At 57.0% G+C, this 56,181-nt stretch carries 57 protein-coding genes and 1 pseudogene (2 of these 58 running past the window's edge); 32 read left to right on the top strand and 26 right to left on the bottom strand.

All coding sequences use genetic code 11. The features are described 5' to 3' along the window. A protein-coding gene (locus Z947_RS0101230) for a CoA transferase (RefSeq protein WP_025042490.1) crosses the window boundary here: on the bottom strand, window positions 1–469 show its beginning. 2,039 nt of this gene lie to the left of the window's left edge; the window shows 469 of its 2,508 coding nt (coding positions 1–469); its start codon is at window positions 467–469; its stop codon lies beyond the left edge, outside the window. Window positions 470–509: 40 nt separating this feature from the next. Beyond that, the gene (locus Z947_RS0101225; RefSeq protein ID WP_025042489.1) at window positions 510–2,177 is read right to left on the bottom strand and encodes a GMC family oxidoreductase; all 1,668 of its coding nucleotides are present in this window, start codon (window positions 2,175–2,177) and stop codon (window positions 510–512) included. A 191-nt stretch (window positions 2,178–2,368) separates the two neighbouring features. Between Z947_RS0101225 and Z947_RS0101220 the strand changes: the two genes are divergently transcribed. Further along, window positions 2,369–3,280, top strand: coding sequence for a LysR family transcriptional regulator (locus Z947_RS0101220; RefSeq protein ID WP_025042488.1), 912 nt, complete (start codon window positions 2,369–2,371; stop codon window positions 3,278–3,280). A gap of 142 nt (window positions 3,281–3,422) precedes the next feature. On the opposite strand, the gene Z947_RS0101215 is transcribed toward Z947_RS0101220, so the two are convergent. Together Z947_RS0101215 and Z947_RS0101210 are read right to left on the bottom strand one after the other, a co-directional pair. Continuing rightward, window positions 3,423–4,661 (bottom strand): L-rhamnose isomerase, encoded by a 1,239-nt coding sequence (locus Z947_RS0101215; RefSeq protein ID WP_025042487.1) that lies wholly within the window; start codon window positions 4,659–4,661, stop codon window positions 3,423–3,425. Window positions 4,662–4,688: 27 nt separating this feature from the next. Continuing rightward, entirely contained in the window at window positions 4,689–6,791 is a 2,103-nt protein-coding gene (locus Z947_RS0101210; RefSeq protein WP_025042486.1) for a bifunctional rhamnulose-1-phosphate aldolase/short-chain dehydrogenase, read from the bottom strand. Between the two features lie 186 nt (window positions 6,792–6,977). Between Z947_RS0101210 and Z947_RS0101205 the strand changes: the two genes are divergently transcribed. The 7 genes from Z947_RS0101205 to Z947_RS0101175 all read left to right on the top strand — a co-directional run bounded on the left by Z947_RS0101205 (window position 6,978) and on the right by Z947_RS0101175 (window position 14,112). Beyond that, entirely contained in the window at window positions 6,978–7,781 is an 804-nt protein-coding gene (locus tag Z947_RS0101205) for a DeoR/GlpR family DNA-binding transcription regulator (RefSeq protein WP_025042485.1), read from the top strand. Between the two features lie 34 nt (window positions 7,782–7,815). Continuing rightward, window positions 7,816–8,811 carry a rhamnose ABC transporter substrate-binding protein gene (gene rhaS / locus Z947_RS0101200; protein ID WP_025042484.1) on the top strand — a complete coding sequence of 332 codons (996 nt, stop codon included), beginning with the start codon at window positions 7,816–7,818 and terminating at the stop codon, window positions 8,809–8,811. Between the two features lie 79 nt (window positions 8,812–8,890). After that, window positions 8,891–10,435, top strand: coding sequence for a sugar ABC transporter ATP-binding protein (locus Z947_RS0101195; protein WP_025042483.1), 1,545 nt, complete (start codon window positions 8,891–8,893; stop codon window positions 10,433–10,435). After that, complete coding sequence (locus tag Z947_RS0101190) at window positions 10,432–11,412, top strand: ABC transporter permease (RefSeq protein WP_025042482.1); 981 nt, start codon at window positions 10,432–10,434, stop codon at window positions 11,410–11,412. The genes Z947_RS0101195 and Z947_RS0101190 overlap by 4 nt, the downstream gene beginning before the upstream one ends. After that, window positions 11,409–12,410 carry an ABC transporter permease gene (locus tag Z947_RS0101185; protein WP_025042481.1) on the top strand — a complete coding sequence of 334 codons (1,002 nt, stop codon included), beginning with the start codon at window positions 11,409–11,411 and terminating at the stop codon, window positions 12,408–12,410. Before Z947_RS0101190 ends, Z947_RS0101185 begins: the two co-directional genes overlap by 4 nt. Next, complete coding sequence (locus tag Z947_RS0101180) at window positions 12,407–12,724, top strand: L-rhamnose mutarotase (RefSeq protein WP_025042480.1); 318 nt, start codon at window positions 12,407–12,409, stop codon at window positions 12,722–12,724. Before Z947_RS0101185 ends, Z947_RS0101180 begins: the two co-directional genes overlap by 4 nt. After that, window positions 12,721–14,112, top strand: coding sequence for an FGGY-family carbohydrate kinase (locus Z947_RS0101175; protein ID WP_025042479.1), 1,392 nt, complete (start codon window positions 12,721–12,723; stop codon window positions 14,110–14,112). The genes Z947_RS0101180 and Z947_RS0101175 overlap by 4 nt, the downstream gene beginning before the upstream one ends. A 390-nt stretch (window positions 14,113–14,502) precedes the next feature. Here the strand turns inward: Z947_RS0101175 and Z947_RS21755 are convergent. Continuing rightward, window positions 14,503–15,134: pseudogene (locus Z947_RS21755) on the bottom strand (tyrosine-type recombinase/integrase). Between the two features lie 205 nt (window positions 15,135–15,339). On the opposite strand from Z947_RS21755, the gene Z947_RS0101160 reads away from it, so the two are divergent. Next, window positions 15,340–16,005, top strand: a complete 666-nt coding sequence (locus Z947_RS0101160; RefSeq protein ID WP_025042476.1) for a potassium channel family protein — start codon at window positions 15,340–15,342, stop codon at window positions 16,003–16,005. Between the two features lie 2 nt (window positions 16,006–16,007). Beyond that, window positions 16,008–17,351: a TrkH family potassium uptake protein gene (locus tag Z947_RS0101155; RefSeq protein ID WP_025042475.1), complete on the top strand. Its 1,344-nt coding sequence runs from the start codon at window positions 16,008–16,010 to the stop codon at window positions 17,349–17,351. Between the two features lie 516 nt (window positions 17,352–17,867). Here the strand turns inward: Z947_RS0101155 and Z947_RS0101150 are convergent. From Z947_RS0101150 to Z947_RS0101095, 10 genes are all read right to left on the bottom strand, one after another. Then, the gene (locus Z947_RS0101150) at window positions 17,868–18,938 is read right to left on the bottom strand and encodes a sialidase family protein (protein WP_156026601.1); all 1,071 of its coding nucleotides are present in this window, start codon (window positions 18,936–18,938) and stop codon (window positions 17,868–17,870) included. A 154-nt stretch (window positions 18,939–19,092) separates the two neighbouring features. Then, window positions 19,093–19,545, bottom strand: a complete 453-nt coding sequence (locus Z947_RS0101145) for a c-type cytochrome (protein WP_025042473.1) — start codon at window positions 19,543–19,545, stop codon at window positions 19,093–19,095. 76 nt (window positions 19,546–19,621) lie between these two features. Continuing rightward, entirely contained in the window at window positions 19,622–20,062 is a 441-nt protein-coding gene (locus tag Z947_RS0101140) for a c-type cytochrome (protein WP_025042472.1), read from the bottom strand. Window positions 20,063–20,076: 14 nt separating this feature from the next. After that, window positions 20,077–21,357 (bottom strand): ABC transporter ATP-binding protein, encoded by a 1,281-nt coding sequence (locus tag Z947_RS0101135; protein WP_240477490.1) that lies wholly within the window; start codon window positions 21,355–21,357, stop codon window positions 20,077–20,079. A gap of 33 nt (window positions 21,358–21,390) precedes the next feature. Then, entirely contained in the window at window positions 21,391–21,924 is a 534-nt protein-coding gene (locus Z947_RS0101130) for a cupredoxin domain-containing protein (protein WP_037938450.1), read from the bottom strand. Between the two features lie 109 nt (window positions 21,925–22,033). Beyond that, the gene (locus tag Z947_RS0101125; RefSeq protein WP_025042469.1) at window positions 22,034–22,759 is read right to left on the bottom strand and encodes a copper-binding protein; all 726 of its coding nucleotides are present in this window, start codon (window positions 22,757–22,759) and stop codon (window positions 22,034–22,036) included. 44 nt (window positions 22,760–22,803) lie between these two features. After that, window positions 22,804–24,162, bottom strand: coding sequence for a multicopper oxidase family protein (locus tag Z947_RS0101120; protein WP_156026600.1), 1,359 nt, complete (start codon window positions 24,160–24,162; stop codon window positions 22,804–22,806). An 11-nt stretch (window positions 24,163–24,173) separates the two neighbouring features. Continuing rightward, window positions 24,174–25,637 (bottom strand): TolC family protein, encoded by a 1,464-nt coding sequence (locus tag Z947_RS0101115; RefSeq protein ID WP_025042467.1) that lies wholly within the window; start codon window positions 25,635–25,637, stop codon window positions 24,174–24,176. A gap of 921 nt (window positions 25,638–26,558) precedes the next feature. After that, window positions 26,559–27,347 (bottom strand): MauE/DoxX family redox-associated membrane protein, encoded by a 789-nt coding sequence (locus Z947_RS0101100; RefSeq protein ID WP_025042464.1) that lies wholly within the window; start codon window positions 27,345–27,347, stop codon window positions 26,559–26,561. A gap of 16 nt (window positions 27,348–27,363) precedes the next feature. Then, a complete protein-coding gene (locus Z947_RS0101095) occupies window positions 27,364–27,891 on the bottom strand; it encodes a DUF305 domain-containing protein (protein ID WP_025042463.1) in 528 nt (175 codons plus the stop codon). Between the two features lie 107 nt (window positions 27,892–27,998). Here Z947_RS0101095 and Z947_RS0101090 point away from each other — a divergent pair, with 107 nt between their 5' ends. Continuing rightward, the gene (locus Z947_RS0101090) at window positions 27,999–28,271 is read left to right on the top strand and encodes a metal-sensitive transcriptional regulator (protein ID WP_025042462.1); all 273 of its coding nucleotides are present in this window, start codon (window positions 27,999–28,001) and stop codon (window positions 28,269–28,271) included. 6 nt (window positions 28,272–28,277) lie between these two features. Here the strand turns inward: Z947_RS0101090 and Z947_RS21365 are convergent, their stop codons facing one another. From Z947_RS21365 to Z947_RS20675, 3 genes are all read right to left on the bottom strand, one after another. Further along, window positions 28,278–28,682 (bottom strand): hypothetical protein, encoded by a 405-nt coding sequence (locus Z947_RS21365; RefSeq protein ID WP_025042461.1) that lies wholly within the window; start codon window positions 28,680–28,682, stop codon window positions 28,278–28,280. Then, window positions 28,679–29,149: a c-type cytochrome gene (locus Z947_RS0101080; protein ID WP_025042460.1), complete on the bottom strand. Its 471-nt coding sequence runs from the start codon at window positions 29,147–29,149 to the stop codon at window positions 28,679–28,681. Before Z947_RS0101080 ends, Z947_RS21365 begins: the two co-directional genes overlap by 4 nt. A gap of 235 nt (window positions 29,150–29,384) precedes the next feature. Next, window positions 29,385–29,972 (bottom strand): hypothetical protein, encoded by a 588-nt coding sequence (locus Z947_RS20675; protein WP_025042459.1) that lies wholly within the window; start codon window positions 29,970–29,972, stop codon window positions 29,385–29,387. On the opposite strand from Z947_RS20675, the gene Z947_RS0101070 reads away from it, so the two are divergent. After that, the gene (locus tag Z947_RS0101070) at window positions 29,920–30,573 is read left to right on the top strand and encodes a cyclic nucleotide-binding domain-containing protein (protein ID WP_081781082.1); all 654 of its coding nucleotides are present in this window, start codon (window positions 29,920–29,922) and stop codon (window positions 30,571–30,573) included. The genes Z947_RS20675 and Z947_RS0101070 overlap by 53 nt on opposite strands. Window positions 30,574–31,422: 849 nt before the next feature. On the opposite strand, the gene Z947_RS0101055 is transcribed toward Z947_RS0101070, so the two are convergent. After that, window positions 31,423–31,680 (bottom strand): helix-turn-helix domain-containing protein, encoded by a 258-nt coding sequence (locus Z947_RS0101055; RefSeq protein WP_025042456.1) that lies wholly within the window; start codon window positions 31,678–31,680, stop codon window positions 31,423–31,425. Window positions 31,681–31,804: 124 nt separating this feature from the next. Further along, on the bottom strand, window positions 31,805–32,056 hold the full coding sequence (locus tag Z947_RS0101050; RefSeq protein ID WP_025042455.1) for a hypothetical protein: 252 nt from the start codon (window positions 32,054–32,056) through the stop codon (window positions 31,805–31,807). 210 nt (window positions 32,057–32,266) lie between these two features. On the opposite strand from Z947_RS0101050, the gene Z947_RS0101045 reads away from it, so the two are divergent. The 16 genes from Z947_RS0101045 to Z947_RS22015 all read left to right on the top strand — a co-directional run bounded on the left by Z947_RS0101045 (window position 32,267) and on the right by Z947_RS22015 (window position 44,062). Next, a complete protein-coding gene (locus tag Z947_RS0101045; protein WP_025042454.1) occupies window positions 32,267–32,635 on the top strand; it encodes a hypothetical protein in 369 nt (122 codons plus the stop codon). A gap of 43 nt (window positions 32,636–32,678) precedes the next feature. Beyond that, on the top strand, window positions 32,679–33,293 hold the full coding sequence (locus Z947_RS0101040; RefSeq protein ID WP_025042453.1) for a lytic transglycosylase domain-containing protein: 615 nt from the start codon (window positions 32,679–32,681) through the stop codon (window positions 33,291–33,293). Between the two features lie 107 nt (window positions 33,294–33,400). Next, window positions 33,401–33,685, top strand: a complete 285-nt coding sequence (locus tag Z947_RS20670) for a TrbC/VirB2 family protein (protein WP_037938508.1) — start codon at window positions 33,401–33,403, stop codon at window positions 33,683–33,685. Further along, complete coding sequence (locus tag Z947_RS0101030) at window positions 33,678–33,956, top strand: VirB3 family type IV secretion system protein (RefSeq protein ID WP_025042451.1); 279 nt, start codon at window positions 33,678–33,680, stop codon at window positions 33,954–33,956. Before Z947_RS20670 ends, Z947_RS0101030 begins: the two co-directional genes overlap by 8 nt. Continuing rightward, a complete protein-coding gene (locus tag Z947_RS0101025) occupies window positions 33,946–36,321 on the top strand; it encodes a VirB4 family type IV secretion/conjugal transfer ATPase (RefSeq protein WP_025042450.1) in 2,376 nt (791 codons plus the stop codon). Before Z947_RS0101030 ends, Z947_RS0101025 begins: the two co-directional genes overlap by 11 nt. Next, window positions 36,318–36,485, top strand: a complete 168-nt coding sequence (locus tag Z947_RS22195; protein WP_169737470.1) for a hypothetical protein — start codon at window positions 36,318–36,320, stop codon at window positions 36,483–36,485. The genes Z947_RS0101025 and Z947_RS22195 overlap by 4 nt, the downstream gene beginning before the upstream one ends. Then, the gene (locus tag Z947_RS0101015; protein ID WP_025042449.1) at window positions 36,475–37,629 is read left to right on the top strand and encodes a lytic transglycosylase domain-containing protein; all 1,155 of its coding nucleotides are present in this window, start codon (window positions 36,475–36,477) and stop codon (window positions 37,627–37,629) included. Before Z947_RS22195 ends, Z947_RS0101015 begins: the two co-directional genes overlap by 11 nt. Further along, window positions 37,629–38,438: a type IV secretion system protein gene (locus Z947_RS0101010; RefSeq protein ID WP_025042448.1), complete on the top strand. Its 810-nt coding sequence runs from the start codon at window positions 37,629–37,631 to the stop codon at window positions 38,436–38,438. The genes Z947_RS0101015 and Z947_RS0101010 overlap by 1 nt, the downstream gene beginning before the upstream one ends. 17 nt (window positions 38,439–38,455) lie before the next feature. After that, window positions 38,456–39,109, top strand: coding sequence for a VirB8 family type IV secretion system protein (locus tag Z947_RS0101005; protein WP_025042447.1), 654 nt, complete (start codon window positions 38,456–38,458; stop codon window positions 39,107–39,109). A gap of 2 nt (window positions 39,110–39,111) precedes the next feature. After that, window positions 39,112–39,810: a TrbG/VirB9 family P-type conjugative transfer protein gene (locus tag Z947_RS0101000; protein ID WP_025042446.1), complete on the top strand. Its 699-nt coding sequence runs from the start codon at window positions 39,112–39,114 to the stop codon at window positions 39,808–39,810. Beyond that, window positions 39,807–41,186, top strand: coding sequence for a TraB/TrbI/VirB10 family type IV secretion system protein (locus Z947_RS0100995; RefSeq protein WP_025042445.1), 1,380 nt, complete (start codon window positions 39,807–39,809; stop codon window positions 41,184–41,186). The genes Z947_RS0101000 and Z947_RS0100995 overlap by 4 nt, the downstream gene beginning before the upstream one ends. Window positions 41,187–41,190: 4 nt before the next feature. Beyond that, entirely contained in the window at window positions 41,191–42,177 is a 987-nt protein-coding gene (locus Z947_RS0100990; RefSeq protein WP_025042444.1) for an ATPase, T2SS/T4P/T4SS family, read from the top strand. Beyond that, a complete protein-coding gene (locus Z947_RS0100985; RefSeq protein ID WP_009808068.1) occupies window positions 42,174–42,368 on the top strand; it encodes a DUF4177 domain-containing protein in 195 nt (64 codons plus the stop codon). Before Z947_RS0100990 ends, Z947_RS0100985 begins: the two co-directional genes overlap by 4 nt. Beyond that, window positions 42,365–42,784, top strand: a complete 420-nt coding sequence (locus Z947_RS0100980; RefSeq protein ID WP_025042443.1) for a hypothetical protein — start codon at window positions 42,365–42,367, stop codon at window positions 42,782–42,784. Before Z947_RS0100985 ends, Z947_RS0100980 begins: the two co-directional genes overlap by 4 nt. 12 nt (window positions 42,785–42,796) lie before the next feature. Beyond that, window positions 42,797–43,873 carry a TrbL/VirB6 family protein gene (locus tag Z947_RS0100975; RefSeq protein ID WP_025042442.1) on the top strand — a complete coding sequence of 359 codons (1,077 nt, stop codon included), beginning with the start codon at window positions 42,797–42,799 and terminating at the stop codon, window positions 43,871–43,873. Between the two features lie 12 nt (window positions 43,874–43,885). Then, window positions 43,886–44,062 carry a hypothetical protein gene (locus Z947_RS22015; RefSeq protein WP_156026599.1) on the top strand — a complete coding sequence of 59 codons (177 nt, stop codon included), beginning with the start codon at window positions 43,886–43,888 and terminating at the stop codon, window positions 44,060–44,062. Between the two features lie 56 nt (window positions 44,063–44,118). Here Z947_RS22015 and Z947_RS0100965 read toward each other — a convergent pair whose 3' ends face one another. Further along, window positions 44,119–45,177 (bottom strand): IS110 family RNA-guided transposase, encoded by a 1,059-nt coding sequence (locus Z947_RS0100965; RefSeq protein ID WP_025042441.1) that lies wholly within the window; start codon window positions 45,175–45,177, stop codon window positions 44,119–44,121. 310 nt (window positions 45,178–45,487) lie between these two features. On the opposite strand from Z947_RS0100965, the gene Z947_RS0100960 reads away from it, so the two are divergent. After that, window positions 45,488–47,272 carry an ATP-dependent nuclease gene (locus Z947_RS0100960; RefSeq protein WP_025042440.1) on the top strand — a complete coding sequence of 595 codons (1,785 nt, stop codon included), beginning with the start codon at window positions 45,488–45,490 and terminating at the stop codon, window positions 47,270–47,272. Between the two features lie 6 nt (window positions 47,273–47,278). Further along, on the top strand, window positions 47,279–48,703 hold the full coding sequence (locus Z947_RS0100955) for a UvrD-helicase domain-containing protein (protein WP_025042439.1): 1,425 nt from the start codon (window positions 47,279–47,281) through the stop codon (window positions 48,701–48,703). Window positions 48,704–49,173: 470 nt separating this feature from the next. Here the strand turns inward: Z947_RS0100955 and Z947_RS0100945 are convergent, their stop codons facing one another. From Z947_RS0100945 to Z947_RS0100930, 4 genes are all read right to left on the bottom strand, one after another. Then, window positions 49,174–50,877 (bottom strand): alpha/beta hydrolase family protein, encoded by a 1,704-nt coding sequence (locus Z947_RS0100945; RefSeq protein ID WP_025042437.1) that lies wholly within the window; start codon window positions 50,875–50,877, stop codon window positions 49,174–49,176. A 63-nt stretch (window positions 50,878–50,940) separates the two neighbouring features. Further along, complete coding sequence (locus tag Z947_RS0100940; RefSeq protein ID WP_025042436.1) at window positions 50,941–52,062, bottom strand: C4-dicarboxylate TRAP transporter substrate-binding protein; 1,122 nt, start codon at window positions 52,060–52,062, stop codon at window positions 50,941–50,943. Window positions 52,063–52,088: 26 nt separating this feature from the next. Further along, entirely contained in the window at window positions 52,089–53,399 is a 1,311-nt protein-coding gene (locus tag Z947_RS0100935; protein ID WP_025042435.1) for a TRAP transporter large permease, read from the bottom strand. Next, window positions 53,396–53,908: a TRAP transporter small permease subunit gene (locus Z947_RS0100930; RefSeq protein ID WP_025042434.1), complete on the bottom strand. Its 513-nt coding sequence runs from the start codon at window positions 53,906–53,908 to the stop codon at window positions 53,396–53,398. The genes Z947_RS0100935 and Z947_RS0100930 overlap by 4 nt, the downstream gene beginning before the upstream one ends. 141 nt (window positions 53,909–54,049) lie before the next feature. Between Z947_RS0100930 and Z947_RS0100925 the strand changes: the two genes are divergently transcribed. Together Z947_RS0100925 and Z947_RS0100920 are read left to right on the top strand one after the other, a co-directional pair. After that, a complete protein-coding gene (locus Z947_RS0100925) occupies window positions 54,050–54,961 on the top strand; it encodes a LysR family transcriptional regulator (protein ID WP_025042433.1) in 912 nt (303 codons plus the stop codon). An 86-nt stretch (window positions 54,962–55,047) separates the two neighbouring features. Further along, complete coding sequence (locus tag Z947_RS0100920) at window positions 55,048–55,788, top strand: alpha/beta hydrolase (protein ID WP_025042432.1); 741 nt, start codon at window positions 55,048–55,050, stop codon at window positions 55,786–55,788. A gap of 277 nt (window positions 55,789–56,065) precedes the next feature. On the opposite strand, the gene Z947_RS0100910 is transcribed toward Z947_RS0100920, so the two are convergent. Beyond that, a protein-coding gene (locus tag Z947_RS0100910; RefSeq protein ID WP_025042430.1) for a type IV secretory system conjugative DNA transfer family protein crosses the window boundary here: on the bottom strand, window positions 56,066–56,181 show its 3' end. 1,885 nt of this gene lie beyond the right edge of the window; 116 of the gene's 2,001 nt are visible here — the last part of the coding sequence; its start codon lies off the right edge, out of view; the stop codon is at window positions 56,066–56,068.

Raw genomic sequence — 56,181 nt, 5'->3', positions numbered from 1 at the left:
ACCCCATCAAAACACGGTTCAGCCCCATATCGGTAAACACACCCGAACTGGCCGAAACGATGCTTTCATAGGCGCGAAGTTCACGGCGTTCGGCATCGTTTGAGGCAAAGCCCGGGACCGAAATCGTGATCAGCTCGGGGCGGTCTTCGCGCATGGCGGCAAAATCAAAACCAAGCTTGGCCATTTTGCCGGGGCGAAAGTTCTCGACGATGATATCAGCCTCATCGCAAAGCGCGCGTGCCTTCTCAAGCCCCTCATCAGACTTTAGATCAAGGTTCACGATGACCTTGTTTCTGTTGAGCGTGGCATTGGCCGGATTGTCCCACATAGGACCATCGGGAGGGTCGATATGAACGACCGTAGCCCCCAAATCCCCTAGCAACATCGCGACGGCGGGGCCGGCAATATATTGTCCAAAATCAACGACTTTCACGCCCATAAGTGGCAAGTTTGAAAATGAGTTACGCATATGACCTCCTGTTAGACGTCAAGTTTTTCGGGTTATCTGGTTATTCCCCCGCCAGCATCCAGCCGGCGGCTTTCTCGGCAATCATGATCGTGGGCGAGTTTGTGTTGCCGCTGGTAATCTCGGGCATGACCGAGGCATCCACCACGCGCAGACCAGCGACGCCCTTAACGCGTAGATGCGGGTCCAGAACGGCGCTTGGGTCATCATCCCGGCCCATTTTGACGGTGCCGACAGGGTGAAAAATGGTGCTGGCGATGTCCCCCGCGAGACGGGCCAGATCTTCATCACTTTGATACTGAACACCGGGTTTGTATTCCTCGGGCACATAAGGCTCCATCGCCGGCTGCGACATGATTTCACGAACTTGCCGCAGGCTATCTGCGGCGACTTTGCGGTCGTCCTCGGTGTTTAGATAGTTCGGCGATATCTTGGGCGCATCGCGAAAATCTCCCGTTGCAATCCGCACATGGCCGCGGCTCGTGGGATTCAGGTTGCACACGCTGACTGTCATGGCTGGAAAATCGTGCAGGTCTTCTCCAAATGCTTCGAGGCTCAAAGGCTGCACGTGATATTCAAGGTTGGCGTGCGTGCGGCTTGGATCAGATCGGGTAAAGGCGCCCAGCTGGCTAGGTGACATACTCATCGGACCGGAGCGTTTGAACAGATACTGCAGACCGATCTTGGCCTTGCCAGCCAAGGAGTTCGCCAGCGTGTTCATAGTGGCGGTGCCCTTAACTTTGAAAACGGCGCGGATTTGCAAATGGTCCTGCAAGTTTTCGCCAACGAACGGCTGATCCATCACCACGTCGATGCCGTGTTCCTTTAGCAAAGCGGCAGGCCCGATTCCGGACAGCTGTAGGATTTGCGGCGAATTGACCGCCCCGGCAGAGAGAACAACTTCTTTGCGCGCCGTGACGTCTACGGGCGTGCCCGCACGGTGGACCTTGGCGCCAATACAGCGCAACGCGCCGTCACCATCTTTTTCAAAGTTCAGCTTTTCAACCTGCGCTTCGGTCCAGATCGTCAGGTTTTCGCGCCTTTTTGCGGACCTTAGAAATGCCTTGGACGTGTTCCAGCGCCAACCCGAACGCTGATTGACGTCAAAGTAGCCAACACCCGCGTTATCGCCACTATTGAAATCTTCGGTTTTCTCGACACCCGTCTGCGCGGCTGCATCAGAAAAGCTGTCTAGCACGTCCCACTGAAGGCGCTGCTTTTCGATCCGCCATTCGCCGCCGTGCCCGTGCATATCTGAAAATCGGCTGTTGTCACCCGTGACAGGATCAGCGCCGTCATCCAGTTTGTAGTGATTTTCATGCGCCTTGAAATCGACGAGCGAGTTTTCCCAATTCCACGCATTCTCGCCTGTCAGTTTCGCCCAGTTGTCATAATCACGCGCCTGACCGCGCATGTAGATCATCCCGTTGATCGAGGAGCAGCCTCCAAGCGTCTTGCCGCGTGGATAAAGAAGGCTGCGCCCGTTCAGGCCTTTGTCTGGCTCTGTCTTGTACATCCAGTCGGCGCGCGGATTGCCGATGCAATAAAGATAGCCGACGGGGATGTGAATCCAGGGATAGGTGTCTGGCTTGCCAGCCTCAAGCAACAGGACGGTGTTGGCCGGATCGGCGCTGAGGCGGTTTGCCATAAGACAGCCCGCAGACCCGCCACCGATTACGATATAGTCAAACCCGTTTAAACCATTAGACATCGGCCAATCCCCATCAATCGTTTCAGTGTCGAACACGGATGTGTGGGCGATAAGCCGTGTTATGCGCTGCACGCATCAACTCGACATTGCGGCCACGATCCCTCCCAGAGCGCGAACTTCGTCGATCAGTGTAGGAAGGCGTCGAAAAAACCTAATGACAAATCGCACAGTGCAATATTAGAAATTTTAATATGGACCGTTTTTCAAATATTAACACCATACTGGCCTTTGTGACTGTCGCGCGAGAAGGAAGCGTTTCGCGCGCCGCCGAGGTGTTGAACCTGACCCAGCCTGCCATCAGCCACCAGCTAAAGCGGCTTGGCGAAGAGACGGGAATCACCCTGTTCAACAGAACACCCACCGGTCTCCAGATCAGCAACGACGGCGCCGCTATACTGCCCAAGGCCGAACGGGTTCTAGACGCGGTGAGTGACTTTCAGCGGAGCGCCCGAAAGAGATCTGGCCACATCAGCGGCAAACTCAAGATCGGAACGATCGTAGACCCAGAGTTCATCCGTCTTGGTCGGATTCTAGCGCGTATGCGCTCGGAACATCCGGGCATTCAAACCGAATTAACCCACGGCGTCAGCGGCGATGTGTTGACATGGCTGAAACGGGGACAGATTGATGCGGGGTTCTATTTGTGCGGGCCAGACGATTTGACGCCGATGGGATTGGACAGCGAAGATCCCGTACATGCGATCAAGCTCGCCGATTTCAGCTATCGCGTGATCGGGCCGGCTGGCTGGCAAAAACGGATCGAGACCGCAGCTTGGCCCGAACTTGCAAAACTCCCTTGGATCGGAACGCCTGAACGCTCTGTCCACTATCGCCTGCTTTCCAAGGTCTACACGAACCCCGTTGATCGTCTGGGCGTCGTCGCGCGCGTTGACCAAGAGGCCTCGATGCTCGAGATGGTGCGGTCCGGTATCGGACTAAGCCTTTGCCGTGAGTCCATTGCGCTTCACCAGAAACAGTCCTTTGGTCTTGCGGTTTGCAATTCTGTATCGGTGCCTGCTTGCTTATGTTTCATCACCTTGGAGCGCCAAAAGGATAACCCTGCCATCACAGAAACATTCAAATTGTTGCAGAGCGTTTGGTGACGTTCTGACAGAGTTCCTTGCTGAAGAAATGCTTGCGATTTGCGGCGCGCGACAAAATTAATGTCGCGCGCGATTATTTTCTCAGCCTCCTGCAACGCCCGAAAAAGCCGAACGGAATTGATGTAAATCCGTGCCCGCTTTTTCAGCCCCGACCAGACACGCTTGCTTGATAGCGGTCCAGATCAGAGGCCAGCGTAAGGCCGCTTGGAACATTCATCCGCTCACAGAACTCGGTCCAGACGGCTGCAAAGGGCAAGTCCTTAACCTCTTCGGTGACAACAAGGCGGGTTGTGTAGTCAAGCGCGTTTTCCGCTGACTTCAACCTGTCCCAAGGCGCCAAAAGCGCCCTTAGCAAGGCCTTTTGCATGTTGCGCGTGCCGATCACCCACGCCGCTGTGCGGCTGATCGTGGCATCAAAAAAGTCGAGCCCGATGTGCGTGCGGCCCAGCAGATCGGCGCTGACCAGTTCTTGCGCCATTTGCAGGATCGCATCGTCCAGCAGGATAACGTGGTCACTGTCCCACCGCATCGGGCGGCTGACGTGCAGTAGGATTTCATCGACGGACAACGCGACCGAGCTGAGCTTGTCAGCCACGTTTTCAGTCGGGTGGAAGTGCCCCATGTCGAGGCACAACAGGGTCTCGTTGCGGATCGCGTAACCCATGTAAAATTCGTGGCTGCCCACGGTGCAGGCCTCAACACCGATGCCGAACAATTTGCTCTCAACCGCGTCGAGCATCCGCGCCTTGTCGTGTGATGTCGCCATCATCGCGTTAAGCGATTGCTCCAATCGTTTGCGCGGAGCAAAGCGATCAACGGGCGTGTCTTTATAGCCGTCGGGCACCCAGACGTTATTAACGACAGGCGAGCCAAACGCCGCACCCATTTGCGCCGCAATATCGCGCGAGCGTTTGCCGTGTTCGATCCAGAAATCACGGATGCCTTGATCGGGGTGGCTGAGCGTCAGGTTATCGTCCGCCTTTTCGTGGGCAAAGAACGTCGGGTTGAAATCAAGGCCGAGCTTCTGGTCTTTCGCCCAATCCACCCAAGGGGCAAAATGGCTGTATTCAATTTCGTCGCGGTCAGGGTTCTGGTCCGTATCCAGATAACAGGCATGCAGGTTCAGGCGGTGATTTCCCGGGATCAACCCATAGGAAAACTCAAGATCGGCGCGCAGTTCATCCGGAGTGCGGGCGCGGCCCGGATGGTTGCCCGTCGCTTGAATACCGCCCCCCGAGCTGCCGGATTTCTTTTCAAAGCCGACAACATCGTCGCCCTGCCAGCAATGCATGGAAATCGGAATTTCCGCCAGTTTCGCAAGGGCTGCTTCGGTGTCCACGCCCCAATCGGCAAAGGCGGCTTTCGCGCTTTCATAGCTCATGATTGATCCTCCCTGATCCGTCCACGCTTAACGCGTGAACGCCTCTTTGTTGCCTGCGTCGACGTTGATGATGTTGCCCGTGGATTTCGCCGACAGATCAGAAGCAAGGAAATAAGCAGCCTCTGCGATGTCTTCGGGGAGCACGGAGCGTTTCAGCATCGAACGCTCACGATACATTTCCTCAAGCCCGTCTTTGTCGGTGCCATAGGTGCCCGCGCGTTGATCCAGCCATTCGCCCTGCCAAATCTTGGAGCCTTTCAGCACAGCATCTGGGTTCACCACGTTGACGCGGACACCCAGCGGCGCACCTTCTAAGGCCAGGCAACGGGCAAGGTGGATTTCGCTCGCCTTCGCTGTGCAATAGGCCGATGCATTGGGCGATGCGGCCAAGCCATTCTTGGATGCGACGAAAACGACAGAGCCGCCCATGTCTTGCACCTTGAACAGTTTGAACGCCTCGCGGCTTACAAGGAAATATCCGGTCGACAGGATTGCCATATTCTTGTTCCACAGATCAATCGAAGTCTCCTCAATCGGAGCAGAGCTGGCGATGCCCGCATTGCTGACGAGAATATCCACACCGCCGAATTCGGCTGCAATTGAGCTGTAGGCGTTTGCGACGGCGGTTTCATCCGTCACGTTCATATTCACAGTGCGCACAACGTCGGCAGAGTATTTGCCGCTGAGCCCTTCAAAGGTTTCGGCCAAAGCTGCGTCGTCGATATCCGCCAGCATAACGCAAGCCCCTTCGCGCAGATAGCGTTCTGCCGTCGCGGCACCGATGCCGCCAGCCCCGCCAGTAACCAACGCCACACGGCCCGCCATAGATTTCGTCGCAGGCATCCGCTGCAACTTGGCCTCTTCCAGAAGCCAGTATTCGATGTCAAAGGCCTCTTGTTCGGGTAGGCCCTGATATTCGGAAACCGCATCCGCACCACGCATCACGTTGATCGCATTGACGTAGAATTCGCCGGAAATCCGCGCCGTCGCCTTGTCTTTGGCGAAGGTGATCATGCCGACTCCAGGGATCAGGTAAACCACCGCGTTCGGATCGCGGATCGCCGGACTGTCGTCCTTTTTGCAGCGGTCGTAATAGGCCTGATAGCCCTTGCGGTATTCGGCAACCGCCGCTTCAAGACCCTCGATCGTTGCGTCCACATCCGGCTTTGCGGGGTCGAAATCCACCACCAACGGGCAGATTTTCGTGCGCAAGAAGTGGTCGGGGCAGGATGTGCCCAGTGCCGCCAAACGTTCCATATTCTTGGCGTTGACGAATGCCAGCACTGCGTCGCTATCGGTGAAATGGCCGACCATATGTTGTTGGCCGGATACAAACCCGCGAATGGCGGGCATCAGTCGTGCAGCGGTCGCGCGGCGGTCGTCCACAGACAGGCTTTGATGCACCGCACCGCCAAAGGCGGCTTTGCCTGCGGTCTCTGCCTCAAACCAGTCCATCGCTTTTTGAATGATCTCGAGCGTCAGCTCGTAGCAGTCTTTCGCGTCATCCGCCCAAGTGAACAACCCGTGGCTTTCCAGCACGACACCTTTTGCATCGGGGTTCTTTTCGCAGAAATCTGAAAGCCACAGGCCCAATTCGTAGCCGGGTTTCTTCCACGGCAACCAGCCGATGCTGTCGCCGAAAATCTGTTGCGTCAGCGCCCTGCTGTCTTTGGCCGCGGCAATTGCGATGATCGCGTCAGGGTGCATGTGATCGACGTGTTTTTGCGGCACATAGGCGTGCAGCGGCGTATCAATGGAGGCCGCGCGCGGGTTCAGGTTGAATGTGCAATGGGGCAGATAGCCCACCATCTCATCCTCGAAATCGACCCCGCGATAAATGCCGCGCAACGCGTTCAGCTTGTCCATATAGAGGGTGGAAAACCCGTCCATCTTGATAGAGCCAACATCGCCGCCGGATCCTTTGACCCAGAGAACCTCAACCATGTCGCCCGACAGAGGGTCCTTTTGCATCACCTTCGCAGAGGTATTACCGCCGCCATAGTTCGTGATTCGCTTATCAGACCCCAATAGATTGGAGCGATACAGGAGCTTTTCCGGTTCGCTCATCTTCTCGGCTGCGGTCGCATCCCATTTGTTTTCAAGGCGTTGATTCGATTTCAAAGCGGTCATGTGTGTCTCCGTAGAGGGCAGGTTAAGTTGAATTTGTTGGCCTCAAGCTGACGGCCGGCAAAAGTAAAGTCAATCATTTTCAATCATAAACAATCATGCTGCGGTGCAGAATGATTGAAATTGAAAATAAATGATTGACACAACGTCGCAACTTACTCCAACTTGGCCCAACGAAAGGACCACCCAATGCACGAGAAAGACCGCCACCGCGTTATCCTCTCCGCCGTTCAAGATCGCTCTCTGGTGACAGTGATTGATCTGTGTTCCCTCACCGGCGCATCCGAGGCAACGATACGCCGTGACATCCATACTCTGGATGATCAGAAGCGCTTGCGCCGTGTGCGGGGTGGTGCCGAGGCTATTACATCCAAGCCCTTCGTCGGGCTAGCCGGACGCCCGTTTTCTGTAAACGAAACAATGAACATCGCGGAAAAGCAGGCGATTGCTGCCGCCGCCGTAGAGATGTGCGATGATGGAGAGCCAATCATCATCAACGGTGGCACAACGACTTTTCAGATGGTGCACCCTTTGGCGTCGCGTCGCGTGCAGGTATTCACCAACTCGTTCCCGATTGCGGAGCATCTTCTGAAAAACACGCAGAACACTGTGATGTTGTCTGGCGGGATCATCTACCGTGAACAGAACATCATCCTGTCCCCCTTCGACAATGACGTGACGCGCAATTTCTACGCCAAACGTATGTTTATGGGCGCCCAAGGCATCGGGCCGCTTGGCCTGATGGAGCAGGATCCGCTGCTGATTCAGGCAGAGCAAAAGCTCATCGGGCAGGCCGAAGAGCTGATCGTGCTGGTCGACAGTTCCAAATTCGAAAACCGTTCAAGCCTCGTGCTGTGCCCGCTTGAGCGCATTGACACTATCATCACCGACGAAGGCATCGACGACCGCACTGCGGCCATGCTTGAGGCTGCGGATGTATCACTGATCGTGGTGCCAATTGGGGCCACGCAGAAAGACGGGATGGCCTCTTAGCCGCCCCAAACGCAACCACTCCAGGGAGGAAACCATGAGAATATTTAAGAAACTAGCAACATCCGTCGCATTGGCCGGCGCAATGTTTGGCACACCTGCATTCGCACAAGACGACGTACGCATTGCCCTTGTCGTCAAGGCTCTTGGCATCGGGTTCTTTGAGGCCGCCAACGAAGGCGCACAGGAAGCCGCCAAAGAGCTGGGTAACGTAGAGATTATCTACACAGGTCCGACTGACACCACCGCTGAAGGCCAGATCGAAGTCATCAACGCGCTGATCGCGCAGCAGGTCGACGCGATTGCGATCTCGTCCAATGACACTGATGCTCTGGTTCCTGTTTTGAAGCGCGCTATGCAGCGCGGCATCACTGTCATCAGCTGGGATTCCGGCGTGGCGACTGAAGGCCGCCAGTTGCACCTGAACCCCTCGTCCAACCCACTGATCGGTAACATGATCATCAAACTGGCCGCAGACCACCTGCCGAACGGCGGCAAAGTTGCGCTGTTGTCTGCCACGACGACATCCACCAACCAGAACATCTGGATGGAAGAAATGAACGCCGTCATGGGCGACTATCCCGGCATTGAAGTTGTCGCCACAGTCTATGGTGATGATCTGGCGGATAAATCCTACCGCGAAGCTATTGGCCTAATGCAGTCCTATCCTGATCTGGACGCAATCATTGCGCCCACATCTGTCGGGATCGTTGCCGCAGCACAGGCCGTTGTCGACGCGGGCAAAGTTGGCGAAGTCAACGTCACGGGTCTTGGCCTTCCATCTGAAATGGCCGGCGCTATTGAATCCGGCGCATCGCAGTCCTTCGCGATCTGGAACCCGATTGATCTTGGTTACTCCGCAACGATGCTGGCCTATGAATTGAGCCAGAATGGCGCAGAGGCGGCCCCCGGCGGGGAAATCCCGATGGGCCGCATGGGCGCGCTGACGCTTGATGAAAACAACGAAGGCGCAATGGCCGATCCGTTTGTTTACGACGCCAGCAACATCGACGACTTCAAGTCGATCTTCTAAGACACCTCCCGTCTGGCCCGGCGCAAAATGCGTGCATCGGGCCAGATAAACCTGCCCCCATTCCTCAGTGAGGTCCTGAATGATGACGCAATCCGCGGCTAATTCCCAAGATGTGACGCCCGTCGTATCGATGGACATGATCACCAAAACATTCCCCGGCGTGAAAGCGCTGGATCAGGTCAAGCTGGATCTTTATTCCGGTCAAGTTACCGCACTGGTTGGTGAAAACGGCGCTGGTAAATCGACGACCGTCAAGATTCTGACCGGTATTTACCAGACCAATGGCGGCACCATTCGTATCAATGGGGCCCCCGTTACGTTCGCCACACCAAACGACGCGGCCAAGGCAGGGATCACCGCGATCCATCAGGAAACGGTTCTGTTTGACGAACTGTCTGTCGCGGAAAACATCTACATCGGACACGCCCCGCGCAATCGTTTCGGGCTGATCGATACGGCGCAGATGCACCGCAATGCCTCCAAGCTTCTGGGCAACATTGGTGCGCCGTTCAGCAGCCACACCCAGCTACGCGACCTTGGGATTGCCAACAAACACCTCGTGGCAATTGCCCGCGCCCTATCCGTGGACGCCCGCGTCGTCATCATGGACGAACCCACCGCCGCGCTGTCGCACAAAGAAATCGAAGAGCTGTATGAACTTGTTGAAACGCTGAAAGCCCAAGGCAAAGCGATCCTGTTCATCAGCCACAAGTTCGACGAAATTTTCCGCATCGCCGACCGCTACACCGTGTTCCGTGACGGCGGGTTTGTCGGTGACGGCTTGATCGCGGATATTACCGAGGGCGACCTTGTGTCGATGATGGTCGGCCGCTCGGTCGACCAGATTTTCCCCGACCGCGCCCATGACGTCGGCGAAGAGGTTCTCAAAGTTGTGGGATATGCCCATCCGACCGAATTTGCAGAGATCAACTTTGATCTGAAACGGGGCGAGATCCTCGGGTTTTACGGGTTGGTCGGCGCGGGGCGTTCCGAGTTCATGCAGGCCTTGTTCGGCATCACCAAGCCGTCCAAAGGCGTGTGCCGTGTAAATGGTACTATCAAGGTTATCCGCTCTCCGGCTGACGCGGTCGAAAACGGGATTGTTTACGTCCCCGAAGATCGCGGCAAACAGGGCGCGGTGATCGGTTTGCCGATCTTCCAGAACATCACGCTGCCGTCCCTTGGCCGGACGTCGCGCAGCGGGTTCCTGCGGTTGGCCGAAGAATTCAAACTGGCGCGTGAATATGCGGAACGGTTGGACTTGCGCGCCGCGTCCTTGGACCAAGACATCGGAAACCTGTCCGGCGGCAACCAGCAAAAGGTCGTCATCGCCAAATGGTTGGCGACCCAGCCGCAGGTCATCATCCTTGATGAGCCGACCAAAGGCATCGATATCGGATCCAAGGCCGCCGTGCACGACTTCATGGCCGAACTCGCCGCACAAGGCCTGTCAGTCATCATGGTCAGCTCTGAAATTCCTGAAATAATCGGCATGTCCGACCGTGTCATCGTCATGCGTGACGGGCTGATCGCGGCCGAGTTGTCCGGCGACGAGGTCACCCCTGAGTTGCTGGTGCGCCACGCGGCCGGCATAACAACACAAACAGAAGGCGCGCCCCAATGATGCGTTTCATCCCCGTGCGCGAAGCCATCCTTGGCAGCGCGATCCTGATCCTGATTATCCTTGTTGCGTCGCGGTTTGCGGGCTTCGTGGCGCCATCCAATCTGGTGAATGTGTTCAACGACACTGCGCCGCTGATCATTCTGGCCTTGGGTCAGATGGTCGTGATCCTGACACGGTGTATCGACCTGTCCGTTGCCGCAAACCTTGCGCTGACAGGAATGGCTGTGGCGATGATCAACGTCGCCATGCCGGGCCTGCCGATCCCCGTGGTCATCGCGATCGCCGTTCTGATGGGCGGCATTATGGGGGCAATCAACGGCGTGCTTGTCTGGAAACTGTCGATCCCGCCGATCGTTGTGACCCTTGGCACCATGACCATCTTTCGCGGCATTATCTTTCTGATTTCCGACGGCAAATGGGTCAACTCCCATGAAATGAGCGCGGCCTTCACAGGCTTCCCCCGCGCGGTCCTTCTGGGTCTGCCTGCCCTGTCATGGATCGCAATTATGACCGTCATCGTCTTTGGCATCATGATGGCGCGCACCCAGTTCGGGCGGTCCATCTTTGCCGTGGGCGGCAACCCCCACGCCGCAGTTTACACAGGCATCAATGTCGGCAAGACGCAGTTCTGGGCCTTCGTGGTTTCGGGCGCGCTGGCGGGCCTGACGGGATACCTCTGGGTCGCACGCTACGCTGTGGCTTATGTCGACATCGCCGGCGGATTCGAACTCGAAGTCGTGGCGGCCTGCGTCATCGGCGGCATTTCCATCGCGGGCGGCATCGGATCTGTCGGGAGCGCCGTGCTGGGCGCGATCTTCCTTGGCGTGGTCAAAAACGCCTTGCCTGTCGTCAACATCTCGCCGTTCTGGCAACTCGCCATTTCCGGCTCTGCCATCTTGATCGCAGTCGCATTCAATGCCCGTTCCGGCCGCACCAAAGGCCGCATCATCCTTAAATCCGCGGAGGCCACCCAATGACCGACGTCACCACCACCCGCCATATCCCCGACCGCCTGAACAGCCGCGCCGTACGGATTTTCAAAAGCTGGGAAGCGCTATTGCTGGCCGTGGCCATCGCAATCTTCGTCGTGAACAGCTTTGCATCCCCCTACTTCCTGAACGCATGGAACCTGAGCGATGCGACGTTCAACTTCACCGAAAAGGCGATGATTGCCTTTGCTATGGCTCTGTTGATCATCTCAGGTGAGATTGACCTCTCCGTCGCGTCGATCATCGCGCTGGCCAGCACCGCAATGGGATTGGCGATGCAGCACGGTGCGGGGACACCGGAGCTTGTCATCATCGGTCTGACCGTCGGCCTTTTGTGCGGGGCATTCAACGGCGTGTTCGTAACCATCCTCGGCCTGCCGTCCATCGTCGTGACCATCGGAACCATGAGCCTGTTTCGCGGAATCAGCTATATCATCCTTGGGGACGGGTCATTCAGCGGCTATCCGTCCGGCTTTTCGTGGTTCGGGCAGGGCTATATCTACTGGGTGTTCACGGTGGAAATGCTGCTGTTCGTGATCATCGCGGTGATCTATGCGGTGCTACTGCACAAAACCAATTTTGGCCGCGCAGTCTATGCCATTGGCAACAATCCGACCGGCGCGCTGTTTAGCGGTATCCGCGTGCAGCGGGTGAAATTCATCCTCTTCCTGCTGACAGGTCTGATGTCCGGTGTCGCTGCTGTCTGTCTGACTTCGCGCCTCGGATCGACCCGCCCCAGCATCGCCACGGGGATGGAGCTTGAGGTGGTGACAATGGTCGTCCTTGGCGGCGTCAACATCCTTGGCGGGTCGGGCACGATACCGGGCGTTGTCATTGCCGCGTTTGTCATGGGCCTTGTGACCTTCGGCCTAGGTCTGCTCAACGTTCCAGGCATCGTGATGTCGATCTTCATCGGCCTGCTCCTGATCGGGGTCATCGCGTTGCCGCGCCTTTGGGCTATGGTCGCCGCGAGGCACAAGGCATGAGCGAACGTTACGTTTTCCGTATGACCCTGAACGACGGGATGGCGAGTGAATACAAGTGTCGCCATGACGCGATCTGGCCGGAACTTGTCGATCTGTTGCACGATGCCGGTGTTAGCGATTATTCGATCCATCTGGACGAAGGCACTAGCCACCTGATCGGTGTGCTGACCCGCACGGACGGGCATCGGATGGACGACCTTCCAAACCATCCGGTCATGCAAAAATGGTGGGCCCACATGGCCGACATCATGGAAACCGCGCCAAACAACGAACCCGTTGCCGTGGCACTGACGCCGCTGTTTCATATGCCATGACCGAACCGCAGCACATCGCCGTCATCGATATCGGCAAAACCAACGCAAAACTCGCGCTTGTCGACCTCGCAACGCTGACCGAGATCGCAGTCGTCACCCGTCCCAATGTCGTTCAGGCGGAGTCGCCTTGGCCACACTATGATGTAGAGGGGCATTGGGCCTTCTTGCTGGGCGCGCTTAGAACCTTTCACCGCGACCACCGCGTTAACGCGATTTCGATCACGACCCACGGTGCCTGTGCTGCGTTGCTGGCGGCCGACGGCTCTCTTGCCGCGCCGATCCTTGATTACGAATATGAATACCCTTCCGATATCGTCACGGCCTATGATGCCTTAAAGCCTGATTTCGCCTTGACTGGATCGCCAAGAATGGTGGGTGGTTTGAACATCGGTGCACAGTTGCATTACCAGTTCACCACCGATCCAACGCTTAGGGATCGTACGGCGCAGATCGTCACTTACCCACAATTCTGGGGGCACCGCCTGACCGGCATTGCCGCGACAGATGTGACGTCGCTGGGCTGTCATACGGACCTTTGGGATCCTCATAAGGGCGCATTTTCTAACCTCGCCGCGGCCCTGGGCGTCCAGGATGAGATGGCAACAGTGCGCCACCCAAGTGATATCCTCGGTCCGATTTTACCGGATATCGCAGAGGCCACAGGACTTGACCCGAATACGCCGGTTTGCGTTGGTATCCACGATTCAAACGCCTCGCTTTACCCACATTTACTTTCCCAGCATGCACCAGCCTGTGTGGTTTCGACCGGAACATGGGTGGTCGCGATGTCGTTGACAGGAAATGATGCGGTGCCGATCCCGCCCCTTGATCCAGCCCGTGACACGCTCATCAACGTTAATGCGCTTGGGCAAGCGGTGCCAAGCGCGCGGTTCATGGGTGGCCGCGAATATGAGGTCATACAAAATGGCCATCCCTATGCGCCAACCCGACAGGACGTCACCACGGTGCTGGAGCGGTCTTTGATGCTTCTCCCATCTGTTGAACACGGCACGGGTCCATTCCAGGGCTGCAAAATGCAATGGCGAGATACGGAGCCGCCAGTAGGATCGGGCCAGCGATCGGTGGCACTGTCTTACTACCTCGCCTTAATGACAGGGACATGTCTGGACTTAATTGAGGGCACGGGCCCCACGATTGTTGAAGGCCCTTTCGCGCACAATGCAGAATTCATCGCGATGCTGAAGGCAGTCACTCACCGGCCCGTCTTCACAAGTGAAGCGGTGACGGGAACAAGTATTGGCGCAGCCTTGCTCTTCAATCACCATGAGAAATTGCCGAACGCTTCCTCCGCGGAAAACCCTCACGTTGGCGAGGATTTACTGAATTACGTTGATCGTTGGAGAACGTTGGTGCAAACTGGTCGTTGACGTCCAATCAGGACATGCGGGTACGGATCTACTGCGATGTCTTCGAAAAGTGCATTCGCGGTTCGCGTTGTTGAAATGCCGACTTCGCCGACCGAGGAAATTGCTTGGGAACGCAAAGAAGCCGGACGTTGGCCATGTCACTGTTATTGTCGGCTTCGTCCCGCATTTCGTAAATTCGACGCCTGATCTGTGCTGAGACATCCACAAATGGTTGGTTGAACCGCTGCGCTGCAGCACGAACTTTTTCGCTCATGCCGCATTTTTCACGCTGCGAGCACACGCAGCACAAAATCACAATGACCGGCTCGGGCTCAGTCCTGCCTACCGCTGCGGGAACCATGAAGGCCTGGTCTTGATTGGCGAACGGCAATAGCCGCACGCCAACTACGTTCAGATGTCGATCCGTTCAGCAATGCTTAGCGCATCTTTCAGCTCAACGCCCAGATAACGCACTGTGCTATCGACCTTCGTATGGCCTAACAAAAGTTGTACGGGGCGGAGGTTCCCCGTCTTGCGGTAAATCTCCGCAGCTTTGGTTCGGCGCATCTAGTGTGTTCCGTATCCGCTGGGTTCCAGGCCAATAGCTGTACCCAATCAAGAACAAGTCGACCATATTGACGTGTTGAGATATGCGGGCGGTCGTGGAAACGGCTCGGAAACATGAACCGACACCCAATCGTCTCAGGAGATCGCACCCACACTATGACGGTATCTCTTGTGTTTTCAGTGAGTTCGAACTGAACGGGTTTCTTGGTTTTACTCAGGGCTATTGAAACGCATTCGCGAACGCGGTCATCTTTGACCAAATCTGCCACGGCGAGTTTGACCAGATCACAGCCGCGCAGTTTGCTATCAATCGCAACGTTAAATAGCGCAAGGTCACGAAGATAACCCGAAAGTTCAAGCCGCGCCCGGATGGCCCACACTTGTCTAGGAAGAAGGGGACCTTTCTGGCCGATGATCCGGCCCTTGTTCCAGGCTTTGTGTTTTGGGGTAACTGCGGGAAGTTGGACTCTTGGCATAATATGCCCTCCAATCTTCCCTCCAAACCCAGACATCAGCACCGCGCTGACAAAGAGAGCACAGCATCAAGCTGAATGGCCGTTATCCGAAGCTGTCGGAACCCTGTTTCTCTGCCAGTGCATTCGTCCGCACAGAGCCCATGTTGACAAATTGCTGCGTAGCAGCAAAGTTCACTTGCTATTATCAAAGATCGAAAGTTGAGACATGGGAAATTCTGCCAACCGAACTTTTGGTGTAGTAGGGCTCGGCAACTTTGGCAGTACCGTCGCAAGAGAGTTGCAGCGGTTCGGCAATCACGTCATCGGAGTCGATATATCCGATGCACGCGTTATGACCCTTGCCGATACGCTCTCACAGGCCATGATCGTGGATGCTCGCGATGATGCGGCTTTGCGAGAAGCCGGCTTCGGTGATTGTGATGTAGCCGTTGTTGCCATGGGCGACGATCTGGAGGCTAGCATCCTTGCGGCGATCAACCTCAAACTTGTTGGGGTTCCGGTTGTTTGGGCCAAAGCCACGACCAAGACGCATCACAGAATTCTGAGTAAACTTGGTGTCGATAGGGTCATTCATCCTGAAGTGGAGGTCGGTCAACACATCGCGCAGGTTTTGCATAACCCGCTGGTGCGTGACTATGTCAGCCTGGGCAATGGCTACCACGTTGTAAATTTTCGTATCCCTAAAAGCCTTCAAGGCAAGAGCCTGAAAGACCTGCCACATGGCGATAAATTCAATCTGCGTTGCATCGGGGTCATGCGCGGAACCGAATACGTTGGGCAAGATGCGACAGGATGCCAACTGGAGCGGGACGACCTTCTGCTATTGCTCGGCCAACGAAAAGATCTGCGCAACTTCGCAGCCAGCCTGTAGCCATGGCATTCCGGCCCGCGAAACTGGTGAAACGGTTCGTGACCTTGCGCATTCCGCCCCCCGCGGTTCTGGTGCTCTTCTACCTCGCCTTCATCATCGTGGGTGCCCTCCTGCTCTGGCTGCCGATCTCGCATCACGGGGACATCGGACTGGGCGAAGCACTGTTTACATCGACCTCTGCCGTGACCGTGACAGGGCTTGTGCTTGCTGATACGGGAGCTGTTTTTACGGGCTTTGGGCAAGGTGTCATTGCCGCGCTTATTCAACTCGGCGGGTTGGGCTTGATGACCTTTGCGGTGCTCTTGCTTGGGGCGCTCGGCATTCCGGTAGGTATGCCACAACGCCTGATCCTGCGCGAAGACCTGAATCAGACATCGCTGTCAAACCTAACCTATCTTGCGCGCATCATCTTTATCATCGCCTTGGTTTGCGAAGCGATCGGGGCCGCCCTGCTGGCCTTCGTCTTTGTTCCTGAGTTCGGCTGGCATGGCGTATGGCAGGCGATTTTCCATTCTATTTCGGCCTTCAATAACGCGGGCTTTGCGCTTCATCCCGACAGTCTTTCTCAATGGATAGGCAACCCGATCGTCAACATTGTGATCCCAGCCATCTTCATTCTGGGAGGGCTCGGGTTTATTGTCGTGGGGGATATCTATCAGAAACGCCAATGGCGCAAACTCACACTGCATTCCAAACTGATGCTGCTCGGAACCGGCATTCTGATTGCCTGGGGAAGCGTCATGTTCGGCCTTCTCGAATGGACGAACCCCAACACCTTAGGCCCGTTGAGCACTGGCGACAAATTATGGGCAAGTTGGTTTCAGGGTGTCACGCCGCGCACGGCCGGGTTCAATACGATCGACACCGGCGGAATGCATGACAGCACGACCATGTTGACGATGACACTCATGTTGGTTGGCGGTGGCAGCACCTCGACCGCAGGAGGGATCAAAGTGACGACACTCTGCGTGTTGTTGCTCGCCACGGTTGCTTTCTTTAGGCGTCAAACCACATTACACGCCTTTGGGCGATCTTTGGGAGTCGACGAAGTCATGAAGGTCCTCGCTCTCACGACCATTTCCATGCTTCTGGTTCTAACGGGCATTTTTGTGACCTCGATCAATCACGACGGCGAATTCATCGACCTCGCGTTTGAAGTCACATCGGCATTCGGCACAGTGGGCCTGTCGCGCGGGACGACCGGAGAGCTTGATGGCATCGGCAGGGCCATCATTATGGCTATGATGTTCATCGGTCGGGTTGGCCCTCTGGCTATCGGGTTTTTCCTCGCGACCCGCAGTGCGCCGAGGGTAAAATACCCCGCAGGGCAAATATATCTTGGGTAGCCAAAGTGATCTATTAGGCAACCGCCGCTTAGCTGGTGAGATGAATGGATTTAAGGGCCGCTTCGTCCACGACATGTAAGTTCGCCGCTTGATCCATGCTGCCACCTGCACGAATGGCCGGTTGTTCTGCTGCGCGACAGCATGAAGTTTTTCGCTCATGCCGCATTTCTCCCGCTGCGAGCGCACGCAGCATAAAAACAAAATGGCCGGGTCGGGCTCATCCGACACATTTGCCGCGCTGGTGAAGAGCGGCTGGTTCGGGAGACTTTGCCGTTCGCTGCACCGCGTATGAACTGGAAAACTGCGGACAAAGTGGACATTAAGTTATCAGCCTTTGCTGATGCAGCATTCACTCGGATGCCCAGCAAGTTCTTGGTGCTGTGCAGCCTATGTCGCCGAACCGATCATTCAAAGCCACCGCGAGCCCCTGCTTTAAAACCGCTTTTTCGCTGTAGCGAGGACCCACAATAAGATCGTGGATTGCCTCTATCCAGCTCCTCGCTTTAACCATGAGGATTACCTAGCGACAGGCCGTATCGCTATTTCGACACCGAGAACGGTTGTCCCAGCCAAGTCGCCCGCGGCGGTTCCGGTCCACGCAACCAAAACGCCCGCCGCTGATCGCGTCATCCTTGGAAATCCTACCGACTCTCGCCCACGATTGATACGGAGTGCTTGTGGCGAAGTACACCCGCTCTCCGGCGACACCTGACACATGACGATTGCTTCACCGCCATTCGCATACTCCAACCAAAGAGCAAGTGCTTTGCCGTCACCCATCTGCAAGACATCTACGCGACCTGCGGGTGTGCCGAGATCGAGTTGCAACGGGTCCTCAAACGATGCGCCCCCATCCCTGGAAAACGCAATTCGAGCCTTTGCCTCGCCATTGGCACCGGTGAACCACACAACTACCGCGTTCGTTCCCAACGCATCGATGGCAGGTCCGTTGACAGGGCATCCTGAGATTTCCCAGCCGTCAGCGTAGATTGTTTCGGGGTCGGTCCATTCTTCTTCGACCAACCTGACAACCGAAATATCGCGAATTTCTTCGACTGTTCGGTCCCTGTAGACCGCGATGATACTACCTGCTTCGTTGCGGACAGCCGATGTTTGACAGCACGTACAAGCGCGTGGGTCGAGCAAGCTTTCCGGTCCCATTGAACCGTCCGGCGCAATGTGACGTGCGCGGACCTGCATGGCATTCTCATAACTGTCGTCAGTGGCTTGAATATCGTATGCACGTCCATCCAGCCAAAGGGCTGTCAGACCCCCGCTGTCATCCGGGACAAGTGATACGAAGCCATGCTCGCGCTGTGACCGATCATCGTGAGGAATGAGCGGTGCTGTCCAGTTCCGGCCCTCATCGAAGGAGAAAGCGATCTTTACGTCGTATTGATAGCTGTCTGGACCATTCAATTCCAACCAATGCGCTGCAAGCGTCCCATCGCTAAGCCCAACGACGGACGGAAAGTCGGCCCAGTTTACAAACAGTGTCTCAGATTGATGAATTGTGCGCGCCTCCGTCCAAGACGTGCCATCGAACAGGGCCATCCGAACGGCGTTGTTACCTTCGGTCCAACTCATCACGATCCGACCATCGGGCAGTGTTGAAAGCGAGGGTTCACGTGCGTGATCCCCAACCGGTGCAACCAGTGGTGTGACTGCAAACACAGGGGCATCTTCAGCCGTTACAAAGGGTGCACCGAGCAGAAAAAGAGCTGTGCATGCGAACAAAAATCTAATCGGCCTCAACCTCCGGTCCAACCGAAACGAGATAAGCCCAGACTGCCTTGGCATCCGTTTCTTTCTTCAATTTGAATGACATGCCAGATTTCGCCTTGCTGTCGTTCAGAAAAGTCGCGAGGAACTTCTTTGGATCTGCGATATAGGCTACGAAATCGCTCTCGTTCCAGACCAAGCCATTCTCGCCCGCTTCACGAATAGAGTCCCGAAATTTATTCCCAAACATTTCTTCGGTCCCTGCTGTTCGGTTGTACACACCATAAAGATTTGGCCCAACCGCGCCACCCTTTCGGATAACTTCACCATCCGTCTTGACGATTGAGTGGCAGGCCTTGCACTTGTTGAATACCTTGTCTCCGGCCGATGCGTCGCCGGTGGCATGTCCATCGGCGAGAACACTTGTTCCAGACAATGCCAGTGCTAACGCTGCGATAAATTTAGGTTTCATTCGTTTCTCTCTCCGTTGATGACAGTTACTATCTACTGAATGGCTGTTTTGCTTTTGCCTCAGGTCGACAGGTCACTCAGTTAATTCCGTTTTCCCTTTGAAGAGCCCGTATATATGCCGCGATATGCAATACTTCTGCGCGTGTTACGCCCTCGACGGGTGGCATATTGCCGAACTTCCAATGATGCGCCCGAACGCCATTCTGCGCTGCAAGGACAAACGCCATATCACCATGGTGGCCCGGCTCATAAATCTTGTGCACGAGCGGTGGAGCAACGCCGTCCTGACCCTGTCCATTTACGCCGTGGCAGGCCGCGCAGGCCGCATCATAGGCACGCTTGCCGATTTGCTCTTGCTCGGTGAAACTTGGGGGCAGCCTGACAGTTGCAAGCGCACCTGCGGGAAGTGCCATGCTTTCATCCGTTCGGGTGCCTGTATGCGACCGGGTCGGTTGCATGACGTACCATACCGCCGCAGCAACGGCGATCAGAGCAAAAAATATTGCTGCCCATTTCATTCTAACAAACTCCCTCATGATGTTGCGATGGCCCCATGTCCCTGGAAGGGCAAACCTGGTTTCCCTAGCGTGGCTCGCTCGAATTGACTGACGTCTTCCAGTACGCTGTCAACTAATCGGCCTTTTTCTGACTGCTGGTTCGGTTTGGAAAAAAAGCCAGTGATCTCCTGATACCGGATCCGTGTATCTTCCAAAGTCTGGTAGTAGCGGAAAAGCTCCTTCAACGGCGCAGAGAAGTCCTTGTGCGCCGCAAGTACAGCCACCAGCGCGCCAAGTGTGATCCGACCCTCAATGACGAAATATCCACCCAGAGAGTAGAACAGGAACGGCGTCAGTGCGGTCAGAAAATTGTTGAGCGCCTTGATGAAGAATTTCAGGCGGAAGATTTTTCTGCGCACGTGCTCAAGCTCTCTAAATCTTGCGCCCGCAGGCAACAGCCCCGTTGGGCTTTCTTGCCGTTCATGCAATTGATTGCTTAGCTGTCTGCCGAGCAGCCGGACCTCCTTGATCCTTGTGCGAGAGAGGGCGTTGACCTTCCGCTGCAGCTTGGGAAGCAGCACGAGTTGAATTGGCAGCACAGTCAGTGCAGCCGCACCCAATACAGGGTCTTGAACGAACATGAACAACAGGATCGTCAGAAGTGTACCGCCTTGGAGTATAGGCAGAGTCAGCACATCGGCCGCGAAGCCGCCCACGGGTTCGACCTCTTGTGCGAGGATCGGGACGATTTCACTTTTGTCGGATGAATGCGGGTCGCTGCGCCATTGCCGATACACCAGTAACCGGAAACGCCTTAGAAAACGCTCTGCCACATACCCTTTAAAGACGTTGAGACCATATTTGTTGAGCCCATTCAAAAGAATAGCCAGCAGATAAAGGCCGCAAAGAAGCATTAAGAAAACGAGCTGATCAACGTTCTGTCCCAGAACGACAACGGGGAAACGATCAGAATCCAGTGCGTTGTTCACAATCTGTTTTGGCAATTCTAGAGTCAGATAGAGAATTGGCATTGCAATGAGGCTAAGCATGATCATAAGTGCCTGCTGCTTTTTGGAGTAACGCAGGACGGAGCTGAAGAGGCTACTATCGAGCCCCCGTATGGGCTCAGGATGAACCTTGGTCGGGCGTCGGCGTCTCCAGAGCTTCGGAATACCGCGTAGTGCAAAGTAGGTGCCAACGGCGATCAGAAGCGCCGGAGCCAAGACAAGGATGAGATGGATAAACGGATGAACCCAGTCTGGAGTGGCATCGTTGTAATCGTAGCCAAAACCAGCAGCCACCTCGTGGACCAGCACATGATATCTATCCTTGAACGACACCGGAATTCTTCAGCCTTCTGACTTGGGAGCAAGGTGATCGTGCACCATGATCACACCCCACATGCCCGCTTCGCGATGTCCGGGGAGAAGGCAGACAAATTCCAGATTCAAAATGTCTGTGAATTCCCATATTAGTTCGGCGCTTTGTCCGCTTTGTACCGTTACCGCGTTTGGATCGTCATGGCGCATGTCAGGATGGTCACGCATCCATTGCTTATGCTCTGCAACTTCGCTGAACGAGCCTAGGAAAAACTCGTGATCCAAGGCACCCAAATTGCTGATCACAAACCGGACAATTGATCCGCTTTCAATGTGTATGGCGTCCGGCTCAAAGAGCATGTAGCCGCTAGTAGTTTCCTTTATGGTTATCTCAACCGTTCTGTCGAACAAGGAGCCATCACTGGGTTTCCCAATTGGTTCATGGCCCGGCAGTTCGAATGCTCGCGCATGAGGCTCTCGGCCTTTGCCATTGGCGGCGTCCACCGAAGTCACTGGGAACGTCAGCGACACGACAAAAGCACAGGTTCTGATGAACGTCTTCATGATCAATTCCTCCGCATTTCTTGGTTTTCTGGAATTGGTTTGCTTGCTCAGACCAAGCGTCGAAGCGAAAGGGGCCAGGGCGTATGCCCCGGCCCCATGTGCTCTGTACTCACTTCATCTGTGTGACGGTCAGCTTGCCTTTGAGCCGTTCAGCGACGAACTCGATGTCCTGGCCTTCGGACATATTGGCGATTGTCGCCTCGTCCGCGCGGAAGACCATGGTCATGGCTGGCATGTCGAGGTTAACGAGAGGGCCGTGGATGATCGTGACCTTGCCGGCCTTTGCGTCGATTTTCTTGATCTTACCCGTCGTGAACTCGACATCTGCTTGTGCCATCTGTTCACCGACTGTGATCGGGCCGTGCATGCCAGATTCGTAGTGGCCGGGGATCAGGCAGGCAAACTCGAACGTGCCTTCATTTGCAAACTTCCAAATGACCTCACCTGTGCCACCCTCATCAAGGCGCACTGAGTTTGGGTCGTCGTGTTCCATGTCCATCTTGGCCATGGCTTCCTTGTGTTCGGCATTGCCTTCGATGGTGTCGATGACGAATTCGTGCTCCAACTCCCCCTTGTTCATAACGTTAAAGCGGATGGTTTCGCCCTTCGCGATCTCAAGTGACGCGGGTTCGAAAATCATGTCACCATCGTCGGTTTCTCGCATGGTGACATCAATTGTGCGGTCCACCTTGGCAGGATCACCCGGCATGCCGATCATCATTTCCGCGTGTTTGTCTGCATGATCGTCGTCATGTCCACCGTCATGTGTGCCTGCGGCGAATGCCGGGGCGGAAAGAGTGACTGCCAGTGCGGATGTCAAAAGTAGGTTTTTCATTGTTTTTCCTGTAGTTGGAGTTGATTTCAGTCTCGCAGGGCCGATCAGCCCTTCGACGTTGGTTTTGGTGTCAGCAGTGTCTTGGGACTGTGGTTTGAGGCAAACTCGGGCAATTCACCGGTCCACTCGTAAGCCTGCTCGCCCGGAGGGTTCTCGTACCAGCCGGGATCGGAGTAATCGTCCGCATCGATGCCGTCCCGCACCTTCACGACCGAAAACATGCCGCCCATTTCAATCGGTCCATGTGGACCCCACCCTGTCATCATCGGGATGGTGTTGTCGGGCAACGGCATTTCCATCACACCCATATCCGCCATGCCTGCCGTGCCCATAGGCATGTATTCCGGCTGGAACTGGCGGATTGTCCGGGTGAGAGGTTTCTTGTTCACACCGATGAATGTGGGCACGTCATGCCCCATCGCGTTCATGGTATGGTGTGATTTGTGGCAATGGATCGCCCAGTCACCCAGATGGTCGGCAACGAACTCGTAGGCGCGCATGGCGCCGACAGGAATGTCGATGCTGACCTCGGGCCATTGCGCTTCGGGCGGCACCCAACCGCCGTCAGTACAAGTCACCTTGAAGTCATAGCCGTGCATGTGGATCGGGTGGTTTGTCATCGTCAGATTGCCGACCCGCACGCGCACTTTGTCACCCTTGTTCACGACCAAAGGGTCGATGTCGGGGAAGATCCGGCTGTTCCAGGTCCACAGATTGAAGTCCGTCATCGTCATGATGCGCGGCACGTATGTCCCGGGATCGATGTCGAAGGCGTTCAACATAATCAGAAAGTCGCGATCAACCGGCATGAAAGTCGGATCCTTGGGATGGATGACGAACATCCCCATCATCCCCATCGCCATCTGCACCATCTCATCCGCGTGGGGGTGGTACATGAACGTGCCGGACTTGATCAGGTCGAATTCGTAGACGAAGGTCTTGCCAGGCGGGATACCGGGGTGCGACAGGCCGCCGACACCATCCATGCCGGAAGGAAGGATCAGGCCGTGCCAATGCACCGAAGTATGCTCCGGCAGCTTGTTGGTGACATAGATGCGAACCCGATCGCCTTCGACGGCTTCGATGGTCGGACCTGTGGACTGGCCGTTGTAGCCCCACAAATGCGCGATCATGCCATCAGCCAGTTCACGCTCCACCGGTTCGGCGACAAGGTGGAATTCCTTGACCCCGTTGTTCATCCGGTGTGGCAGCGTCCACCCATTGAGCGTGACGACTGGGTTGTAGTCCGGCCCTGAATTGGGTCGCGCTGTATAGGCCGTTTGCGCGCTCTCCATCTGGGTCGCCTCGGGCAAACCCATGTTCGTGGTCTTACCCCAGGCTTGCGAAGAAACCATGGCCGCACCCGCGGCACCGGCTCCAAGTAATTGACGTCTATTCAACATATCAGTTCCTTTCAGTGTCCTGCGCCGCCACCAGCGGCAAGTGTTGCGCCTTCACCACCAGCACCACCGCTGCCTGCACCGCCGCCGTAAATGGCTGCGGTCAGATCGGCTTGAGCCATGTAAAATTCGCGCTTTGCATTGGCTGCTTCCAGCGATGCGCCAAGTTTTTCGCGCACGTCCGTCAGCAGTTCGAAGGTGTTGGTGATCATGCCGTTGTAGGACAGCAACCCTTCCTCCTCGACGGTCTGGCGCAATGGAACCAGAACGTCTCGGTAGTGTCGCGCGATCTTGTATGAAGCGTGATAGGCGGTTTCAGCGCCCCTCGCTTCTGACCGAACGTTGACCGCCTTTTCGGCAAGGACGTTTGCAGCTTGCAAATAAGCGAGTTCGGCCTTGCGCATCCGGGCCTTACCCGTGTCGTAAATCGGGATCGCAAATTCGAGTTCGACCTGCGGGGTGGTCTCAGTTTCCGTTTCACCGTCCTCTGCTTCACGTTCGGTCTCGAACCCCGCGATGATTTCAAGATCAGTGACCAAGCGCGTTTGGTCTGTCAGACCGAAAGCTGCTGCTTGCGCCTCAAGCCCCAGCTTTGCGACCCTCAAGTCCAGACGATTTCGAAGCGCTCGTCCTTCAATATTGGTCACGCGACCTACAGAGCGCGGCAATGCTGGAAGCGCATCGGGTACGAAATAGTTAACCTCAGTCCCCCATAGACCCATGAGTTTTGTAAGGTCTTCTTTCGCCCTGATGGCGTTGAGACGGGCCTGTGCAAGCTGCCCGGCCAGCTCAGCATTGAACGCATGCTCACGAGCTTGCCCCGCTTTGTTGAGCGCTCCTGTTTCTCCCAACTTTCGAGCGAGTTCCGAACCTGCGTCAGATGTGGCTTTTGCCCTCTTGAGATAGCTGACAGCTTCGAAAGCGGCGACAGCATTGATCCATGCTTGTCGCGTTTCATTTGCCAACGTCAAAGTATCATTTACGGCTGTCAGCTGTGCTGCACGGAAATTGACATCCGCCAAGGCAACCCGTTGTCTGCGCGTCTTGGCATCCAAAATATTCGTTGCAATCATGCCTTCGATTGCCCGGTAGACACCAAGTTCTGCGGCTCCGATGCCTAGTACACCAATCGAAACTACCGGGTTTTCCGGCGTTGATTGCTGCCATGCTTCAGCGGCAGAAAGCCCAACATTTGCGTAGGAGGCTTGTAGCCCCTTATTGTTGAGCAACGCGACCTGAACCGCCGTATCGGCCGAAATGGTTTTTCGATGAACCATGCCGTGAACTTGCTTTTTCAAAGCAACGTTCTCTGCTTGGGTCTGAGCGAATGCAGTGCGTTTTCCGATCGCGGCTGACGTCTGACCCGCCACATTGGCAAAGCCAGCTTTCGGTTCAGTGTAAATACCTGGAATCGCAGTCGCACAGGCTCCCAATAGAAGGGGAAAGCCAACGGCCATTGGAATCTTCAATACGCGCATCAGTTGCCCTCCGATTGCTCTTGATTGACAGACCGCCAATCGCGCGGGCCGGTAGGGCCGCGGTATGTATAGCCAGCGAAGGGGTTCTGATAGCTGACGGGGGATGCAATCGCCGTGTTCGTAACGGCTTGCTGAGCGGTGATATCGGGGAGAGGCGTAGGTTCGGACGCGCACGCGCCCAATCCGAGGGCCGAAGCCCCTAGCAAAAGTTGGATTTTCATGAATTTTACCTGACTGATGAACTTCGGGCTCGCGCATGCTTAGGCGCGAAACGAAGACCCTCAAGGGGCCTTAAATCAGATCAGGAATTGGGGAGGGCGCAGAAAGCCGGAGGGCTTAATCGAGTCGCTCTGCGCATACAGCGTCAGATATTTTTCACCAGTCGGTTGGATTGCCGCATCACCAGTGGTTTCGTCCAGCACGACCGAAAAGCAAATGCCGCTGCAACATTGACCAGTCGATTCATCGTCACTGGTTGACGCTGAAGTTGAGCCGCAACTGGCGTGCTTTGCATGTGAGGAAGCATCGTTGATTGACCCGCCGCTTGCATCATGGTCATGGTGAGAGGTCGAAGCGTGTTGGTCACCGTGCATACCGGCACCCGCATGTGACGCCGAAGGAGGCGCAAACACCAGAGTCAACACAAGTACGAGGCACGTGAGTGCCTTGTACAATGTAGAAATGGGGAGGCCTCGATACATAGGGGGGGTATCCAACATAGGGAACCGTTTGTCAATACAGCCAGAAATTCGGTTGCCACTATGTGTCAGTGGTTTGCTGTCCATAGATAGGGATTTTAGAAACGTGTGCTTGAAACGCATCCTCTCCCATCGTGCACTACGAACTCTAACCTTCATCCGGTCATTGCGAAACCATCGCCAGCCAGCTGTGACCTTCACTTCTAGTTTGTCTCCGCTCCCATCAACCTGCGATCTGGATCAGCATGACAATGGCCATGCCCATCATCATCAGGTTTTCGGTCAGGCTTACGAAACCAAGGGGGACATTTGAGTTGCCGCCGACGCAGGCGCACTTAAGCTCCCGTTTGTCGATATATACGGCCTTGAACACGCTGATCGCGCCCACCGTGGCGATAAAGAGCGCTGCAGGAGCAGCAAGTGGGGTCAGCAACATGCCTGTCATCAGAATGCCTGCGCCCGTCTCTACCCAAGGGTAGACATATGCATATGGCACCCATTTGCGTGCCAGCAGGTCGTAGTTGAGGAACATCGTCGTGAAGCTCTCAATATCGCGGAGCTTTTGCATCCCCAACAGGATCATCGAGACGGAAATAAACCACCCGAGCGTCTGCCATGTAATCGCGCCCAGGAACCCGATGGAGAGTGCAAGCGCCGTCGCGGCGGCAACGGCGAAGAGATATATCACAGGTTTGTAGGTCGTCGCATCCGGATCGTAGTCGGTGAGCTTTTGGCGCAAGGCATCATAGCCACCGACGCGGGCGCCTTCGATCCACACCTGTGGCGTAGTGGGAACGTCATATTCTTCTTTGAACGCATCAACTTCGGGCCGCTCGCGGAACAGCCGGTCATCGACCTTGAATCCCTTGCTATCCAGAAGCCAACGCGCCTTCTGTCCTGCCGGACAAAGATGGTTCGGTAGGGCCATGCGGTAGAGAACGGCGGTTTTTCCGATGGCGGCGGTGGCGGGATCGGTCGTCACATCGGCTACGTCGCGAGTGTCTTTGGGCATGATGCGCTCCTTTGTATCAGGGTTTGTTTCGGGGTGTGCCGGGGGCCGCATCCCCGTTGGCTTCGATGTCCGCGATGTATCGCTGCATTTCCGCGATTTCGCCGCGCTGCGCTTCGATGATCGCATCAGCCAGTTCACGTACGCGCGGATCGGAAATATTCGCCCGTTCACTGGTCAGAATCGCAATGGAATGGTGCGGGATCATCGCTTTCATCCAAGTGATATCGCCTACTGTGTCTTGGGACCGGACAAGGTAAACTCCGGCGGCAAAAGCAAGGGCTGCACCGACGAAGATCGCGATGTTGGTTTTCCCGTTGGAATACATGCCCAGCATGAAGGCGAGCATGATGATCGCCATCATCCCGCCCATGTAGAGCGCCATCCACATTCGCGTTTGCGAGAAGAAGACGTGGTCTAGCGCGTAAGTATTGAGATACATCAGCCCATACATCACGACTGTCGAAGTGCCGATCATGGCGAAGAACCGGACATATCCGCCACCTTTGCCGGTATGGCTATCGTGGTGCGCGCCGTGAGAATCCATTGTAGTGTTATCCTTATGTGCCATTTTCTGTCTCTCTTATATACCCATATGGGGTATATAACTAGAATGTCAGCTACTGGTTCCAAAAAAGCAAGGAGCGCCGTCGGATGAAGGCCAACAAAGATAAGACGCTTGACCGCCTGTCGCGGCTCGAAGGACAGGTGCGCGGTGTCGCTAAGATGGTTGAGAGCGATCGTTACTGCATGGACATTCTCGCGCAGACAGCCGCGATCCGGTCCGCCGTGCTGGGGGTCGAGAAGCTGATCCTCGAACACCACGCGCAGCATTGCGTCTCTTCCGCCATCGAGAGTGGCGACCCCGAGGAACAGCGGGCTAAGTTCGACGAGTTGATCGGGCTTTTGCAGAAAGCGTCCCGATAGGGTTTATCAATCGAGCGCTTTCCTGCGCCAGAGCATCGTGGCAAGCGCCAACGCCAGCACCACGTCGATCCCGAGACAGAACGGTCCCCACCATCCTGGCGCGGGGTTTGCGATCATCGATTCGGCAACCACGTCGAAAATTCCATGCGCAAGCAGCGCGGCGGCCAGTAACCACGACGAGGTACGTGCGCCGATGATCGCCAGTGCTGAGAATCCGGCCGCAAAGCCCGTATGAGCGACGATTTCCAGAGTGTCGCCGGATTGGATTGCGAAGACTACGTAGAACGACGCGATTGCGACTATTGTGGTGGCCCAGGTCCCGCGTTGGCGCATGACGCCACCGACAGCCATAAGTGCCACAGTGATAACGCCAAGTCCGGTCCCGGCCAGAAGCGGCACCCAGAACATCATCCGGGATGATCCTGCTCCATTTCGTCGTGCCGTTCGCGGATTTCCTGCGGCCAAGTCGACTTGATGTAACTGAGGACGGCGATGATCTCGTCGTCCGTTAGAACGCCATCATAGATGGGCATGTCTGATGCGTATTCAGGATCACCGATCAGAGCGCCCGTCCCATATTTTGTGAGACGGAACAGAGTGTCGCCGTCATGGTGCCACGTATGTCCGGTGTTATCGTGAGGTGGTGCCGGGAGCCGCCCATCCGAGCCAGGCGAGCGCCAGTTCGACTGGCCTTCAAGGTTGGCCCCGTGACAGGATGCACAGTTCGAGGCGTACACTGCCTCACCCGCTGCCACGATCCTAAGGTCGGTGTCCTTTAGGATGATGCGGTCTTCAGCGGCCATGCTCATTACAGCTACGAACAGGGCAGACGCCAGAAGCATGCCGACGCAGCCTGCGATTACGAGGGACTTTTTCACAGACCCACCTGACGTGCAAAGTATGCTGCAGAAAAGATTTCTGAGGGTGCAGGACAGCGTTGTATGCAGTCAGTCCTGTCACTGCCCACTTACAGGTCTCCGGCCACAGCTGAAATCAAAGCGACCCAAGTCAGGGGCATTAAGCAAAGGATGAACGATACGACCATGAGATATACCTATATGGGGTATATGGTGCATTGCAAGCTTATGGGGCGCTACAACCTGTCGCGGTACCTCAGTGCGCGTGCACATCGTTGCCGCGTGCCATCATCAGGTGATGTTCGCGGTGATGATCCTGGCTTGCCATCAACCCGAAGAAACCCAGCCCCTTGATTCTAGCGACAACAGCAGGATCGTCACTGGTGACACGCAGCTCCATCCCGTTTTCCAAAACCGAGACTTCTACTGCCCAACGATCATCCCGCGCGAGCTGTGCGGCGTGGGCCGGAACCATCCGGCGGAGCGTGGCGAGCGTTTCAATATCTCCTGTTGCCAGCGCAGAAAGTCCATCCGACAATTCAGTTTCTAAGACGACCGTGTCAGAGATCAGCCGATCCATATCCACCAGATGCGCTCGCAGGCCCGTCAGATCGACCTGTGACCAGTCCGTTTCGGGATCGGCCTCCAGAAAGCGCACAACTTCAGACAGGGCTGCGAAAGCACCTTGACCTGGTTCAGTCAATCCAAAGGCGTCCGCCGGTTTATCCTGACCATGTGTCGCATGATCCATGCCGTCACCGTGATTGGACTGCATCGTTTGCGCTAGGGCGATGGCCGAACCACCGACAATACCCAAGACGGCCAAGACAATCTTCAATTGCATTTTCAATCCTCGCATATATTTCAATGCACCCTATCGAATGTGCTTGGAAGCCCGTATGATTTCTATCATGTCTGATTGGCAAAGCATATTTGACGACGCGCCATTTCGCTCCCTTCAGCAAGGGGAATTTTTGTTCCGGCGGGAAGATTGCATCAGGTCAATGTATCTTGTCCGTACAGGCGCGGTCGCGCTGGAACGACCATTGGAAGATGGAACTACTCTGACCCTACACGTTGCTACGGCTGGCACTGCATTAGCCGAGGCGTCCCTGTTTGCTGAAACCTACCACTGCGACGCGATAGCGCTCTCGCCTTCCCAGATTGCAACCATGCCACGTGCAAATTTTCTGTCTGCATTGCGCGATCGACCAGATGCGGCTCTGAGCCTGATCAAAACCCATGCCCGAGAGGTTCAGGCACAGAGGGGGCGCATCGAAATACTGCGCCTGCGCCGCGTATCCGACCGACTGGATGCTTGGCTGGACGTGCATGGGAAACCGGAGAAAGGCGAATGGATCAGAGTCGCTGACCAGATCGGTGTGTCACCACCGGCCCTATATCGTGAACTGGCCCTACGAAGGCGATTACTCAAAGAGGCGTGAAATTTTTCGAAAGCAGTTATTCACTGCACGATCGCGGATTAATTGTATGGGCTCCGGGCTACTATTTGGCGGCGTCGAGATGCATGAGCACTATGCGATGGTGAGCGGCAAAGTGTGACTGAAGTTTGGATAACCCCGGCTACCCGTTAACCCGCTTGTTCTAATGTTTCAGGCGGAGCGGGTTTTCTGGAATGGAGAGTGACAGCACAGTCCGCATCTTAACCACCTAATCGTCGGTTTCTGCCGCGCTGAACATTAATGGCAGATTTTCATACGGCATGGCGGCAAAGGAAATTGTGCTACCGCGGCAAGTTGCATGCCACGAACGCACGCAGCAAGAAACCGCAAGGACCGGGTTGGGCTCCTTCGAGACCTTCGCTGCCATCTTCTCCAATGACCGGTACGCTCGCAGACCCTTTCTATCAATATGAACTGGCGGCTGCCTGAGAAGCCTATCCATTGTCACTTTTTCGAATCCGCATGAGCGCATCGAAGTCGATTTCTTGCTTCTGTTCGTCACTTATATCCGGCCGGGTTTCCGAAACCGGCTGGGGTCCGTAGACGTCCCACATCACCGCATGTGAGCCTGTACTCCAGCGATAAACCCAACCAACAACACTGCACCCATCGGTCCCAATCAGATTGGCGATCGCGACGCCCTCACCCTTATCTTCGTTCACTGTTTATTGACTTCCTGCACTGTGGCGCTGCGAATTGCGGCGTGGGGTTGCAGAGCGTTCAATACGACCGCGCGCCGGGCTTCGTTGATGTTGGCTAACTGGACCGCGATGAGGGAATGATCATCAGTACGGGAAAATGAGTTCCTGTGTTCTCAACAATTTATTGGCTTCAAATCCTGTGGTCGGGCTCCATGGCGGCTTCAACGATCGCCAGAAGCTGGAACGGATCAAAGCCGATGGCACGCGCCAAAACGACCAGTTCGACAACGTCGACCCGGCGCTGACCGCTTTCAAGACGGGCAATAAGGGATTGGTGGCATCTGAGCCTATCCGCCAAGTCTTTCTGGCCGAGGCCCGCTTTGATGCGCGCGTCGACCAACGCCTGGCAGAGTGCCACTTGCCCTTTGCTTCTAATTGTCTTTGCCACGCGTCACATACCTTTTGTGACGTCGCTAGCGGATGAAATCTGTTATCTAAAAAGTAGATATATGAGGGTGTTATCGGCGTCTGGTTTCCATGGGTTGCAAGTCTGATGCTCCCGAGGTTGCCCATCAATCCCCTACCAATTGCAGAAATCGGCCATAGTCCTCGCTGACTTCGCGCGCTTCCTCGAAGGCGCGGGCGCGCTCGCTGTCGAGGCAACGGAAGTAGCTCTGGATATCCTGGATGTAATCTTCGAAGTCGCCACGGATGATGTCCGAATAGTCCCGCGCTGCCTGCGAATCGCTAGGCATGAAAGGACGGGCCGGGGCGAAGCAGGATTCCGCCAAAACTGGTCCGGGAACGCAGATCAGAAGGACCATAGCTTGCATTGGGAGCAGGCCTGTCAACCTTGGGTTTCTCAAACCTGTTATCTCCTTGATCGCAGACACTGGCCGTGACTAGTGTTTGCGTGACCAAACTACAGCTAAAGCACGATATTACATCTTGCGGTTGATAGTATACTATCGTAACTCTGGGCTTCAAGTGGGAATGCCTGGGGTCGCGCCATTGGAGAAAGCGTGAGCCGGGCCATGAACTGGGACATCGAAGCACCAAATGTGGTTACGGAAGCCAGGTTCCGCGAACTCGTGGAAAGCGGCTATAGCGCAGAAATCCTGTGCCAGGAGTCGGCTCATAAGAAAGGCCCCAGCTATTACGGGGTCTGGATCATGCGCGTTGTCTCTGACGAGGGCGTGGAAAAGCTCCTCGTCACCGCCCGCACGCGGACGACCTACAACGATATCAAGATCCGCGAGTTCAAGACGATCTCCGGCGTGGTGTCTTTCTTTATTGGCCTTGGCTTTGCGCATGTCGACCTGCCGCTTGAGGCGGGGACAAGCCGCACGCATAAACTTGCCCCGTCAGACAAAGCCCCATCAGACAAGGGCGCTGACAACTAACCTCGTCTGCCTCTGGCTGGTCGCCGCGCCAGCCTCCGCGCAAATGGTCTTGGTCATGGAGAGCGACGGCTCTCTGACCCCGTCGCAGTCTCAGAACAGCTTTGCGCGGAACTACAATGACGGCATCGGTCAGGGTTCAGCCTCCGATGGGATTGCGATCTTCGGCGAGGTAGAGGCCGAGCAAGAGGGCGTCCAAGGCGCGGCCCTTGCCCGCCCGACTCCCCTGCCCCGCGCCGATGTCCTCTCCGGGATTCAGACCACGGCCTTGCGCTATGCCGGCCATCCCGGCCTGCGTCGCGCGGGGCTTTCCGTGACGGATTGGCTGACCCTCTACCGGGCCAATATCGAGGTTGAGAGCGCCTACCGGCAGGATGCGGTCTCCCGCGCGGGCGCTATTGGCCTTGGCCAGCTGATGCCCGCCACCGCGCGTGATCTCGACGTCGATCCGCGCGATCCGTTGCAGAACCTCGACGGCTCTGCCCGTTACCTCGCGATGATGCTGGAGCGCTTCGGCGATCCGCGCCTGGCGCTTGCGGCCTACAACGCGGGACCCGATGCCGTGCGCCAACACGGTGGCATTCCCCCTTACCGAGAAACCCAGAACCACGTGGCCCGCGTCATGGCCGTCGTGGCCCGATTGGAAGGATCAAATTCATGATGTCCCAACCTTTTTGGAAATCATTCCTCAAAACACTTATCGGCAATGTCACGAGAGCGCGCAGCGCGGCAGTGCATTGGCGATACCGCTTTTTCCAAACAAGTTGGATTTCAAACCTCTTTGTCGCCTCACTGGCGCTCTTCCTGCTCATTTCAGAGCCAGCGCTTGCACAGAGCATCGATCTCTCCCCGATCCAGAGCCTGTTGCAGGGCATCGTCGATGCGCTGACCGGCCCACTAGGCGTTGTCATCGCGACGCTTGCAGTTCTCGGGGTCTTTCTCAGCTGGTTCTTCAACATCATCGATCTGCGCCAGGCGCTTTGGGTGCTTGTCGGCATCGCCGGTGTTGCGGCAGCCCCCACCATCGTTGCCGCGGTCTTTGCCGGTGGCTGAGCGCGCGCCTCTCTTTCTCGGCCTCGTGCGCCCGCCGAAGCTTCTGGGCCTGCCCATCATGTACGCGATGGTCTGGCTCTTTGGCTCGGTGCTCCTATTCGTCTGGGTCCAGCATATCGCGGTGCTGGCTGTCGCGGCCCTGCTCTATCCGGTGCTGTGGAAGGCCGCGGATTGGGACCCGCGTTTCATCGACGTGATGATGACGGCCCTGCAGGAGACACCGCCCACGCGCAACAGGTCCATTCATGGCGGGGATAGCTATGCCCCGTGATGACGCCCGTGATGCTGCGCTCGATGCCCGCACAATGACGCCGGACTGGTATGCGCGCGAGACCCGCCTCGCGCATATGCTGCCCTATGTGAGCCTCGTTGACGACCAGACCGTGCGGACCCGGGTGAACGAACTCTTCCGCTGCATCCGGCTCGAGGGGATCAACAGCTACACGACCGACGATGCCTATCTCGACAAGGTGACGGCGCTTTTTGCCCGCATCGTCGCGCAGCTCGGGCCGGAATTCAGCTATTACGTCCACAAGGTCTCCAAGGCCGTCAAACCTGATCTCGACCCCATCCGCGAGGATAGCTTCGCAGGCGAGGTGGACCGGCGCTGGCGCGCGAAACTCGAGACCAGCGGGCTCCGCGACAAGACGCTGACGCTCACCGTCATTCACCGCCCACCCCCGAAAAGCCTTCTGCCGTTCCTCAGCCGTAGCGCACCGGACCGCCTGAGAGAGGAGACCCGCAAGCGCCTGCAGCGCTTGGGCGAGGCCGTGAACGTCTTCCTCTCGGGGCTTACCGAGCTCAAGCCGCGCCTGCTGTCAGCGGGATCGGGAGAGTTGGTGGGGTTTCTGGGCGCACTGAACACGGGGCAAGAGCTGCCGCTCTACCCGGCAAACACCTACGGCTTTCTGTCCTTCAACGTCGCCAATACCCGCGTGACGTTTCATGGCGATCATTTCGAGCTCTCGGAAGGCGTCGTGGGGCATCGCTACGGCAAGAGTTTCACCATCGGGGTATACTCGGAAGGCACCTCCTGCACCATGTTCGACATGCTGAACCTGCCGGTCGACATGATCGTGACGCACTCCTTCACGCCGATCAATTCGAACCTCATGGCGGGCCGTATCAAGCGGCAAAAGCGCCAGATGCAGGCCAGCCAGGATGCGGCCCTCTCGCTCATGGAAGCCCTCGACATCGCCGCCGATGATCTCGAGGCCAAGCGCCAAAGCTTCGGCGAGCATCACATGGTCGTGACGCTCTTTTGCGACACGCTCGAAGAACTGCAAACCCTCAGCGCGGAGATCGTGAACGCCGCGGCAACCGAAGGCGTGAAGATGATTGGCGAGCGGGTCGCGGCCAAGGCGCATTACCTCAGCCAGCACCCCGGCAACCAGCCAAAGCGCGTCCGCGCCAGCGCCGTCACCAACCGCAACTTCGCGGATTTTGCGGCCTTCCACCGGACACAGCTCGGCAAACCTGCAGCACTTACCCCCTGGGGCCGGGTCGTCACCTATTTGCCCACGCCGGAGCAGAGCGCGTACCGGTTTTCCTATCACGAGCAGGGATCGCCCGACAAAGAACCGACCAGCGGCCATACCCTGATCATGGGGCGGCCCGGGTCGGGCAAATCGGTGCTCTCGGCCTTCCTGATGACCCAGGCCCGTCGAGCAGGGGCGCGGATCTTCGTCTTCGACTACCGTCTCGGTATGGAGATGGCGGTGCGCGCCAATGGCGGGCGCTACGCCTCCCTGAACGCAGGCCAGCCCACGGGTCTCAATCCGCTCTGGACCGAAACCGATGCGCGGGGGACCGCCTGGCTCTCGGACTGGCTTGCCACGCTTCTCTACCGCGCCGACAAGCCCCTGACGCCGGCACAGACCAATCGCATCCAGGAAGTCGTGCGCCAGAACGCGCAGGCCACAAACCCGGCCCTGCGGAACTGGCGGGATTTCGCGTCGCTTTTTGTGTCCACCGATGATGGCGGCGATCTGCACCAGCGCCTGCTTGAGTGGACCGAAGACGGCCGCTATGGCTGGATCTTCGGGCAGAGCCTCGAGGACACGTTCTCGCTCAAGGGCGATGTCGTGGGCTTCGATCTGACCGGCATTCTCGACAGCGAGGCCGACAAGGAACGGATGGCGGTCCTGTCCTATCTTTTCCGCCGGGTCGAGCGCGAGATCGAGGATCGCCGCCCCACCATCATCGTGATCGACGAGGCCTGGAAGGCCCTCGATAACGCGTATTTCGCCGAGCGGCTGTCGAACTGGCTGGTGACCGCGCGCAAGCAGAACACCGTCGCGGTGATGATGACGCAATACGCGAGCCAGCTCGAGCGCACCCGGACCGGCAAGACCATCATCGAGGCGGTGCCGACGCAGATCCTGCTGCCCAAAATCCGCGCGCAGCCTGCGGATTACGCCATGCTGAACCTGACGGAGAAGGAGCTCGACGTCCTTCTGAACACGGGCAGCAACAGCCGCCTCGCGCTGATCCGCGACGACCAGGGCTCAATCGTCGTCGATGCCGATCTGAGCGCCCTCGGGCCCAATCTCACGATCCTTGGCGGCATGGAAAAGGGCGAAGCGCTCGTCGGCCCCGATTACCGCGACCGCCCAGACTTCTGGAGGCTTTCATGATCCGTATTCTTATCGCTTTGGCTGCGCTCGGCGCGCTGGCCTCCTGCACCCAGTATCGGGAGCCGCAGGCCAATTGCTTTTCCTTTCTCGCCTCGACGGCAGCGACAGCCCAGGATTGCCACTTCGCACCGCTCGGCGCGCCGGAGGGCGACATTGAAGTCTAGCCTGCCTCATATCCTCGCGTTTTGCCTGCTGCCCGGTCTCGTCTTGTCTCAAGGCGTGCCGACCAATGACAGTGGGCTGACCGCGCGTGACATCGTCGAGACCGGCGATCGCGAAGCAGACTTGGCAGTTCAGGCGGACAAGCTTGCCGTGCGCGAACTCATCGCCGAGATCGAACGGGAGCAGCTGGAAACCCTCCGACGCATCCTCGATGCCCAGACCAGCTTCGGCGGTCAGGGCCTGCCCGCCATGGTCTCGGGGCTGGAAAGCGGCAGCGGGGATCCCGACCGCTCGGTGGCGGCGGTCTATGGCACGGGCCAGATAGATCCCAATCCCGGCGGTGAACAGATGTTCGGGGATGTGTCTGAGACCATCGAGCAGCTCATCATCCGCGTGGCTCAGGAGACCAGCGGCTTTGCGGGTGTTGGCCGCGCAGGGCTTTCCCCCGTCCAATGGCGCGCGCTGCTGCAAGCGCTGATCTGGCAGGAAAGCCGTTTCACCATCGGTGCACGCTCTCCCGTCGGCGCCTATGGCCTCACCCAGATCATGCCGGGCACGGCCAGCGATCTGGGCATAAACCCGGAATACTATGACAGCCCTTACCTGCAGGTGCATGGCGGCGCGCGCTATCTCGCGACCCAGCTCAACACATTCGATGGCAACATCATCAACGCCCTTGCGGCCTATAATGCCGGACCCGGCCGGGTTTTCGAGTATGGCGGCGTTCCGCCCTTTCGCGAGACCCAGCACTACGTCCAGGTGATCCCCGAACGCTATAACCTCTATTTGACCCGTATCGGCGGGATCGAAGCGCTTGGCACGATCGACCCCGCGCTTCTGGCCAATGCCAACCTCTCGCTCACTGGGCACGGCGCGGCCTTCTATGGCAACAACTCACCCGCCGCGATCAGGCAAGCCGCCCTGCGTATTGCGGATATCGTCGAACGGATTTCCGAGACCGAGGATGTGCAGGAGAGCGTTGCGCTCAACACTTATGCCCGCGCCGAACTCGTGCGTCTCGTGGCTGCCCGCATCCGGCTTCAGGCCGCCCGCACCCGCGTACTCTCCGCCGAAGAGCTGGCCCAGGCCAGCGCCCGCATGGCCGAAGGCGCGTTCATGGATTTTACGATCAGGGAGATTGAATGATGGGACATCTGCTCTTGAGGACAGCTTTGGCCACGACACTTGGGGTTGGTCTGCATCTTGGCGCCCTATCCCCTGCCCTCGCGCAAGGCGTGCCCGTCGTCGATACCCAGAACATCGCGCAAAACATCCAGCAGCTGCGGCAGATGATCGAAGACGAGATCCTGCAAAACGAGCAGCTGACGCAGCTCCGCGAACAGCTTGCCACACTCACGGATCAACTCGCGGAGCTGCAAAGAACCTATGAAGCGCTCACCCGACTCGCCGAGCTTCCAGAAATCATCCGGACGGAAATGGAAGACGAGTTGAACGGTCTGCTCGACCAGGAGTTCGGGGACATCCTCGCCACGATTGAGGCGATCAAGACTGGAGATTTCTCGGGCCTCTCGGGCTCCGGCGCAGGCGAAATCGAAACCCAGATGGATCGGGTGCTGGCCGATCTCGGATTTGACGATGAAACCCTCTCGGAAATGGCCACGAGCGGCAATCCCGGGGCCAACCGCGTGGCGACGCAGGCCACCACCGGTGCCCTTGTCTCGGCGGCGGCCCAGAACAGCTATGAGGATGCCGGCCAATCGCTCGAGCGGGTCGACCGCCTTGTCGGGCTCATCGACGACATGGAAGAGCTCAAGCAAAGCGTCGATCTCAACACGCGCGTGACCGCGGAGCTCGCCATTGCACTGGTCGCCATGTGGCAACTCGAAGCCATCCAGACCGTGGGCGATGGCACCGGCGGCGTGATCGATGCCGCCACCATCGCCGAAGAGCAGCGCTTCATGGATTTCACGTTGCCGGACCTCCGGGCAGACTGATCGTGGGGGCATGACGGGTGGCGACTGAACAAGAAATCATCGAAGAAGAACTGGTCTATGGCGCGCTGCGCCGCGAACGGCTCTGGCAACGCCTTGGCCTGATGGGCCTTGTCTTCGGTATCATCGGCTGTCTGAGCGCAGCAGCAGTCGCGATCCTCGATGTCGACCCACCCCCCGTCGTTGTCCCCTATGATCCCGCCACCGGCTTTGCACTCCCCGAGGCCTCGGTGGGCGCTTCCTCGGTGACCGCCAACCAGGCGATCATCGAGGCGGAGGTCTTCCGCTATGTGACCGACCGGGAGATCTACAATCAGCTCGATAACGATCTGCGCATCCTCAGCGTCCTGCGCCGCTCGGACGGGGCCGCCGAGAGCAGGCTGCGCCAGATATGGAACAGCGCAAATGAAAACTATCCACCGACCGTCTATGGCCCCAATGCCCGGCTCGACGTGGAAATCCTCAGCATCAACCGGATCGGATCCAACCGCGCCACCGTGCGCTTGCGCAAGCGGCTGACCTCCATCAACGGCACCCAGACCGGGCTCTTCACCGCGACCCTTCTCTTCGAGTTCCGTCCCGAGACCCGCCGGTCCATCGATGAGGTCTGGACCAATCCGTTTGGGTTCACCGTGCTCGAATATTCCATCCGCTCCGACAGATTGGAGAACTGATCTTGTTTCCCGTACGAATTGCATTTGTTGTCCTTATCGTTTTGTTGCCGGGGTTGGTCGCCGCCGAAGCCATCCCGCGTGGCGGTCCCAACGACAATCGGGTGCGCTTGGCCAGCTACCAGGAGGGTCAGGTCTACCGTCTCAGCGTGTCGCTCACCCATGTGACCACCATCGAGTTCGGCGAGGGCGAAAGCATCCGCTCGATTATCGCAGGCGACACGGAAGGGTTTGAGATCGATGGCGTGCCGGGCGGCCAGGCCTTCGCGATCAAGCCCGTCGCGCGCGGGGTGCATACCAATGTGACGGTCTACACGAACAGGCGAAGCTACTATTTCAACGTCGAGGAGGTCCGCAGCCCGACCTTCTATGTGGTGCAGTTCCGCTATCCGGAGGACGATGCGCGCCCGACCCGGGCCATCGCCGCCCAAGCGCCGAACTACAATTACGGCACCAGCGCGCGGACCGAGTTCACGCCAACGCGCATCTGGGATGACGGGACGTTCACGTATTTCGCGTTTCCGCGGAACGCACCTGTGCCAGCGATCTTTCGCTACGCGGGCGGCCACGAGCGCACGGTCAACACGCAAACTCCTGAAGACGGCGTGATCCGCGTCAGCGGCGTAAACCGCCAATGGGTCTTGCGACTTGGCGAAGAGGTGGTCTGCATCGAGGCGATCCCGCCCGCGGAGGCCGCCTCATGAGCGATACTGAGAACACCGAGCTGGAAAAACGCCTCGCCGCCCTTGAGAAAGGCAGTCCCCGCGCCCCCACGGCGGCGCAGCGCCGGTCGCCCCTTCTCGCGCTGATCGTGGTCCTCGTCATCGGCGCAGGTGGTGCCCTGCTTTATCTCCTCTCACAGCCCGACGAAGAGGAAGCCTTGCCGACGGCCACACCAGACGTCTTCCAAAACGAGGGGGACGGCTTTGGCGCTATCGAGACATTGCCCCCGCCCGAGCCCGAGGTTGTGTTTGTCGGACCCGATCCAGTCGAGCCCAACGCGGAGCTTCTGGCGCAGATCACCGCGCTGCAGGCTCAGATCGAGGAATTGCGCAACGCCCCTGAACCGGTCGTCGAGGAAGACACCGCCGCCGCAGAGGCGATCGACGCGCTGACCGCTCAGATCGCTGCGCTCCAAGCCGCCTCGGAAGCCGCACAGCAACGATTCCAGGACGAACTGACGGCGCGGGATCGCAGCCTTGAGCAACTCCGCATGGATCTGGAACTGGCCCAACTCGAGGCCAACCGCCCCCTCCCCGCACCCACCGGGCCCACCGAGGACGAGTTGCGCGCGCGGGAAGAAGAACGGCTGCGCCGCGAGGAAGAAGCACGACGGCTCGCGGAACTTGAACGCCGCGCTGCTGAGGAGCGCGCGTTTCAGGAGCGCCGCATCACCTCGCCCACCATCGCCTTTGGCGGCACCTCAGGCGCAAATGAAACTGCTTTGACCGAACGGACTTTTGGGGAAGTGACGGATTTTGTGCTGAATGGTGCGCTGCCCACTTCGGTGACGCAAGCTGAGGTCATCGCCAACCCCTCCAACACGATCATCCAGGGCACGATGATCCAGGCCGTCATGGAAACCGCCCTCGACAGCTCTCTGCCCGGCCAGACCCGGGCCGTTGTTTCCGAAGACGTGTTCAGTTTCGACGGTTCTCGGCTCTTGATCCCGCGTGGATCCCGCCTCATCGGGCGCTATCGTTCGGGCGTTGATATCGCGCAGCGCCGGGTCACGATCGCTTGGGACCGGATCATTCTGCCCGACAACCAGACCATCCAGATCAGTTCTTTTGGGGGCGATGAACTGGGTCGCTCCGGCGTCACCGGCTTTGTCGACACGCGCTTTGACGAGCGCTTCGGCTCGGCCGCGCTGATTTCACTGATCTCCGCCGCGCCTAGTGCAGCCGCTGCAAATGTGCAGGACGAAACCGCCGCGGATGTGCTCGAAGACGTGGGCGATGATCTTGCCGATGCCACGGACAGTGTGATTGGCGATTACCTCTCGATCGGCCCGGTCATCTATGTCGACCAGGGCGCCCGCGTCACGGTCATGGTCGACCGCGATCTGGAGATATTCTGAGCCCATGTCGCTGAGCTATCTTCAAACCTCGCTCGACCGGATCGACGCCGCCGCCCGCGACGATGTCATCGAGATTTGCATCAACCCAGACGGAACCTGCTGGGGCGAGTTCCAGGGCGATCACTTCATGCGCGCGCTGGACCAGAGGCTGACGGGCGTTCAGGTCAGGGACCTCGGCAACCAGATCGCCTCCTCGGCCAATACCACGATGAGCAAGGACCGCCCCATCGTCTCGGTATCGATTACCTACAAGGGGCGCCCGATCCGCGCACAAGTCATCACCCCGCCCGCCGTGCTCTCGGCCATGTCGATAAGCCTGCGGTTCTTCTCAAGCCTGCCGCTCGAGGGTATCGCGCTCGACTTTCTCTATGGCAAAGAACGCAAGCTCGAAGACCTGCGCGTCGAAAAAAAGCGCGCCTTGCGCGCAGTGGTGGCCGCGGGTTTGATCGATGATGCGCTCGCCTTCTGCGTCGAGAACAAGCTCAACATGATCGTCTCGGGCGGCACCTCCACCGGCAAGACCGTGGCCGCGCGCAAGATCCTCGCCCATGTGCCGGCCGAGGAACGCATCGTCACCATCGAAGAAGCCGCCGAGCTTCTGCCGACCCAGCCCAATGCCGTGACCCTCATCGCCAATCGCGACGCGGAATTCCAGACCGCAGATGTGCTTCTCACCGCCACGCTGCGCATGCGCCCCGACCGGATCATCCTGGGCGAGGTGCGCGGCAAGGAGGCCATGACCTTCCTGGAAGCCATCAACACCGGCCATGGCGGGTCCATGACCACACTGCATGCCGAAACCCCGCAACTCGCCGTGCAGCGGCTCGCGATCGCGGCACTCAAGACCGAAATCCCGATGACCTATGCCGACATGATCCAGTACATCGAAAATTCCATCGATGTGATCATCCAGGCCGGTCGCCATGACGGCAAACGCGGCATCACCGAATTCTACCTGCCCGGCGCAACTGAGATTGGAGCTTCCCCATGAAGACCTTTGAATACGATATCTTGTCCTTTCCCATGACTCGTAAGACCGGCCTTTCCGACATGCAGGCCAGCCTGAATGCCAAAGGTGCAGAAGGCTGGGAGGTGGTGTCGATCAGCTCCTCGGAATTCGCCAATGTCGGGCACACAGTGTTTCTGAAGCGCGAAACGACAACAGTTGGAACCGCGGCATGAGAGTGACGCGGTTTCGCCTCGCCCTGGCTGCGCTCGCCCTCGGCCTCAGCCTGACGTTCACCCCCGCGTTCGCCGAGCGCGACCTAGTCCCTACCTTGGAGCGCCGCTTCGATGTCTGTCCGGACCGCCCCGCTGAACTCAGCTGGATGCAAGAAATCCCCCTGCGCCAAGCCTATCAGCGCGTGCTGGTCCAAGACATCTACCGTGCCCAAAACCTTGAGCGCATCGTCGAGACTGGCAGCTGCAATTGCGAGATCCGGTTCCCGTCCTGGGACGATGCCGAGGCGATGTTTCGCGAGGTCCACGCGAGTGGCGAACGATGGGAGATGCTGCAGGCCTCGGACGCCTACAACCGCCGCGCCAACGCCGCCCGCCCTGCCGCCAAGGCCATCTGCGAAGCCGCGGGCAATTGGTAAGGCTGATCCCCGATGAGCGTCGTCACCTATTTCGTTGAAACCTCCCAGGGCTATCTCGACACCGCCGCAGAAACCCAGTTCGGATCGGTTGCGGCAACGGTTGGCACGCTTCTGGTGCTGGGAACAACGCTGGTGGTGGTTCTCGTTTTCCTGAACATGATCTACCAGTACAAGGCGATGGACGGACGCACGGCATTCTGGCTCGCGGTCAAGATCGGGCTCATCGGGATATTTGCAACCAACTGGGTGCAGTTCAACGCCCTCTCCTCCGCCATCCTGGCCGGGATCGACAGCATTGCGGGTGCGCTGGTTGCTTCCGTTGGTGGTGGAACTCCCGGCCCTTCTGGCACTTTCGCAGAAGAGTTTGACCGGCTAATCGCGGAACTAGGGGACTATCTCAACGCCGCTGGGTCCGAGCTGAACTGGATGGCAGGGGCCATGCTCGACATTGTCGGGGTCCTCTTGCTCTCGATCCTCGGCGGGCTGGCCGCCTTCATCCTCGTGGCATCCCGCCTGATGATCGCACTTCTGATCGGGATCGCACCGGTGATGATTTTCCTGACCCTCTTCGAGGTCACCAAGGACTACTTCGCGCGCTGGCTGTCGGCGCTGGTCTCCTTCGCGCTCTACCCCATAGTCGTGGCCGGTGTGTTCGCGACAATCACGGGCGTCTCCTCTGCCCTCATCGGCGAACTCGGCGACCCGGAGGGAGCCTCAAACATCGGCGCGCTCATTCCCTTCTTCATGATGGTGCTCATGGCCAAGGGCTTCATCATTGCCACGCCCTTCATCGTCCGCGCGATCTCCGGAAATATTATGATGCCCGCCCTCTCCGGTGGTCTCGGCGGCGGCTACAGCTTTGCCCGCGCCGCCGTGGGCAGCCAGCAGGCCTACAATCGCTACCTGATCGGAGGCGCAAGTGGCGCAGAATACGCAGCCCTCAGGGCGCGGCAGTTCTTCGGCGTGCAGCAGATGCCCGTGAGGCAAGGCATGGGGCAGACGGGTTCCGCAGGAGGCACAGGATCCGCAGACTCGGGGTCAAAAATGCTGGCGCAGCTGGCGAGACTGGGTCGACTTGGCCGACGGTGACGGCCCAAATGTATGTACCGGCTGCTGTTCGCAAATGATTTCTCGCATGTTCTCGGAAGTCGCTCATATGTATCCGGCCTACTGATCGACACGCGGGTCGTGGCCTTGTTGGGGTTACGCACGCGCCGTGATCTCATTACCGGCAAGGTCCATGATGACCGTTTGGGCCGTCAGACTCTGGGGGCGTAATCGTTCCGTTCCATGCTTTCTTTCAGTCGCGAACTCCTTTGGATTGCCTCGGTGTATTAGACGCCGATGGCAATCTCGTCTCTGTTGGCGTCGAACGCCGTCTTATTCCGCAAGATACTCCAAGCCATGCGCGCCAGCTTGTTGGCCAGAGCGACCGCCAGTTTGTTGCGATTCATCCGTTCCGCCGCTTTGGCGAGCCAATCCCCAAAGCTGAAGTCTGGCCATCTATTTGTGCGCATCAGAATGACTTTTGCGGCCTGAACGAAGAGCATCCGCAAGTATCGACTGCCCCGTTTGGTGATGCGCCCAAGGACCGTTCGCCCGCCTGTGCTGAACTGTCGAGGCACAAGCCCAACCCAAGCGGCGAAGTCGCGGCCTCGGCCAAACGCCTCCCCCGTGCCAATGGCAGCAACCATCGCCGTCGAAATCATCGGGCCAATGCCGGGAATAGTCATGACATTTACGCAGTTCTCTTCGGTTCGACTGATCAACTCAATCTCTTTGGAGACGGTTTCGATCCGATCATCAAGCCAGAGCCAATCACCGTAAAGCCCAATCAGGATGGTCCGCATGCGCGGCGATATCTCATCCTTTCGCTCTTCCAGGATCGTCTCGAATGAGTTCTTCAGAGCCCGCAAACCTTTGCGAACCGTAATGCCCTGTTCGATCAGGAATGCGCGGATCTGGTTGATCGTCGCCGTGCGTCGCGACACGAGCCGTGACCGAACGCGATGTAGCGCCTGCAAGTCGAGCTGTTCTTGGCTCTTCTCGGGGACAACCGGCAGATTGGGTCGCAATGCTGCTTCAGCTATCGCCTCCGCGTCGTTGTAGTCATTCTTCTGTCCTTTGGTGAACGGCTTCACGTAGATCGCGGGAATGATCCGCGGTTCGAAGCCCATCTTGCGGAGCGTTCGGCTGACAAAATGAGCGCTGAGGCACGCCTCCATGCCGACCACGCAACGGGGCAGTTTCTCAAACGTCGCAACAAGCGCCAATCGTTTGATCTGCTTGCGCATCACCAATTGCCCGTCGGGGTCGAATGCCACGATGTGGAATGTGTCTTTGCCAATATCGATGCCAATCGACATCAGCTCATCAATTGAGTCCTTCGCCATGCTACTTCTCCTGTGTGCAGAAGTAGGCAAAGCCTAACCTGCTGGGTGAAGCAGCCGGTACATCCCATTACCGGACCTCGGGAGAAATCTCTCGCCGCTGCACTGCGGCTCGTCATTCCGGACTTTCGCTGCGGCTGCATTCCCAAAAAACTGCCAAACTTCTGCTCGGCGGTACGAAGCGGCCCTTCGACCCCGACTATCCAACAACCGCTTCATTCCTATGGACTGAATCGCTTGCAAAAGGGCATCCAAACACAACTTTAGGGCAAGAGGTAAACATGCTACTGTCCCAGTATGTTAGAGGTGAATTATGACTGTCATCCGAGAAATTTCGATCTCCAATTTTCGAGGCATCAAGGCACTAAAGTGGTGGCCGAACCCAGGCATCAATTGCTTGATTGGGCCGGGAGACGGCGGAAAATCGACCATTCTCGATGCAATAGAACTCACCGTGGGGACTAGACAGAGCATTGTCTTTACCGATGCTGACTTCCACAGATGCCTGGTTGGTGAGCCAATTGTGATCGATGTGACACTGGGAGCTCTTCCCGATGAGTTGCTAAACCTAGAGGCATACGGCCACTTTCTGCGAGGTTGGGACCCGCAGACCGGGGCTATTCACAACGAGACATCCGCAGCGCTGGAAACGGTGTTGACTGTTCGGTTGATTGTAAGGAACGATTTGGAGCCGCAATGGTTGCTGTTTTCTGAAGGCCCATCAGCCGAGGGCCGTGAGCGGAACCTTCAATGGAAGCATCGGCAGCTAGTTGCGCCAACACGGCTCGGCACCGTGGCATCACACCATATGGCTCTGGGCCCGCGATCCGTGCTCGGGAAGCTCTCTTCCGACAAGACACAGGCGTCAGCCGCTTTGGCGGCTGCATCCAGACAAGCCCGGCAGGCTTTTGCAGAGCAGGGATGTGATGGCGTCGATGAAGTGCTTGCGACCTCCAGAACCATCGCCAACAACATGGGAATCCCCGTTGAGCAGGTGAATGCCCTATTGGACGTAAAAGGGGTAACGTTTTCAGGGGGTGCAATTGCCCTTCACGACGAAGATCAGGTTCCGCTCAAGAATCTTGGTTCCGGTTCCATGCGCTTGCTCGTCGCAGGACTTCAAAAGGTCGCAGGTCAATCAAGTATCTCGATCATTGACGAAGCAGAGTTTGGCTTGGAACCCTACCGGATTATACGCTTGCTTGATTCGCTCGGTGCAAAATCAAACGATGCTTCGCAGCAAGTCTTTTTGACAACACACTCGCCAGTTGTATTGCGTGAGCTATCGTCAATTCAGTTACATGCAGTGCGGGCGACGCGCACCACTACACCCGCCGTGGTTAATAACGGTGAACTCATTCAGCCTGCAACAAAGACGACTTCCAATGCTGTGTTCCCACTTGGGGAATCTGAAGACGCTCAGAAGACGCTGAGGGCGTGCGCAGACGCCTTTCTCGCACCGAGTGTCATTGTTTGTGAGGGGAAGACAGAGATTGGCGTAATCCGAGGGTTGGATTTGTGGCGGCAAAGCCTTGATCAGAGGAGTTTGCTAGCAAACGGTTGCCACTGGGCCGATGGTGGCGGCTCAACTATGACGGAACGTGCTAAAATCTTTGCGCGTATGGGTTATCGAACCGCTTTGTTCATGGACTCCGATGTCGCCTACGATGCCGCGAGATATGCGGAATTGGCAGCCTACGGCATTTCTGTGTTCCGGTGGCAAGATGGGTATTCCACCGAAGCTGCAATCTTCGCATCAGTGCCCGCGGCGCAGATACCAGGGCTTCTTTCAATTGCCTGCGCATGGCGATCTGAAGACTCCATTGATGGAAAAATCCGTCACGCGAGCAACGGTCAATACAATCTACAGCAATGCCGAGATCACTTTGTCGATGTAATGCGACCTGTGTTGGGGCAATGCGCTGGCGATGGCAAATGGTTCAAAGACATTGAGCCTGCTGAACGGGCGTTGAGGGAAGTCATTGCCCCGGCTTGGCAAAATACAGATGCAATTTTCGCGGCACCCCTGAATTCGCTTTGGCAATGGATCAGCACATCGCCGACAGCGCAGCCAGCGAATTCCCCTGTCGGTGTGTAAACTCAGGTGGTTGGCGTACCCGACATACTTCAGGCGCAACGCGGGCATGTCATAGCTCCCGCAGGATGCGGCAAGACCGAGTTGATCGCAAAGACCATTGTTCAGGCAGAAGGTAAGCCGGTCCTGGTCCTTACCCACACCACCGCTGGCGTTGCCGCGCTAAGGCAGAGGTTGCATCGAGATGGCGTGCCAGCGTCCAACTACAGGCTCAATACGATTGCGGGCTGGGCACTGACAATTATCTCCATGTTTCCGGAGCGAGCAGGATACCTGCATGATCCGGAAAATGCGCCCAACTACACCGCAGTGCAAAACGCGGTTGGTGGGTTATGTGCATCTGGGGCCATCAATTCAGAGATTGCCGCAACGTATTCGCGGGTCTTGGTCGATGAGTACCAAGACTGTTCGGTGAGCCAACACCTGATCACTTCTGGCCTCGCGAACGCAATTCCAACGGTTGTGTTCGGTGATCCGATGCAAGCAATCTTTGGGTTTGGTGGCGACCCGCTTCCGGACTGGACGACACAAGTGGTCCCAACCTTTCCTGAACTCGGGCGGTTGGACATCCCCTGGCGCTGGAACAACGCTGGCGCCAACGATCTTGGAGCATGGCTTCTTGCCAGTCGCGGGGCATTGGAAGCTGGACACACGATTGATCTTCGCACTCTTCCCTCGCGCGTCGCGTGGCATCCTCTCGGCGCGGATCAAAACGCCAACGCAGCAGCCCAGATAGCTTTGCAATACGATGTAGCCAAAACCAACCCTCATGAGACGATCCTGATAATTGGCGACTCCATGCAAGCGGCCTCGCGACACAATTTCGCGAGCCGCGCAAAGGGAGTTGGAGTTGTCGAGCCAGTAGATCTCCGTGATGTCGTAGGCGATGCAAACCAAATGGACGGAAAATCAGGTCAAGAACTCCTGGATGCCTGCATTGGATTCCTTATCAAGGTCATGACGAACGTGTATGGCGATAAACTCAATGGGCGCGTTCAGTCGATCCTAGGAAATCGTAATCGCACACCTCCAAACGCCCCTGAGGTTGCTGCCATCTCACTGGTTCAAGGGGGCGGATACCTCGAGGCCGTGCAATTTCTGAAAGCGATGGCAGGCGACCGTGACAGACGAGTCTATCGACAAAGTGCCTTCAACATAATGGTCCAGGCACTCCAAATCGCAATGACGGCCCCGGGCGGTAGTCTTTCAGCAGCTATCGCCGGTCTTCGCGAACAACGCCGTCACGCAGGTAGGGTAATTCCGCCAAAAGCTGTAGGCTCAACTCTTCTCCTGAAAGGACTGGAGGCTGATCACGTTGTAATCTTGGATGCGGATCGACCAGGTAACGCGATGTCGAAAGAGCACCTGTATGTCGCGCTGACTAGGGGGGCGAGATCCGTATCGGTCTTCTCGCGTAGTCCAACCCTGCCGTAACCCGCTTATCTCGGTTGGAGGCCACTAATGCTTCTCTGAGATTGACCGTACAGAATGACGCACACCTCATTATTGAGAAGTTGTTGCCCTGCCAACGCCTTTTGAACTTCCGCGATCGATTGCTCGGATAGCCTGGGGGCGGTTGTGTCTGCCGTTGGCGCTTTGATAGTAATATTCCAGTATTCCATTAACGAGTTCCTTGCAGGTGTTGCAGAGAGTTGCGTACCATTGCGTTGGCAATAATACGACCATGACTACGAACTTTCTAGTGGCTACCAATCGTAATCTTGTCAAATTGATCTGCGTCTTTCCGAAGAATCTCAATCTCTTTTAGGCGTAACTGAATGGTGCGAGGAACCTAGTGGGGGATGCCATCGGAACTGGCCCGAGAAACAATACTGGCGTAGGCCTTGAGGCGCTTTAATTGAGCCCGTCGCGCGGCAAAGCTTGTGCGACGGGCTCACTGGTCGTTATCCAGCAGCGTATTGTGTGGCTTGCCCTGCAACCACGAACCATGTGACCAGCAGCGCGTTCACGAAGGCACCGGGCAGATAGCTTGCGGTTCTTTGATAGAGGAACGTGCTGATAATCGCCGCGGTCAGCAGCAGTGGCACAAACTGAAACATGACGATGGTGTTCAATGGCTCGGATGGTGTCAGCAGTATGCCGTTGGAAAACAGCGCGGCGTATTGCAAGATTAAGAACACTAGAAACCCACCCATCAGCGCCAGCGCATTCAAGGTGTAGGTTGCGCGCAGGCTTTGCCCCGCAACAGACAGACCCCCATGCAAAGCGCGCATCGCCAGAACGAAGTAGATTGTAAAGGGCACGAGATAGACCAGCGCAGTCACAAATCGTTCAGCGGTCAGCAATTTGACACCAACGAACCAGAAGCGAAAATCAACCTTGAGGAAGAAATCGACAATTACAGCCGAAAGGTAGCCCACAAATACCGCAGCCCCCGCCAGCACCAGTGACCGGGCGATGTTGATCGGGAAGACGACCGGCTGCGTGCGGATCACGAGCCCGACAAGCCCTGCGACGGCACCGTTGATGACGGCCCAAAACGCAGCCTGTGACGTGATGGTCTGCGGTAGCAATGCTGAGGCCGGAAACAAAGTTTCAGCGAAGTTGAAGAGCGGATAATAATTCGCCACCGGGAACAGCGCGCTGAACAGAAATATTCCCCACCACTTTGCACCGCGCGTCGTATGCGCAGCATCTACTGGTGTCGCTTTCAGGTCGCGCAGCCAGGGCAGGGACAGTAATCCGTTCAACGTGCCCAAGATCAGCACCACGAAGCCTAACAATCCGATTAGCGTGGCAAACTCTTTGTAGAACCAGATTTGGTTGTCGGCAGGCAACGGGCGTGCGCCGTTCAGTGTTTGCGCAAACCAATCCACCGAATGCCCAATAGCCGCTCGTGACAGGTGATCACCGGGGTGTGTCACAGGTGGCTGCCACAGGATGCGCGCGTTGCCCGTGGCTAGGTCGCCATAGATCTTGCCTTCCTCGACGGGCGTTTCAGAACTGAAAAACGCCATCAATTTTGGGCTTTTTTCTACATCATCGGCCTTATCCACGCCCCACATGAGGCTTGAAAATTCGTCGTATGCAGAAAACACGACCGACACGTTGCGTGGCCAGTCTGCGGTGCCTTCGGCTGCAAAGGGCGCGCCGACGCTGGATCCTTCGAGGACGATGGATTTGTAATCATCGGGATAGGTGGCTGCCGCCGCCAACACCGTCCAGCCGCCCATTGAGTGGCCTTCCATGCCGATGTTATCGACATCAACAATATCGAGACTGCGCAGATATTGCAGCGCTGCGGGTCCTCCAAAACCGGCCGAAAATGCGGCCCCCTCGGAGTAGCCATGACCAGTTTGGTCGATAGACAGAACTACATAACCGCGACGCGAATATTCAATGGCAAAGCCGGATTGGACCTCGCGCGTGTTGATATAGCCATGTACCGCCAAGATGGCCGGCGCTTTTGCTTCGGCTGTGACGCCTTCGGGCACGTAGAGTAGTCCGCTTTGCAGATTGCCATTGGCACCGACAAAACGGACGTCCTTAATGGTGACCCCGTTTGTCGTTTGCACCAAGTGAGCCGCGATTGATCCGACAAATAACAACACCAGACCCAAAGCGAATAATCGCCAGTTCGTTTTCATGTTCTGTCCCTCCCTTCCGTAATATTGAAAAGGGGGCCGATGGCCCCCTTAGTAATTTGGCGATTAGTTGACGCCGTAGGTATCAGCATCGAGCCGATCATAGATTTCGCTGCGCGCCAAAGCGGCGAGTGTTTCAGTGTCGGTGCGATCAACATCTTTCAGCAACGCTTCCCAGCGGTCGATGACCGCTTTGAAGGCTGTCAGAACTTGATCGGGATTTTCCACACCGCGCGATGTTGCGTTTTCAATCAGCGCAGCTTCGTCGGCGATGACAAAATCGGCCAGCGCTTGCTGCAAGGCCGCGTCAGGGTCCAGAACAGTCATGCCGGCGTCTTTTGCCGAAGCGACGGCTGTGGCAACATCGGCGTCAAACGCGACGCGGTGCTGCGCCAGCTCATAAGCCATTTCATCGAACAGAACGCGGCGCTGTTCGGCGGTCAGCCCCTGCCAAAACCCTGCGTTATAGCCCCATTCAAACCCTGCGTAGTAGTTGCCGATGGCGAGAGTATTCATCGAGGTGACGACGTCCTTGAGACTAAAGCTGTCGAGGGCATCCGCAGCCGCAACCGCGCAATCCAGCGACCCTGTGTCAAGCCCAGTGTACATCTCGCTTGACGGGATCGAAACCGGAACGGCACCGACAAATTCGGCAAAGCGGGACCAAGCGCCACCGGCCATGCGCATCCGCTTGCCTTTTACATCTGCTAGGGTTTCAACGTCTGTGTTGCACATCATGAAATACTGCGACGTTGAATAGCCACCGCCGAACACTACGCCATTGTCAGCCCATTCTGCGAGGGCGGCAGGATTTGTCAGGCCGAATTCGGTCGATGCAAAGGCCATGACCATCGGATCGGTATTGTAGAACGCCATGTTGCCGATCAGGTTGGCAATCGGCAACTCGGCCGGGGTGTAGGTGCCAGCATGATAGCTGACCTGTGCCACACCGTCACGCACCCCCTGCAAGGACGAAGCCGGCGGCAGCAAGGAGCCTGCGGAAAACACACGGAACGTCACCTCGCCATTGGTGCGTTCGGCCACACGTTTGGCAAAGTCCACATAGGGGCCGCGCACCATCGAATGCCGCTCGGCGAAGAAATGGTTTGCGTTATACTCTTCGGCTGCCGCAGGCGCGGCAATGGCCAGCCCAAGCAACGTCGCGCTGAGAGTTTTAAATATTTTCATGGTCGTCTCCTCCAGTTGAAATTTTGTCAGTTGGTCATGAATGACGGCAGGAACAGGCTGATCGCGGGAAAAGCGATCAGCAGAATTAGGGTCAATAGATCCATGGCGATGAACCATGTTGTGCCGGACATGATGTCCCTAAGCTTTACCCGCCCGGCCAGCGCGCCATGCAGGACATAAAGGTTCAGACCCACGGGTGGTGTAACCAGACCGATCTCCAGCAGTTTGATGGTGATGATGCCGAACCAGATCAGGTTTACATCCGCTGCTTCCAGTACCGGCAGCAGCACGGGCAGGGTCAGCAGCATCAAACCGATTGAATCGATCACCATGCCAAGGATGACGAACAGCACCGCGATCATCACGATGATGATGATCTGGTTGTCCGACACCGCCAGCATGCCGTCAGCCAACGCACGCGGCACACCCGACAGGCCCATGAAACGGGTGAACATGATGGCACCGATCGAAAGAAAGAAGATCGACGACGTGGCGATCACTGTTTGGCGGATGGCTGTGCCCAGGGCTTGGCGTGTCAGGCTGCGGCGGAAGGCGGCGATGGACAGGGCCAAAAACGCCCCGACACTGCCTGCTTCGGTCGGTGTGAAAAAGCCGCCGAATATGCCCCCCAATACACCAAAGATCAGCACCGGGAATGGCCAGACGGATAGCAGAAGCGTCCAGAATTTCGGCCATGCGAAAGGGTTTTTTACCGGCGGTGCAAGCGATGGTTTCAGCGTGCAGCGCATCGTGATCATACCCATATAGACCAGCGCGGAAAGAACACCTGGGATCAGTCCCGCAATAAAAAGCTGGCCTATAGATTGCTCAGTAAAAATCCCGTAGAGCACCATAAGGATGGACGGCGGGATGAGTGAGCCCAATGTGCCGGATGCGGCCACCACTCCTGTAGCCAATGAAGGGTGATAGTTTGCCCGCAGCATTTCGGGCACAGCGATGCGCGACATGGCAGCGGTCGTGGCGATGCTCGAGCCCGAGGCAGCAGCGAAAAGACCGCATGCCCCGACACTGGCCGAGGCCAACCCACCTGGCACCCGCGCTAACAGCATCCGCAACAGATCAAAAGCGCCCGCCGTCAGGCCGGTACTGGCGGCGATAAAACCCATCAAGAGAAACATCGGAATGGCCGTCAGCGACCAATCCCCGATAAAGCTGAAGGGCAACGCGCTGATAATACCAAAAGCCGCCGTCAGATTTGTCATTACGGTGATGCCAATAATTGAGACAATCATCAGTGCCACACCAATCGGCGTGCGGATCGAAAGCAGCGCGAACAGGGCGGCAACACCGGCCCAACCAATCATAAGTGCACTCATCCCGCGGCCTCGTCAGTGGTGTTTCGCGTCACGGTTTTTCCTTGAATTACCATGATCACGCGCAGTAAAGCGGCTATCGCAGCCAGCGTGAAACCAAGGGGCAGCATACAACGGGCGGGCCAGACGATGATCTCTCGGCTGCCCATTACCACCTCGCCCACACGAAAGGCGCGGATGGCGTCCTGCCCTGTGCGCCATGCAATCACAGCCAGAACGGCGGCTGTCGCCATCAGCGTAAGCAGCAGACAAACTTTCTGAAGCGGTGCCGGGAAGAGGTTGAACAACAAATCAACGCTGATTTGGTCATCCTCTAATTCGACAAGCGCCATGGGAAGCATGACGATACCAACCATGTAGTAATAGGATGAAATCTCGACCGTGCCCTGGATGGGGGCATTGAACGCGACCTTTAATACGACATCCAGCGTCACATGCAGCATCATAAAAAGCAGACCCGCGCCGCCTATGTACATCAGTGTTTGCGTAAAGCGTCGAAATGCCGTTTCCATCTTTCCCCCCTTCATGCCACGCGAATTGCATGCACATGTCTCCGGCTTCTTTCTTTTCTTGCCCAGCAGCTACAGGCAAATACCATTGCTTGATCGGTTGATCGCATTTCGTTATCGGTTCCTGCCAGAGAGGGGCAATTCATGCAGAACAAACCATCAAGCCTTGGAATCCGGCATCTGCGCTATGCGCTGGCCGTTGCGGATGCGGGGGGCTTTCGGGCCGCGGCGGAAATGCTCAACATCGCCCAGCCCGCTATTTCGAAAACCGTGCGCGATACCGAAGAAGACCTGGGGTTTGAGATCTTTGTTCGAGGCACCAAAACCGTTGAGATCAGTGAAAACGGCAAGCGGTTCTTAGATGATGCGCGTCAGATTGTGGCCCAGTTTGAACGCACAATTCGCGGGTCGCGGCGCAATGGGGTGGGCGATAGGGGGCATATCATTGTTGGCTACTCGGCCTTGGCCACGTCCACTCAGTTGTCAGATGGGCTTGAAACATTTCAGGCGCTTTATCCCGGCGTTCAAGTGGAAATGCACGTCATGTCGACCGACACCATGATGCGCAACATCAAGACCGGTGCCATTGATCTGGGTTTTTTGATGGCGCATGACACTGTGCGTGATCCGGTCATTTCGCAGCGTGTTGCCTGGACCTCGCCCATCGGGTTGGTCGCGCCGCATGACACCGCTGACAAGACACTGGACGCACTGCGCACCGCGCCGTTTATCATGGGGGTTCGCGAAAATTGGCGGGCGTATCGCGCGCTATTGGATGATGCATTTGAAAAAACGGGGTTCACGCCAGTCATCGAGGACGAGGCATGGGATATTCACGTGATCCTGCAACGCGTCGCGGATGGGCGTGGATATACTTTCCATCCGATCACAGCAGAGTCGTCGATGCCTCGTGCACTGCGGATTATGCCGCTTGAGGAGCTCGATGCCGAACTTTCGATTGCGATCGCCTGGAGCGCTGCGGCAGATACGTCCCTATTGCGTATGTTTCGCGCGCAATATGCATCGCCGGCACGCGTGACTGATCGCCAACCGTGATCGGCTGATCGTATATCTCTATTTGTTTTTCGGCCTGCAAAACTTGATTTCGAACCAAACGGACGAATGACAGGATTGAAAGCCATATGGAAAACGACAGCACAGCACCTTTTCTTCTTGAAGGATCCAGTTGCGGTGTCTTGTTGCTGCATGGCTTTACCAGCACGCCGCAAAGTGTGCGCTATGTGGGCCACCGTTTGCACGCGCGGTCCGGTGCCACGGTGATGGCCCCCTTGCTTGCCGGGCATGGGACGACGCCAGAGGATTTTGCCCAAACCGGTTTTCGCGATTGGTTGAAATCTGCAGAGGACGCGTTGGAGGCGCTGAGCGCACGGTGCACGACCGTTTGCGTCGCAGGGTTGTCGTTGGGCGGGACGATCGCGTTGAACCTGTCGATCCGGCGCGGTGATCTTGTTGATAGAGTTGCCACAATCAATGGGTCAACGGGCCTTTATTCACCGCAGCAGATGAAGGCGTTTTTTGATGGCTGCACCGGCGATTTTCAACCCGGTATTGGTTCGGACATTAAAAACCCCGGCTACAAAGAGACCTGCTATGACCGCATTCCAAATGCCGTTACCCAAGAGCGGTATGTTTTGGTGACTGCAACAGGGCAAATGTTGCCACTGCTCGACAAACCTTTGTTGATCCTACAATCGCGTACGGATCATGTCGTCAGTCCTGAGAACGGCAAACGGATCGAAGGTGCAGTTGCCTCTCGTTCCATCACCTTTTGCTGGCTCGAAAATTCTTATCACGTGGCTACTCTGGATAATGATCGGGAGTTGATTGTACAGGAACTTACAAATTTTCTGACCGCAGAATAGCTCTAGTTCTCGCTGGTTACTATTTTCTCATAGGAGTGCTTGGCTCCCTGAAAGAACACCTCAACCGTGTTCTCAGCAGTTTGTACTATGCCGGCATCGACTTTGACATTATAAACGAATTTTCTGATGTCCAACTTTATATGACGACGGACACATTTGTAGAGAAAACCGAGCAAGATCATCTAAGTCCAGTTTCAGTTGACGTATTAGGCCTCCGATGCGGCACAGCGGAAGACCGCTTTCCGCCCTCTATGACCGTCAGACCATGCCCACCGCCCTACCGGTGAATTGGCTTTTTGCCACCCTCCTCCTGCAGCATCGCTTCCATGTCGTTCAAGCCATCGACTGCAGAGCGCATCTGCGCCTCATCATCCACGCCCACTGTCTCGGCAT

The organism is Sulfitobacter geojensis (assembly GCF_000622325.1).
In the GTDB taxonomy this organism is placed as follows: domain Bacteria; phylum Pseudomonadota; class Alphaproteobacteria; order Rhodobacterales; family Rhodobacteraceae; genus Sulfitobacter; species Sulfitobacter geojensis.
This window is presented reverse-complemented; position numbering and strand designations above follow the sequence as displayed.

What these genes read in the sequence shown, in the direction of transcription:
- rhaS (WP_025042484.1), top strand. Translation starts at nt 7,816, where the DNA reads ATGAGAATATTTAAGAAACTAGCAACATCCGTCGCATTGGCCGGCGCA.
- Z947_RS0100960 (WP_025042440.1), top strand. Translation starts at nt 45,488, where the DNA reads ATGACTGTCATCCGAGAAATTTCGATCTCCAATTTTCGAGGCATCAAG.
- Z947_RS0101090 (WP_025042462.1), top strand. Translation starts at nt 27,999, where the DNA reads ATGAAGGCCAACAAAGATAAGACGCTTGACCGCCTGTCGCGGCTCGAA.
- Z947_RS0100930 (WP_025042434.1), bottom strand. Translation starts at nt 53,908, where the DNA reads ATGGAAACGGCATTTCGACGCTTTACGCAAACACTGATGTACATAGGC.
- Z947_RS0101095 (WP_025042463.1), bottom strand. Translation starts at nt 27,891, where the DNA reads ATGGATTCTCACGGCGCGCACCACGATAGCCATACCGGCAAAGGTGGC.
- Z947_RS0101115 (WP_025042467.1), bottom strand. Translation starts at nt 25,637, where the DNA reads ATGCGCGTATTGAAGATTCCAATGGCCGTTGGCTTTCCCCTTCTATTG.
- Z947_RS0101025 (WP_025042450.1), top strand. Translation starts at nt 33,946, where the DNA reads ATGCCCCGTGATGACGCCCGTGATGCTGCGCTCGATGCCCGCACAATG.
- Z947_RS0101205 (WP_025042485.1), top strand. Translation starts at nt 6,978, where the DNA reads ATGCACGAGAAAGACCGCCACCGCGTTATCCTCTCCGCCGTTCAAGAT.
- Z947_RS0101130 (WP_037938450.1), bottom strand. Translation starts at nt 21,924, where the DNA reads ATGAAGACGTTCATCAGAACCTGTGCTTTTGTCGTGTCGCTGACGTTC.
- Z947_RS0101145 (WP_025042473.1), bottom strand. Translation starts at nt 19,545, where the DNA reads ATGAAACCTAAATTTATCGCAGCGTTAGCACTGGCATTGTCTGGAACA.
- Z947_RS0101225 (WP_025042489.1), bottom strand. Translation starts at nt 2,177, where the DNA reads ATGTCTAATGGTTTAAACGGGTTTGACTATATCGTAATCGGTGGCGGG.
- Z947_RS0101010 (WP_025042448.1), top strand. Translation starts at nt 37,629, where the DNA reads ATGGGACATCTGCTCTTGAGGACAGCTTTGGCCACGACACTTGGGGTT.
- Z947_RS0101215 (WP_025042487.1), bottom strand. Translation starts at nt 4,661, where the DNA reads ATGAGCTATGAAAGCGCGAAAGCCGCCTTTGCCGATTGGGGCGTGGAC.
- Z947_RS20675 (WP_025042459.1), bottom strand. Translation starts at nt 29,972, where the DNA reads ATGCAATTGAAGATTGTCTTGGCCGTCTTGGGTATTGTCGGTGGTTCG.
- Z947_RS0101040 (WP_025042453.1), top strand. Translation starts at nt 32,679, where the DNA reads ATGGTCTTGGTCATGGAGAGCGACGGCTCTCTGACCCCGTCGCAGTCT.
- Z947_RS0101160 (WP_025042476.1), top strand. Translation starts at nt 15,340, where the DNA reads ATGGGAAATTCTGCCAACCGAACTTTTGGTGTAGTAGGGCTCGGCAAC.
- Z947_RS0100990 (WP_025042444.1), top strand. Translation starts at nt 41,191, where the DNA reads ATGTCGCTGAGCTATCTTCAAACCTCGCTCGACCGGATCGACGCCGCC.
- Z947_RS0100995 (WP_025042445.1), top strand. Translation starts at nt 39,807, where the DNA reads ATGAGCGATACTGAGAACACCGAGCTGGAAAAACGCCTCGCCGCCCTT.
- Z947_RS0100965 (WP_025042441.1), bottom strand. Translation starts at nt 45,177, where the DNA reads ATGGCGAAGGACTCAATTGATGAGCTGATGTCGATTGGCATCGATATT.
- Z947_RS0101070 (WP_081781082.1), top strand. Translation starts at nt 29,920, where the DNA reads ATGGCCGAACCACCGACAATACCCAAGACGGCCAAGACAATCTTCAAT.
- Z947_RS0100935 (WP_025042435.1), bottom strand. Translation starts at nt 53,399, where the DNA reads ATGAGTGCACTTATGATTGGTTGGGCCGGTGTTGCCGCCCTGTTCGCG.
- Z947_RS0101175 (WP_025042479.1), top strand. Translation starts at nt 12,721, where the DNA reads ATGACCGAACCGCAGCACATCGCCGTCATCGATATCGGCAAAACCAAC.
- Z947_RS0101140 (WP_025042472.1), bottom strand. Translation starts at nt 20,062, where the DNA reads ATGAAATGGGCAGCAATATTTTTTGCTCTGATCGCCGTTGCTGCGGCG.
- Z947_RS0101185 (WP_025042481.1), top strand. Translation starts at nt 11,409, where the DNA reads ATGACCGACGTCACCACCACCCGCCATATCCCCGACCGCCTGAACAGC.
- Z947_RS22195 (WP_169737470.1), top strand. Translation starts at nt 36,318, where the DNA reads ATGATCCGTATTCTTATCGCTTTGGCTGCGCTCGGCGCGCTGGCCTCC.
- Z947_RS0101210 (WP_025042486.1), bottom strand. Translation starts at nt 6,791, where the DNA reads ATGACCGCTTTGAAATCGAATCAACGCCTTGAAAACAAATGGGATGCG.
- Z947_RS0100940 (WP_025042436.1), bottom strand. Translation starts at nt 52,062, where the DNA reads ATGAAAATATTTAAAACTCTCAGCGCGACGTTGCTTGGGCTGGCCATT.
- Z947_RS0101155 (WP_025042475.1), top strand. Translation starts at nt 16,008, where the DNA reads ATGGCATTCCGGCCCGCGAAACTGGTGAAACGGTTCGTGACCTTGCGC.
- Z947_RS0101190 (WP_025042482.1), top strand. Translation starts at nt 10,432, where the DNA reads ATGATGCGTTTCATCCCCGTGCGCGAAGCCATCCTTGGCAGCGCGATC.
- Z947_RS22015 (WP_156026599.1), top strand. Translation starts at nt 43,886, where the DNA reads ATGTACCGGCTGCTGTTCGCAAATGATTTCTCGCATGTTCTCGGAAGT.
- Z947_RS0101050 (WP_025042455.1), bottom strand. Translation starts at nt 32,056, where the DNA reads ATGGTCCTTCTGATCTGCGTTCCCGGACCAGTTTTGGCGGAATCCTGC.
- Z947_RS0101180 (WP_025042480.1), top strand. Translation starts at nt 12,407, where the DNA reads ATGAGCGAACGTTACGTTTTCCGTATGACCCTGAACGACGGGATGGCG.
- Z947_RS0101045 (WP_025042454.1), top strand. Translation starts at nt 32,267, where the DNA reads ATGAACTGGGACATCGAAGCACCAAATGTGGTTACGGAAGCCAGGTTC.
- Z947_RS0101125 (WP_025042469.1), bottom strand. Translation starts at nt 22,759, where the DNA reads ATGAAAAACCTACTTTTGACATCCGCACTGGCAGTCACTCTTTCCGCC.
- Z947_RS0100980 (WP_025042443.1), top strand. Translation starts at nt 42,365, where the DNA reads ATGAGAGTGACGCGGTTTCGCCTCGCCCTGGCTGCGCTCGCCCTCGGC.
- Z947_RS21365 (WP_025042461.1), bottom strand. Translation starts at nt 28,682, where the DNA reads ATGATGTTCTGGGTGCCGCTTCTGGCCGGGACCGGACTTGGCGTTATC.
- Z947_RS0101220 (WP_025042488.1), top strand. Translation starts at nt 2,369, where the DNA reads ATGGACCGTTTTTCAAATATTAACACCATACTGGCCTTTGTGACTGTC.
- Z947_RS0100985 (WP_009808068.1), top strand. Translation starts at nt 42,174, where the DNA reads ATGAAGACCTTTGAATACGATATCTTGTCCTTTCCCATGACTCGTAAG.
- Z947_RS0101100 (WP_025042464.1), bottom strand. Translation starts at nt 27,347, where the DNA reads ATGCCCAAAGACACTCGCGACGTAGCCGATGTGACGACCGATCCCGCC.
- Z947_RS0101195 (WP_025042483.1), top strand. Translation starts at nt 8,891, where the DNA reads ATGATGACGCAATCCGCGGCTAATTCCCAAGATGTGACGCCCGTCGTA.
- Z947_RS0100945 (WP_025042437.1), bottom strand. Translation starts at nt 50,877, where the DNA reads ATGAAAACGAACTGGCGATTATTCGCTTTGGGTCTGGTGTTGTTATTT.
- Z947_RS0100925 (WP_025042433.1), top strand. Translation starts at nt 54,050, where the DNA reads ATGCAGAACAAACCATCAAGCCTTGGAATCCGGCATCTGCGCTATGCG.
- Z947_RS0100975 (WP_025042442.1), top strand. Translation starts at nt 42,797, where the DNA reads ATGAGCGTCGTCACCTATTTCGTTGAAACCTCCCAGGGCTATCTCGAC.
- Z947_RS0101120 (WP_156026600.1), bottom strand. Translation starts at nt 24,162, where the DNA reads ATGTTGAATAGACGTCAATTACTTGGAGCCGGTGCCGCGGGTGCGGCC.
- Z947_RS0101150 (WP_156026601.1), bottom strand. Translation starts at nt 18,938, where the DNA reads ATGAGTTGGACCGAAGGTAACAACGCCGTTCGGATGGCCCTGTTCGAT.
- Z947_RS0100920 (WP_025042432.1), top strand. Translation starts at nt 55,048, where the DNA reads ATGGAAAACGACAGCACAGCACCTTTTCTTCTTGAAGGATCCAGTTGC.